The organism is Brenneria salicis ATCC 15712 = DSM 30166, assembly GCF_003315515.1.
In the GTDB taxonomy this organism is placed as follows: Bacteria; Pseudomonadota; Gammaproteobacteria; order Enterobacterales; family Enterobacteriaceae; genus Brenneria; species Brenneria salicis.
This window is the reverse complement of sequence record NZ_QNRY01000029.1, coordinates 1-51378: the sequence shown is the minus strand read 5'-3', so window position 1 is coordinate 51378 and position 51378 is coordinate 1. Positions and strand designations below refer to the sequence as shown.

Genomic DNA, 51378 nt, shown 5'->3' with positions numbered 1-51378 from the left:
TTTTATGGATGGTTTTCTGCATCCGACGTCGTTCGGTACGGGGTATTGGTGCTATGATCGGCATCGCTCAGTCCGGTTGGTGATTTGTGATTTTTAGCGATTGATCAGATCGCTCAACTCGGACTGAGTTCCCTCAAAGTGATCTACTATTTGGAACAGCTATTTAGGTGTGGAATATAATTATTTGGCAAATCTTTTGCATGCTAGGGATGTGCCTATTCTAAAATCCGCCGTGGGCGATGTCGCAATGGACGCCCTACAGGTTGCAGATGCCGAAGCGGGCATCAAGAAATTTATTCCGGCTTTTAATTACACCTCGGTGCTTGGCGTAATTAAAGATAAGGCAGAGATGAAGCGTCGCTTTACAACTGCTACAGTTGGGTATGACAAGATCCACTTTTCCGTATTTATAAGGAAGTACACGGTTCCGCCAATGGGGAGCAGGATAGCATCCTCCAAAAATTCGTGAATGAGTCCTTTCATATCGAGAATGAGTATGTGATGCAGCTAAATCCCCACAAGTTTGACAATGTGCCAGAGTATGTCCTCATAGAATGCGATAGGGTCATTTTGGCGTCCTAAGCCTATCACTCGCTTGCGGAAGATGGCATGGTATTAATCATGGTATTTGATATGCGTCTTGACGTATCTAGTTGAATTTATTAAATTTATTAGCTAAAAATATAAGTGATCTCTCCTCTTGAAACACCTCTGCCTGATGGTGGTAAATGAGACTAAGCCCGCGTAAATGCGGGTTTTTGCGTCTTTATTGGATGCTGTCGGGCAAACAAAAATCCGGGAATGAAAACATTTCCAGATTTTTTTATACCTATTTCTCAGGTTTTTGATCGGTTAGGTATTGCGGAGCAGACCTTATTTTTTGATAGAAAATCATGCCGCCATGATGTAACTCATCATAATTTAAAACGACACCATCGGCGCTACTTCAATGTGATCTGATTTAACGCCAAACAAAGCATTTCTTTATCGGACGTTTTCAGATTATGCCGTTGCATTGTCTGGATTGATGAACAGTAATCGACTTTAACGCCGCGTTTGTTTTTTAGTTCATCGGCGATTTGCCGGATAGTGGCGTCACTCAGCGCGCTAATCCGTTGCCGGATATCCGCCAAATCCCGCGGTTTCCAGTTTTTTTCCGGCACGGATAGCCAGTCGGCGCGATAGCGATATTGAATGGTTTTCGCCACGCTGATTTGTGCAATCATAAAATTCCTGACGGATTCCCCTTCCAGGCCCAAAGACTCTGTCTCAACCAATGATTTTTCAATCACCTTACGCTCCTGGGGCAAATCCTCGATAGGCAAATGATTTTCAGCCTTATAACCAGCGACATCTTTCATATAATCCAAACGCTGATCAATCAGTTGCGCTATTTTCTCATTCTTGCCGGCCTGGGCGGTTAATGCCCAAAAAGAGAATACCGCCCAGCATAAAATATGAGGTTTAAGTAAATACTGAAGATAATGAGATAAATGGCTATCACCCTTAATCATAAATCCCTCTTTTAGTGGATCGATATTGACTGAACATTGTTTTAAATATACCCATGATAATTCCAGTCGTAAGTGTGCGATAAATCATCACCTGTCAATCGCTAAAATCGCCATAAACGCCTCACGCGGGATTTCCCGTTTTGAAAACCCGATATTGTGTTTCTTATTTTCGCGTTGCTTGCGAATGAGCCGTTGTTTCTGCGATACGCTGCCCTGAAATCCTTGCGCCAGCGCGGTTTTACGCAACGGCGGGATATCTTCCCGCGCGATAAAGCGGTTTTCCACTTTTGCCTGTACCGGCACCGGATACAGCTTGCGTGGGATGACGTATTTAAGTGTTTTAACGATTTCGGACGCTCGCGTCCAGGCTTTTTGTCTGGCGATGATAAAAGAAAAGGCATCCACCAGTTGGTTATCGAGATAAATATCGCAGCGCACCAGATCGGCGCGGCGATACCCTGAGAACTCGTAATCGAGCGTGGCGTAGCCCTGGGTAAGAGATTTCAGCGTATCAAAAAAGCCAAAAACCATCTCATTAAGCGGGATCTCCCAGGTCAGACGCACGGCGCCGCCGTCCAGATAATGCATATCCACAAACTCGCCGCGCCGGGAGGCGCAAAACTCCATCATAGCGCCGACATACGTATCCGGCGTATGAATGGTGCTGACCACATAAGGTTCTTCGACGTAATTCAGCACGTCTTCACCCGGAAAATGAGCCGGATTATCGACGCTCAGGCATTGGCCGTTATGTAACCAGACGCGATATTCAACGCTCGGTGCGGTGGCAATCACCGAGATGCCGTATTCCCGTTTCAGGCGCTCACGGACAATATCCATGTGCAGCATACCCAGAAAACCACAGCGGAAGCCCGCGCCCAGCGATGCGGAGACTTCCGGCTCAATGTGCAGCGCCGCATCATTAAGAGACAGTTTATCCATGGCGTTGCGCAATCCTTTAAGATCGTCATCGGCATCGGGATAGAGCCCGGAAAACACCATCGGCTTCATCTCCTGATAGCGGGAAACTGCTTCGGTTGCGGGATTGGCCGCCAGCGTCAGGGTATCGCCAACCCGGATCGCGCCTGCATCTTTAATCCCGGCTGCGATATAACCCACTTCTCCGGTATCCAGTTTTTTACACGGCTGGCGCTCAGGCAGGAAAGCCCCGGTTTCAGTGACCTCAAAGCGAAAACCGGATGACATGAAACAGAGGGGATCGCCGATGTTGATGCTGCCGTCCACAATACGCACATGCATGATGGCGCCGTGATAAGGATCGTAATGGGAGTCAAAGACCAACGCCCTGAGTGGGTCATGCGATTCGCCGCGCGGAGAGGGGAAATGCCGGGCGATGAATGCGAGCACGGCGGCCACGCCTTCACCGGTTTTGGCCGATACCGACAACACCGTGCTGATATCCAGTGCGGGAATGTCGGCCAGTTGCCGCATCACGTTATCGATATCGGCTTGCGGACTATCAATTTTGTTCAGGACCGGCAGTATGGTTAGCCCATGTTGTCGCGCCAGATTGAGATTGGCGATGGTCTGGGCCTGAACGCCTTGCGTGGCATCAATCAGCAATATCGCCCCTTCACAAGCGGCCAGGCTGCGTGAAACTTCCGCCGAAAAATCAACGTGTCCCGGCGTATCCACCAGATTGAATTGATACTGTCGGCCCTCATCGCTCTGATAACGCATGCGCACTGTTTGCAGCTTGATGGTGATGCCGCGTTCACGCTCAATATCCATTGAGTCGAGCAGCAGTTCCCGCATGTCCCGCTGGGCCACGGTAGAGGTTAACTCAATAAAACGATCGGCAAGCGTGGATTTACCGTGGTCGATATGGGCGATAATGCAAAAATTACGAATGGAGGAAAATGACATGGAAATGGCCTTTTACATCACTGTTCCGCTTATCAACCAGTACTGGCAATCGAGCGGACAAGAGAAATCACACTGAATATTCAGTGAACGAAAAATCAAAAAGATGTAAAAGTAGGTAGCCGGGGTGGATGATAACGCATTCCATTTTCGATATGCAAGCTTGTGCGCACGACATCCCGATTTTCTTGCGGCGACGGTTTCTCCGCGCATTTGATGTCGTTAATGTTCATGTTAAATGTCTTTTCAGTGGATCAATGGCCTATGACGTACCTAAAAGTGCTGAGTCTTGGTTTTCTCTGTGTGTTGCTTTTGTCGTTTTGGCAGAGTTGGGCGCATTCAACCGGTAATGGAGAGACATTGAGTGGTCAAGGCTGGTGGTCGTCACGGCGCGATTCAGCCGGGATCGCGCCGGATCCGATGCGGTCGCGCAGTACCGCCATCGTTCAGGTTTATGCCGCGCCAACCTATGGCTGGCGCGGTCTGGTCGCGGTTCATCCGTGGATTATTTTCAAGAACGCCGGGGAAATGCAATATCGCCGTTACGAGGTGGTCAGTTGGGGCAGCGATGACGTGGTGCGTCTTAACCGCTCGCTTCCTGACGGATTCTGGTACGGCGCGACGCCAAAGCTTCTGGTGGAACATCGCGGCGCGCAGGCGCAAGCCATGATCCCGCAGATCGAAGCCGCGATTAAAAGTTATCCCTGGCCGCAAACCTATCGGGCCTGGCCGGGGCCGAATAGCAATACCTTTATCGCGCATATCGGCAGGGAAGTGCCGCAATTGAAACTGGACTTGCCCGCCAACGCCATCGGTAAAGATTACCGACCGTTGACGCGTCCGATTGGTTTACCGCCGTCGGGCCGAGGGCTACAGATATCGCTGCTGGGGGTTCTCGGCATGACCATTGGCGTGGAAGAAGGCTTTGAGGCTAATATTCTGGGCGTCAATCTGGGGGTGGATGTCAATCCCCCAGCGTTGCGCTTGCCGTTTATTGGCCGACTCGGTTATGACAATAATGCGGAAGAGAATGCGAAACAGAATACCGTCTTTCAGCCATAACGAGTGCTGGAGGACGGTATTTTCAATCAATTACAGGGGCGATAAAGAATTACTTTTGCCGGGCGATGACGTCAGAGAGTGTCTTCATTTTCATTACGCACATCGCGTCGCCCTTAAAACTCAGCATCAATATCGACAATAGAAATCAATTTGTGGTTAACAAACTCTTTGATGCCTAATCCGATGAGCTCACGTCCATAGCCCGAACGCCGAACGCCGCCGAAGGGCAGGTCGGCTTTCACCCGCGTCGGATGGTTGATGTACACCATCCCCGTTGAGATGCGTTTCGCAACTTCCGCGCCGTGCGCCGTATCGCGTGTGAATACGGAACCACCAAGGCCGAAAGGCGAGTCGTTGGCAATGAAGACCGCGTCATCTTCATCTTTGGCGCGGAAGATCATGGAAACCGGGCCGAAAAACTCCATGTGATAAGCCGGGTTATCGGGGGTGATATCCGTCAGGATCGTCGGTTGAACGAAAGCGCCCTGCTGCGGTACTGCCGGGCCGACTTCCACCGCCACCGCGCCGTGAGAAACGGCCAACTGGATTTTTTCTTTGACTTCTTCAACGGCATCCTGCGAAGAAAGCGGGGCGAGGGTGGTGTTTTCATCAAACGGGTCGCCAGCGCGCAGTGCGGCAACGCCCTTTGTATAGCGTTCAAGAAATTCGTCGTATACCTCGTCAACGATGATCATGCGTTTGGAGGAGACGCAAACCTGACCGCCATTCCAGTGGCGGCCAAACACGGCCCATTTAACCGTTTTTTCCAAATCGGCGTCAGCCAGAACGACAAACGCATCGGCGCCGCCTAATTCCAACGTCGATTTCTTCAGCGCTTTCGCCGCTTGTTGCGCCACCATTGCCCCGGCGCCTTCCGAACCAGTTAACGCGACGCCCTGTACCCGCGGATCGTTCAGAATCATCTCGATGTGCTGGCGGTTGGCGTACAGGTTGGTGAATGCGCCATCCGGCAAGCCCGCGTCTTTCATCAGTTGTTCAAAACGGGCGGCGCTTTGCGGAACGTTTGATGCGTGTTTCAGGAGCATGGTATTACCCGCGGAAAGTTGCGGCGCAATAATGCGCGCAATCTGATAGTACGGGAAGTTCCAGGGTTCGATAGCCAGCAGCACGCCCAGGGGTTCATGAACCACCTGCGCCGTCGCTTTTCTTGGGTTGGCGACCGGCAGCGTTTCAGGTTCCAGTAAGCGTTCCGCATTATGCACATAGTACTCGAAGATTTGGGCGGACAATTCGACCTCCGCACGTGCTTCGCCAATTAGTTTTCCCATTTCCAGCGTCAGCAAACGTGCGAACTCCTCCTGATTCTGACGCAACAGATCGGCCGCTTTTTGCAATATCGCGCCGCGCGTTGAGAACGATTCCTCTTTCCATTTCAGAAAGGCGTTATGTGCTTTCGTGATGGCTTCAGTGACTTGAGCGTCAGTGGCGTCTGGGAAGGTTTTAATAACTTCGCCCGTATACGGATTGGTTGTTGCATATCCCACTGTAAACCTCCTGAAAATACGATGTGCAAAAGTATGATGCTTACCTGAATCTCAGCGAGTGTTCCGTTCGTGCTGTGCGATGGGACGGAACCTGCCGAAAATTCATGCTTTTAGGTGACATACATACCAGTAAATTTCGAGATGCCGTCAGTGCGCATAATCACTCGAAGGATGATAAGTATAGGTAAGGCTTCTTATAATTTCCTCATCAAACTTATACTATGCTTAGTAAGAAAAAATACAAGATTGGCCACCATGCGATACACTTGGTGAAACGGTGATGAAAAAAACGCAAGGTATTTAGGTTATTTCGAGAACAGTTAACATATTACGATTGCCGTTCATCGCGCGCTTATATACTCTTTGATCTGTACAAGTTGCGCTGATGGCGGCTAATTTATTGTATTACAATGAGTTATCAATGACTCGGGGTGTCCGCAAGGGCTGAGAAATACCCGTATTACCTGAACTGGATAATGCCAGCGGAGGGAAGTCACGGTATGCCAACCGGTTGCCGCCTTCTTGATCGCCGGTTGGGAGAATGATGAATACTCGACCTGTCTCTTTATCTGCCGCCGCCGCGGCAGCCTCTCTGGTGCAATTTCATGCGCTTTCTCCATTGGTACACTGTCTGACCAACGATGTGGTGCAGTCGTTTACCGCGAATGTCTTGCTGGCGTTAAACGCCTCGCCCGCGATGGTGGTCGATCCTGGCGAAGCCGCCCAGTTCAGTGCGCTGGCGGATGCATTGTTGATTAACGTGGGAACGCTGGATCGGGCGCGGGCGCAAGCTATGCGGGCTGCGGTTTGCAGCGCGAATCAGGCCGGTACGCCTTGGGCGCTTGATCCTGTCGCCGTCGGCGGACTGACGTTGCGCACGGAATTTGCTCACGAACTGCTGGCCTTGAAACCAGCCGCGATCCGTGCAAACGCCTCGGAGATCATGGCGCTATCCGGTTTGGATGTACGGGGGCGGGGCGTGGACAGTACCGACGACTCGTTACGTGCGCTGCCTGCCGCCCGTGTTCTGGCGCGTCGTCTGTCAACGATTGTCGCGGTGACGGGCGAAGTGGATTATGTTACTGATGGCGAAAGGGATTTTTCAATTAACGGTGGCGATAAAATCATGACTCGTGTCGTCGGAACCGGCTGCGCCTTGTCTGCTGTGGTGGCGGGATTTTGTGCGCTGGACGGCGATCGGTTGCAACATGTGGCGACGGCTTGTTATGTCATGTCGCTGGCGGGGGCTCAGGCGGCGTCGCAGGCGCAGGGGCCGGGCAGTTTTATCCCGGCGTTTCTCGACCGGCTTTACGGACTGCGGGCGGAGGATCTGGCATGAAACGAATTAACGCGCTCACCATCGCCGGTACTGATCCCAGCGGCGGCGCGGGCATTCAGGCGGATTTAAAAACTTTTTCCGCGTTAGGCGCTTATGGCGCGACGGTTATTACCGCGCTGGTGGCGCAGAACACGCGGGGCGTACAGTCAATCTACCGGATTGAACCCGGCTTTGTCGCCGCGCAACTGGACTCGGTGCTGAGCGATGTCCGCATCGATAGCGTCAAAATCGGCATGCTGGCGCAGACGGATATTGTCGAGGTTGTTGCCGAACGTCTGCGTCATTACCAACCGCCCTTCGTGGTGCTGGATACGGTGATGCTGGCGAAAAGCGGCGATCCGCTGCTTTCGTCCGGTGCAGTGGCGTCGTTGCGCCAGTTATTGTTGCCGCATGTGTCATTGATTACGCCGAACCTGCCGGAAGCCGCCGTCTTGCTCGATTGTTCGCCTGCCGTCAGCGAACAGGAGATGATTGAACAAGGCGAAGCATTGCTGGCAATGGGATGTCGGGCGGTATTGATGAAAGGAGGGCACCTGCATGAAGAGGAAAGCCCGGACTGGCTGTTCAGCCGACAAGCGCCACCTCTGCGTTTTACTTCAGTGCGGGTGAATACCCGACATACGCACGGCACCGGGTGTACACTCTCCGCCGCGCTTGCCGCATTACGGCCACGGCATTCGTCCTGGGTCGATACCGTGAGGGAAGCCAAAGCGTATCTGCAACAGGCATTGCAACAGGCTGATTCGCTGGAAGTCGGGCAGGGCATCGGGCCGGTACATCATTTTCATCGCTGGTGGTGAATGAACGCCGGCTGGCGTAAATCAATTAAATTAACAGCCAAAACGCATAGACATTGGCAATGGCGCCCGGTAATTTTCAGGATACGCAGGACAGCCCGATGACGGCTGTCATCGGGCTGTCCTGCTGTTGAGGCAATGGAGAGGATGCCCTTGCCAGGCAAGCAAGCGTAACAAGTATAACTTGCCTTTGATGAGTTAATGGTATGACGTGAGGAAATGGATATGGCAGGTTCGGCTCGCAGCGTTCTGGCTGCAAAAGTGCTGCAAACGGTACTGAATATCGGGCTTTTGGCGCTGGCGCTGATATTGGTGATTTTTTTGGTGAAGGAAACAATACATCTGGGCAAGGTGCTCTTGATCAGCAGCGAAAAGGATTCTTCTTATCAGTTGATAGAAGGCATCGTCATCTACTTTCTCTACTTTGAGTTTATTGCGCTGATCGTCAAGTATTTCCAGTCCGGCTATCACTTTCCACTGCGCTATTTTATTTACATCGGCATCACCGCGATTATCCGGTTGATTATTGTCGATCACAAAAACCCGTGGGATACGCTGGTGTATGCGGCTGCTATTTTACTGCTGGTGGTTACGCTTTATCTGGCGAATAGCAACCGCTTGAAGCGGGAATAGCGGCTATCCAAGCAACGCGCATTGCGGTGGCAGGCGACACCGAATTGCGGCGGGCAGCACTTCGATGTGGAAACGTTTTGCCTTGAGCGGTTCACCGTCCAGATTGAATGTCATCTCGTCTGGCGCGATGATTTCCAGCCAGGGCAAGGTCGCGGAGATCATGTTCTGGTTTTCACTGCCGGTGAACCACGCCTGAAGCATATTGGGCAACAACTCCTGTGCGGAAAGTACGCTGAGTTCCAGAAATCCGTCGTTGATCAACGCATCCGGGCAGAGCATCTGCCCGCCGCCCGCCTGACGACCATTTCCCACGGCAACCACCAGCGTATCGCCTGACCAGCTAAAATCCGGGCCGCGGATTTCACAGCGCTCCGATTGCAGCATATCCATGCGGAACAACGCATGCAGCACATAAGACGCGCCGCCTAACGCCGATTTCATTCTGGCGGGCGTTTCGCGGGTGATCCGCGTGGCGAATCCGCCGGTCGCCATGTTGATGAAATAGTGCTCGTCATTCACTCTCGCCATATCGATCGCCGTTGGCCGGCCTTTGATGGCCAGCGTCAACGCGTGGTCCAGTTCAATGGGGATCTGGCTGCTGGCGGCGAAATCATTGGCGGTTCCCAATGGAATAATGCCGAGGCAAGGCCGTTTCCCTTCCGATTGTCTGGCAAGCGCGGCGGCGACTTCATTAATGGTGCCATCGCCGCCCGCGGCAATCACATTATCGGCTTTCAGACGGACGGCTTCTTCCACATAGCGTTGCGCGTCGCCAAATTCCCAGGTTACACGGACATCCAGATGATAACCGTCCTGACGAAATGCCTTGATTGCTGCGCGAAGTTCCTCGTTGTCAGCACTTTTTCCATTCAGGATCAGTAAGGTAACCGGACGTTTATCCATAGCATTCTCCATATCAAGGCGTTCAGATGAAAGCGGTAGGTTTAAGCCTGCTAAGCATAGTCAGGAAATACCGGCACAGATATCAGAAGAGTCGGTGAATTGTGAATCAGTGTGTTGGGGAGAGAGAATGGAAGCGTCAAAGCAGTGAAAAAGAAAAAGCCCGCTCAAGGGAGATTGAGCGGGCCAAGGAGGTGGTTCCTAGTAGTATCACTACGCTTATTTTTCGTTCTAAATTTTCTCAGCAACGCCATAGTACCCAGAAGGCTTGGCAATTGATGTGATCTGATTCTAATATTTATCCAAAACCCTGCTTTTTGTAGTTATATCCGTTTTTTCGCCCGATCGCCATCAACTGATCGTCCTCAACAATCCGGCGCGGCGGCAAGCTATTTCGCGTTGGGATTGCGCGTAGTGGTGCCAGGCAAATTACGCAGCAGCAACGCATAATCCAGCGTAATGTCATCAGGAACCGGCAAATAGACGATATGGCCGTTGCCTGGCGCGATATCCGCCGCCTGTCCCTTGGCATTTTGCATGGCTTCAATGGTAAACTGAATATTGCCGTTGGGCGTCATCATTTCCACACTGTCGCCGCAGGAGAATTTGTTTTTTACCGCGACTTCCGCCAGTCCGTCGCGGCGAACCCCGGTAAATTCCCCCACGAACTGCTGGCGATCGGAGACAGAATAACCGTAATCGTAATTCTGATAATCCTCATGCACATGGCGGCGCAGGAAGCCTTCGGTATAGCCGCGGTGAGCCAGACCTTCCAGGGTTTGCAACAACGTCGGATCGAAGGGTTTTCCCGCGGCGGCGTCATCAATCGCCAGCCGGTACACCTGAGCGGTACGGGCGCAGTAGTAGAACGATTTGGTGCGGCCTTCAATCTTCAGCGAATGCACCTGCATTTGCGTCAGTCGTTCGACGTGCTGAATGGCGCGTAAATCGCGGGAGTTCATGATGTAGGTGCCGTGCTCGTCTTCAAACGCGCTCATGTACTCGCCGGAACGCTGGTTTTCTTCCAGCATAAAGACTTTGTCCGTCGGCGCGCCGATACCCAGCGTCGGTGCGGCGTTTTTCACCGCAATCGGTTCATGCTGGTGCACGATATTGCCGACGTCGTCCTCTTTCCCTTCCTGTACGTTATATTCCCAACGGCAAGCGTTGGTGCAGGTGCCTTGATTGGGATCGCGCTTATTGATGTAGCCAGATAGCAGGCAACGCCCGGAATAGGCCATACATAAGGCGCCGTGGACGAAGATCTCCAGTTCCATCTCCGGCACGTTTTTGCGGATTTCCTCGATCTCTTCCAGCGACAATTCGCGGGATAAAATTACGCGGCTCAGTCCCATTTGCTGCCAGAATTTCACGGTAGCCCAGTTCACCGCGTTGGCTTGCACGGAAAGATGGATCGGCATCTGCGGAAAGTTTTCCCGTACCAGCATAATCAGGCCTGGATCGGACATGATCAACGCGTCCGGCCCCATTTCAATCACTGGTTGCAGGTCGCGCAGGAAGGTTTTCAGCTTGGCGTTATGGGGAGCAATGTTGACGACGACGTAGAATTTCTTACCCAGATCATGCGCTTCCGCAATGGCTTGCGCCAACGTCTGGTGGTTGAATTCATTGTTGCGCACGCGCAGGCTGTAACGGGGTTGACCGGCATAAATCGCATCCGCGCCATAGGCAAAGGCGTAGCGCATATTTTTCAGCGTACCGGCCGGAGAAAGTAATTCCGGTTTGAACATGGAGGTCTCTCAATTCTGATCACAAGTCAGGCTGCTCCCGATGGGAACAGTAAAGGCGGGGATTCTAGCGCTAATGCGGAAAAAATGCAGCAGAGGGCCTGCGAAAAGTGGGCCTATTGTTTGATGTACATCAACGGCGATGGCCCGCAACCGTCACGGCGTCTTGCGGGCGTGATGATCATTAGCGGCTGGCGACAGTGGATTCGCCCAGCGCATTTCGATCGTGCGGACGATACAAATCCGTTTCCGGGCCGGCAGGCACAATCTGGGTGGGGTTGAGCCAGGCAATGCCATAGTAACCGGCTTTGATGTGGCCGATATTGACCGTTTCCGCAACGCCCGGCCATTGATATAACTCGCGCAGGTAGTTCGACAAATGCGGGTAATCTTCGATACGACGCAGGTTGCATTTGAAAGCGCCGTGGTAGGCGACATCAAAACGGATCAAGGTAACGAACAAACGCCAGTCCGCTTCGGTCAGGGTATTGCCGGCGATGTAGCGGTGGGTCGTCAGACGTTGTTCCAGTTTATCCAGGGTGCTGAACAGGGGGATGATCGCTTGATCATAGCTCGCCTGCGTTTTGGAGAATCCCGTTTTATATACGCCGTTGTTTACATTTTGATAAATCGTTTCATTCCAGCTATCGATCTCGCTACGCAGCGCGGGTGGATAAAAATCCAGATGATTATCCGTCAGGTGGTTAAAAGCGTGGTTCAATATGCGGATAATGTCAGCGGACTCATTATTCACTATCCGGCCTTCAACCCGATCCCATAAGACCGGAACCGAAACTTTCCCGGTATAGTGCGGTTCGCTGGCGCTATAAAGCTGATGCAGAAAACGGATTGGCGCGACGTGTTCGCCAGCGTCCTGCGGGGTAGTGAATTCCCAGCCGTTATCGCCGATATGCGGTTCGGCGATGGAAAGCTGAATGATGTTTTCCAGCCCTTTCAGTTTGCGGAAAATCAGCGTGCGTGATGCCCACGGACAGAGATAAGAGACGAAAAGCTGGTAACGCCCGGATTCCGGCACGATTTCGGTTTGCCGGAATTTTGTTTCCTCGCGATGAAAAGCGCCGTTTTTTATTTCCTCAGCCGCCACATCGCCGTTTACCCATTTACCGTCTACTAAACCTGACATCGTTTCATCCCCAATCTGTTCGTATGCTGTTTATTACTTCAGGCCTGCAAGGTTAACAGCCACAGATAAAGAAAAAATGATAAATTTTTAAATAAGTCCGACAGATTTTTTGACCGTATCCGGCGTGGTCTGGTCAGCGCTTGCGCCCGCCGTTCGCGGTGCGCGGCAAGCGTCGGATTAAACCAACTCGCCAGGCGTCGCTTCCCAGCGATAACCTATGCCATAAACGGTACGAATAAATGAGGTTTCCCCGTCAAGCTGTTCCAGCTTGCGGCGCAGGTTTTTGATGTGACTGTCAATGGTACGATCGGTGACGACCCGGTAGTCGTCATAGAGTTTATCCAGCAATTCCTCACGGGAAAAAACTTTGCCCGGTTCGGTGGATAATGTTTTGAGCAGCCTGAATTCCGCCGGAGTCAAATCAAGATTCTGGCCGAGGTAGCTGGCCTGAAAACCGCTTTTATCGATCCGTAACGCGTTTTTGCCCATCGGTTGTTTGGGTTCGCTTTGCCAGCCGCAACGACGCAGCATTGTTCTGACTCTGACCACTACTTCCCGTGGGCTGAAGGGCTTACAAATGTAGTCATCCGCGCCGATTTCCAGCCCAAGCAGGCGATCGATCTCCTCGCTGCGGGCGGTCACCATAATGATGGGCACGTTGGAGAATTGACGGATGGTGCGGCAGAGAGTCAGGCCATCGCAGCCCGGCAGCATCAGATCCAACAGGATCAGCGCGGGCGGGGTTTGTCGCACCCAGTCAACGACGTCGTCGCCGTTGGTGATCCAATGGGTTTGATAACCAGCAGCCTGAAGATAATCGACCAGGAGTTGCCCAAGCTTTGGCTCATCTTCGACGATCAATACGGGTAAAGGATTAGCGAAAGCCGATTCAGTTGTCATCATACCGGGTTCTGTTGTAACGCATTATTCCGCTGTATGCAGGGGAAGCTCGACAGTAATCAACAGGCCGCCCCATGAGGAGTGCTCAGCATACAGTCGTCCGCCATGCGCCTCAACGATATTATTGCAGATGGCCAGCCCCAGCCCGGAACCGCCGCTGGCTCGATTGCGCGAGCTTTCCGCCCGGTAAAAGCGTTCAAAAATCAGCGTAAGCTGTTCGTCGCTGACGCCGGGGGCGCTGTCCTGCCAACGGAGGTATAGCCGTTTCTGGCGCAGCGTAATCTGTATCGCTAGTTTCCCCTGTTCGTCGGTGTAGCGCAGGCTGTTTTCCAGCAGGTTATTAAACAACTGGCTCAAGCGGTCCGGGTCGCCGAAAACCGTGGCTTGCGCCGGGAAGTCCATCGTTAGTGCAATGCGCTTTTTCTGATAGCGATCGCTGAATGCGGCAACCGCGATGTGCAGCAGTTGCACCACATCCACGGTGACCCGGCGGTAGGCCAGCGCGCCCAGATCGGACAACGAGAGTTGATGAAGATCGTCCACCAGTTTGGTTAACGTCGCCACTTCCGCCTGAAGCGAACTCAATGAACTGGCGTCAGGTTGACGAACGCCATCCTGCAAGGCTTCCAGTTCACCACGCAACACGGCCAGCGGCGTGCGCAATTCGTGGGAAACATCGGCCATGAAATCCCGGCGCGACTGTTCGTTTTTTTCCAATGCGCCGGCAAGCTGATTAAAATCTTGCGCCAGACGGCCAAGTTCATCGTGGCTTGCGGCGGATACGCGCGCGCTGAAATCACCGGCGGCCAAACGGTGTATGCCGTTGACCAGCCGTTTTGCCGGCGCCAGCAGGCCGCGTGAGGTCAACCAGGTGACAATGATCGCCAGCAGTGTCGATAGGGCGACAATCAGCCAACTGGTTCGCTGCTGCTGTTTATCAAAGTTGATATCGGCATTGCGGGTCAGCCGCTCGACGGGGGAGGCAACAACCCAGCCAACCCGATGATTTTGCACCACAATGGGATGCCACATGCCTTCTATGGGGATCGGGGCCTGCGAACCAAACAGTTTGTTTTTGGCGGCATCCAGCACCCAGAGGCGTACCCGCCAGCCTTGCATGCGGTTGTTGGCGTTGTCGTCAGTATTCTGATCCATCGAATGCAGTATTTTAAATACCAGACGCTCGTTATTCCGCAGAAACGACCAGTCTCCGTGTGACTGGTATTGCTCGGCCAGCGCGTCCCGTAGTTGAACCACGCGTTGTTCATTGTCGCGTTTGATGTAATCAATAAACCCGCGTTCGAAACTCACGCGCACGCCCCAGTGCATGGTGATCAACACCAACATGCAGGTGGCGAAAATGGCGAGGAATAGCTTGGCGGTAATTCCAAATTTCATAGCAACCTCACGACCGACGGGGAAGCGTCGATTGTTTGACGCTATCCGGCGGTACACGATGAAAAATCAAGGCTGGCAACGCGATGATGACCACCATGCTGAGATAGGTGTAAAGGAATACGGTTTGGGTTTCGGCGGCGCCCATGCTGATGTGTTGTTGCGAAAATATCCTCAACAAGATCCCGGCCACACTGACGCCCAGACTGGTGGAGATCTGCATGGTCATTGAAAGCAGGCTATTGCCGCCGCTGGTCAGGGAGTCCGGCAGATCTTTCAGCGTCAGCGTGTTCATGCAGGAAAAACGGATCGAATTTATGCAGCCGAGGAAGATCAGCACCACCGGCAGCAGCCACATCCATTGCATTATCGCCACCAGTGCAAACAGCAACGCCGCCAGCGCCAGCAGCAAGGTCGATGCCGTCAGCACCCGGCGATAGCCAAACTGATTGACGATTTGCACCACCACCCGTTTGACGCCCATGCTGCCGAGCACCATCGGGATCATCATTAGCCCGGCATGAAAGGGGGAAAATCCCATCCCCACTTGCAGGAATAACGGCGTCATAAACGGCAGCATGGCGCTGCCGATGCGCGCCAGCAACCCGCCGGTCAAGCCGATGGAAAAGGTCTGGGTATTGAAAAGTCGCAGGTTAAATAAGGCCAGGGGATTGTTGCGGGCGTGCAGCCAATAGCTCAGCAGGGAAATCAACCCGATGGCGATCAACGCAAAAATAGCGATCGGCGATATGCCCAGGCTGCGATTGCCATCCAGCGCCAGCGTCAATGTCGCCATCCCGACAGTGAGCCACAGGAAGCCGCGCATATCAAAACGCGGTGTTTGCATGGTGTAATTCGGCATCAGGAGCCAGGTTGCCAGCGCCCCGGCGATCCCCACCGGCAGATTGATCAGGAAAATCCAGTGCCAACTGGCGTATTCCACCAGAAAGCCGCCGAGGGCTGGTCCCATCAGCGGACCGATCTGGCCGGGAAGGGTCACAAAGGTCATGGCCGCCATATATTGATTGCGCGGCACAATTTTCATTACGGTCAGCCGTCCCACCGGCACCATCATCGCGCCGCCGATGCCTTGAATGACGCGGGAGATCAGCAATTCGTCCAGCGTTTGCGAACGGGCGCACAGCAGCGAGCCCAGCGTAAAAAGCACAATGGCGCAAAAGAGGATATTTTTAACACCGATGCGATCAGCCAGCCAGCCGCTGGCCGGTAACATGACGGCGACGGTCAGCACATAGGAGACAATTACGGAATGCATCCGCAGCGGGCTTTCATTCAGGCTGGCGGCCATTGACGGCAGCGCGGTATTCACAATAGTGGTATCCAGCGTTTGCATGAAAAAGCCGAAGGCGACAATCCAGAGTTGCCAGCGCACCGAAGCAGGAGGGGTGTTCATCGGTCAGGGTTTCCCGGCGGCATGATTCACGTTCGTCAGCATGGGTTTTTTGCTTCTCCTATTTCTCAGCTTATCAAAAAACAGATATACCACCGGCGTGGTGTACAGCGTGAGCAACTGGCTTACCAGCAACCCGCCGACAATGGTGATCCCCAGCGGTTGGCGCAATTCGGCGCCGTCGCCGCTGGTCAGCACCAACGGCAACGCGCCAAACAGCGCGGCGAGCGTGGTCATCATAATCGGCCGGAAACGCAACAGGCTGGCCTGAAAAATGGCGTCTTTGGCGCTGATCCCGCTGGTTCGTTGCGCCGCCAGCGCAAAGTCCACCATCATGATGGCGTTCTTTTTAATGATACCGATCAGCAACATAATGCCAATCAGCGCAATCAGGCTGAACGGCGCGCCGAACCACTCCAGCGCCAGCAGCGCGCCCACGCCCGCGGAAGGCAGGGTGGAGAGAATGGTAAGCGGATGCACGTAACTTTCATACAGCACGCCGAGCACAATATAGACCGTGATGATCGCCGCCAGAATCAACACCAACTGCGCGGATTGCGACTGTTGGAAAGCCTGCGCCGTGCCGGAGAATTGTCCCCGCACGGTGGTCGGCGCGCCCAGCGCGGTCATGGCCCGTTCAACGGCGGTCGTGGCTGCGGAAAGCGTCGTCCCGTCGGATAAGTTGAAGGATAGGGTTGAAGCCGCGGACAAGCCCTGATGGTTCACCGACAGCGGCGCATTGATGGGCTGCCAACGGGCAAAATAAGAGAGCGGGATCGGCTTGCCGTCGTTATTGATGACGAACATGCTATCCAGCGCACTCACATCCTGCGTATAGGCTGCATCGACTTCCATCACCACTTTGTATTGGTTAAGCGGCTGATACATGGTGGAGATCTGACGCTGGCCGAACGCATTGTTCAATAACGCATTGGCGCTGGCGACGCTGATCCCCAGTTGCGCCATGACATCACGATTGTAGGTGAGCGCCATTTCCGCCCCTTTATTCTGTTGATCGGAGTTCACATCGGCCAGTTCAGGCAACTTGCTCAGGGCATCACTGATTTTCGGTTCCCAGAAGCGAAGTTCGCTCACATCATCAGACAGCAAGGTGTACTGGTAGCTGGCGTTCGCCTGGCGTCCACCGATGTGGATATCCTGCACCGGCATTAAAAACAGACTGGCGCCCGCTTCTTTCGACAGCTTAATCCTCAGACGGCTGATGACCTGCTGAGCGCTGACATCACGTTCGGACAGCGGTTTGAGGGAGATAAACATCGATCCGCCGTTGGTGCGCGTTCCGCCGGTAAAGCCGGTCACGTTATCCACGGCGGGATCGTTGCGCACAATGGTCATGAAGTTCTGTAGTTTCACTTTCATCGCCTGAAAGGAAATGCTCTGATCGGCCTGAATAAATCCCATCAGCCGGCCATTATCCTGCTCAGGGAAAAAGGTTTTCGGGATGCTGATATACAGCCAGACATTCAGCGCCATCGTCCCCAGCAACAGCGCCAATACCCAACGGGCATGGTTGAGCACCCACATAAGCGAACGGCCATAGCGTTGTTGCACCGAGGTGATGACGCGGCTGAAACCACGATTACGCGGTTGACTACGCGCAGGCGCGGCGCGCAATAATCGGGCGCACATCATCGGCGTCAGCGTCAGTGAAATCAGCAGCGAAATCATGATCGCCACTGACAGCGTCACGGCAAACTCCCGAAGCAGTCGGCCCGGTAAACCGTCCATCAATAACAGCGGAATGAACACCGCCACCAGCGAAATACTCATCGACATCACGGTGAAACCTACTTCACGCACCCCTTGCAACGAGGCTTGCAGCGGCTTCATGCCCGCTTCAATGTGACGGGAAATATTTTCCAGCACCACAATCGCATCATCCACCACAAAACCGGTGGCGATGGTGAGCGCCATCAGCGACAGGTTATTCAGACTGAACCCGCAGAGATACATGGCGGCGAAGGTGCCGATCAGGGAAACCGGCACCGCCACGGCGGGAATAAAAGTGGCGCGCCAGGAACGCAGAAACACAAACACCACCAGAATGACCAGCGCCACGGCGATGATCAGCGACTGTTCGACCTCGGCGAGCGAAGCGCGGATAGTCGGCGAGCGATCCTGGGCAATATCAAGTTGGATCGCCGCAGGCAGGCTGGCGCGCAGCGTCGGCAACGCGGCACGGATATTATCGACGGTGTTAATGATGTTGGCGTCGGGGGTACGGCGGATCATCACCAGAACGGCGGGTTCGGCGTTCGCCATCCCCGCGTTGCGCGCGTCTTGCACCGCATCTTCCACTGTCGCCACATCGCTCAGCCGTACCGCGGCGCCGTTGCGGTAGTGGATAATCAGCGGCTTATAGGCCGCGGCGCTTTTCAGTTCATCATTGGTCTGTATTTGCCAGCTTTGTTGATGATTGGCGATATTGCCCAACGGCTGGCGCACATTGGCCTGGCTGATGGCCTGACGCACGGCATCCAGCGAAATCCCCTGATTAAACAGCGCCACAGGGTTCAGGGCCACGCGCACCGCCGGCAGGGAACTGCCGCTGATGGAAACATCCCCCACGCCTTCCATCTGGGCAATTTTCTGCGCCAGTTGGGTTGAAGCAAAGTCATAGAGTTGGCCCTGATCATAGGTATCCGACGTCAGCGTCAGGATCATAATCGGCGCATCGGACGGGTTGGCCTTGCGGTAGGTGGGGCGGCTCGCCATGCCGGACGGCAACAGATTCTGAGCGGCATTGATGGCGGCCTGCACATCACGGGCGGCGCCGTTGATATCCCTGTCGAGATTGAATACCAGAATGATGCGTGTGCTGCCGAGTGAACTGGTGGAGGTCATTTCGCTGACGCCGGCAATCCGGCCCAATGCGCGTTCCAGCGGCGTGGCGATCGACGAGGCCATGGTTTCCGGCGACGCGCCCGGCAGCGAAGCGCTGACCGAGATAACCGGAAAATCCACCTGCGGCAAGGGAGCGACCGGCAGCAGCCGAAATCCGATGATGCCGCAAATGGCGATAGCTAGCGTCAGCAGCGTGGTGGCGACGGGCCGGTGAATGAACAGGGCGAAGAACCTCACGCGCTTTCTTCCTCCTGACGAGGTGCGCGGCGAAAACGTTGCGCCAGCCGATCAAACAGCAGATAAATCACCGGTGTGGTAAACAGCGTGAGGATCTGGCTCATGATCAGACCGCCAACCATACAGATCCCCAGCGGTTGGCGTAATTCCGCGCCCACGCCGGTACTCAGCATCAGCGGCAAGGCGCTGAGCAGCGCTGCCAGGGTGGTCATCAGGATGGGACGAAAACGCAACAGACAAGCCTGATAGATGGCGTCATAAGGCGTCATGCCCTGTTCCCGTTCAGCAGCCAGCGCGAAGTCGATCATCATGATGGCGTTCTTTTTCACGATGCCGATCAGCAGAATGATGCCGATTATGGCAATCACATCCAGTTCTCTGCCGGCCATCATCAGCGCCAGCAACGCGCCGACGCCCGCCGTGGGCAACGTGGAAAGGATGGTCACCGGATGAATGAAGCTTTCGTACAATACGCCAAGCACAATGTACATGGCGACCACCGCCGCCACAATCAGCCACACCGTACTGCTCAGCGCGGACTGGAACGCCAGCGTGCTGCCCTGAAAACGGGTGGTGATATCCGTCGGCAGATTCATCTGCTGTTCCGCCAGCGTGATGGCGTTCACCGCCTCATCCAGCGAGTAGTCACTATTCACATTAAAAGAGATGATGGTTGAGGGAAATTGATCGATGCGGTTGATCGCCAGCGGCCCCAGACGCTCCTCAATGGTCGCGATACTACTCAGCGGGATCGCGCCGCCGTCGCTGCTGACTAACCGCACGTCGTTCAGGGCATCCAGCGCGTTGCCGTCAATGGCGGAATGATTGGCGTTATTGTGTTCCAGCACCACGCGATACTGGCTGGCCTGGGTATAAATCGTGGAAATCAGGCGTTGCCCGAACGCGTTATACAGGGCGCTGTCAACCTGCGACATGGTAATTCCCAAACGGCTGGCGCTGTCGCGGTTGACGTTGACATAAGCCACCGGCGCGCGATCCTGCCAGTCGCTACTGACGTCTTCCAGTTGCGGCAACTTTTGCAGTTCCGCCATCAGCTTCGGCACCCACAGGCTCAGTTCCTCCTGCGACATGGCCTGCAAGGTAAACTGATATTGCGTGCGGCTGACCTGCGTATCAATGGTCAAATCCTGCACCGGTTGCAGGTAAAGCTGTATGCCGGGGAGTTGCGCGGTCTGTTGTTGCAGCCGGGTAATGATCTCAGGAATGCGTTCGCCGCGCTCGCTGAGCGGACGCAGGTGGATCTGCAAGCGGCCGCTGTTCAGCGTGGCGTTGGCGCCGTCAACGCCGACAAACGACGACACGCTCTGTACCGCCGGATCTTTCATGATAATCGATGCCACTTGCTGCTGGCGTTCCGCCATATTGCTGAAGGAGACCGATTGCGGCGCTTGCACCGTCCCCTGAATAATGCCGTTGTCCTGCACCGGAAAAAAGCCTTTAGGGATCCACAGATAGAGAAGAATGGTGAGCGCTAAGGTACCCAACGCCACGCTTAACGTTAACCAGCGGTGATTCAATACCTTACGTAACCAGACGCCATAGGCGTTCACCAGCCGGGTAAAGAACTGTTCGCTGGCGCGGGTAAACCGGTTGTGCTGACGCAGTGATCGATGACTAAGCATATGGGCGCACATCATCGGCGTGAGCGTCAGAGATACCACGGCCGAAATTAGGATCGCTACCGCCAGCGTGATGGCGAATTCCCGGAACAGACGGCCAATAATGTCGCCCATAAACAACAACGGGATCAGCACGGCAATCAGCGAGAAGGTCAATGAAATAATGGTAAAGCCGATTTCTCCGGCACCTTTCAACGCCGCATCGCGCGGTTTTTCCCCTTTTTCGATGTAGCGGGCGATGTTTTCAATCACCACGATCGCATCATCCACCACAAAACCGGTGGCGATGGTCAGCGCCATCAGCGTCAGATTGTTGATGGAAAAGCCGAGGAAATACATGGCGGCGAACGTGCCGATCAGCGATAGCGGCACCACGATGCTGGGAATAAGCGTCGCGACCGCATTGCGCAGAAACAGGTAGATCACCATCACCACCAGTGCGATAGCCAGCAATAATTCAAATTGGACGTCTTTAACCGATGCGCGGATGCTGGTGGTGCGATCGGTCAGGGTCGTGACCTCGACCGATTTCGGCAGGCTGGCCGTCAGCCCCGGCAACAGCTTGCGAATGCTGTCGGTGGTGGTGATCACGTTGGCGCCCGGCTGACGCTGAACGTTGATAATGATCGCCTGCTGACGATTGGCCCAGGCCGCCAGATAGGTGTTTTCCGCCGCCTGTTCGATGGTGGCGACGTCGCGTAGGCGCACCGGCGCATCATTGCGCCAGGCGACGATCAGTTGCCGATAATCCTCAACCGATTTCATCTGATCGTTGGCGGACAGCGTGATGGCGCGCGTCGGGCCGTCAAGACTGCCCTTTGCGGAATTGACGTTGGCGGCGGTGATGGCGGTGCGAATCGCTTCGCTGGTCAAACCCTGCGCCGCCAGCGCGGGCGCGTTGAGTTTCACCCGCACGGCGGGACGTTGCCCGCCCGCCAGCGAAACCAGACCGACGCCCGCCACCTGTGAGATTTTCTGCGCGATACGATTATCGACCATGTCCTGAACCTGTGTCATCGGCATGGCGTTGGAGGTGACCGCCAGCGTCATAATCGGCGGGTCGGCCGGGTTCACCTTGCTGTAGGTCGGCGGGTAGGGCAGGTCGTCGGGCAACAGATTGGTGGCCGCATTGATGGCGGCCTGCACATCTTGTTCCGCAATATCCAGCGACAGTTCAAGCTGGAATTGCAACGTGATGACCGACGCGCCGCCCGAACTCTGGGTTGACATCTGTTTCAGCCCGGACATCTGGCCGAACTGACGTTCCAGTGGCGCGGTGATCGCCGAGGTCACCACTTCAGGGCTGGCGCCGGGATAGAGCGTGACCACCTTGATCGTCGGGTAATCCACTTCCGGCAACGCCGCAACCGGCAGCGCACGGTAGCCGATGATCCCCGCCAGCAGGATAGCGATCATCAACAGCGTGGTGGCCACGGGTCGTAGGATAAAGATCCGTGATGGGCCGCCGCCACTGGCTGGCACGCTATCCCGCATCAGGGTTTCTCCCCGCTGGTGGCCGGTCTTTGTATTGTTTGCGCCGCGGGCAGGACATCCACCTTCGCGCCTTCCGTCAGCCGATCGATACCGTCGGTAATCACCTGCACCCCGGCATCCAGACCGGCGGTAATCACGATTTGCTGGCCATATTGAATGCCGGTCGTCACCTGCCGTTTGCTGACTTCCTGCTTATCATTCAGTATCCAGACGAAACGTCCTTCGTTGCCCATCTGCACGGCGGCTACCGGCGCAACCACGGCGTTTTGCAACGTATCGACCTTCATGCGGATGTTAACGAACTGGTTTGGAAACAACGCGTCATCCAAATTTTCAAAACGGGCTTTGAGCTTGATGGTGCCGGTGGCGGCATCGATCTGGTTATCCATACTGAGCAGTCTGCCCTGCGACAGCCGTTTCTGATTGGCGCGATCCCAGGCTTCGACAATCGGCGGCTGGCCGGATTTCTGCGCATTCAGGATGGTGGTGATCTCGTCTTCCGGTACGGTAAACACCACATCGATAGGCTGTGTCTGCGTGATGACCACCAGCCCGTTAGTATCACCGCTGGTGATGTAATTTCCCACATCCACCTGTTTCAGCCCGACCCGGCCACTAATGGGGGCGGTGATCTTGCTGTAAGCCAACTGTAACTCCGCACTGGCGACCGCGCCTTCATCGGCTTTGATTGTGCCTTGTGCTTGTCGAACCTGAGCGAGTTGCGCATCCAGTTCCTGACGCGAGATTAGGTTGCTCTTCACCAGTTGTTGATAGCGGGATAGATCCTGACGGGCGTTAGCCAGCACCGCCTGATCTTTCGCCAATTGCCCCTCAGCCTGAGTCAGTTCGACCTGAAAAGGCCTGGGGTCGATCTCCGCCAGTAAATCACCGGCTTTGACTTGTTGGCCTTCCTGAAAGTGTAGCGCCATCAGTTCACCATTGACCCGGCTGCGGATGGTCACGGTATTGGCGGCGGTCACGGTGCCGAGGCCGGAAAGATAGTAGGGAACGGATGCCGATTGCGTTGATGCCGCCTGTACCGGCGGCAACGCATTCATGCCTCCCCGTCGTCCGCCGCCGGTTTCGCGAGGCTGTTGCGCGCTAGCGCTCTGCCCCGGCGTAGCCTGGATGGGGTTGAAATGACGCCAGAGCAGCAGGGCTGCAATGATGATGGCGGCGACAAGTATCAACAAACGTAAGAGGCGGTTGGCATTCATAGTGATGGATTAATCTCTCCAGATGGCGCTAAGGATCGCGCAGGTCACTGAAACGTTTTCATTTTCGTCAACCAGACGCCTTATCATACTAGTTTAAACAGTTTCTACCGGGAAAAAATGAAGGAAATGTGGAAGATGTGTCAGGGTTTGTCGGATAAAAAAAATCCGGCGGCGCGCATGCCGCCGGATGAAGTGATAAACATGTTTAGCCAGACGGTTACAGCACCAGCCCCGCGATAGCCGCGGACAGGATACTGACCAGCGTCGAGCCATAAACCAGTTTCAGACCAAAGCGGGAAACCACGTTGCCCTGATGTTCATTCAGGCCTTTAATCGCCCCGGCGATAATCCCGATCGATGAGAAGTTGGCGAAGGAAACCAGGAATACCGACAGGATACCTACGCTGCGCGGCGACAGGGAATCAGCCACTTTTTGCAGTTCCAGCATGGCCACGAACTCGTTGGAAACCAGTTTAGTCGCCATAATGCTGCCGACCTGCAAGGCTTCATGGGAAGGGATGCCCATAATCCAGGCAAACGGATAGAAAACGTAACCGAGAATATCCTGGAAGCTCACGCCGAAGATGGCGCTGAACAGGGCGTTGATGGCGGCGATCAAGGCAATAAAGCCAATCAGCATCGCGGCAACGATAACCGCGACTTTGAAACCGGCCAGAATATATTCACCCAGCATTTCAAAAAAGCTCTGACCTTCATGCAGATTGCCTAACTGTAGCTCCGGCTCGTCATCCACGGTGTACGGGTTGATGAGCGACAGCACAATAAAGGTGCTGAACATGTTCAGGATCAGCGCGGCGACCACGAACTTGGCATCGATCATCGACATATAGGCGCCGACGATGGACATGGAAACCGTCGACATGGCGGTGGCGGCCATGGTGTACATCCGTTTTTCAGACATCTTGCCCAGAATGTCTTTGTAAGCAATGAAGTTTTCGGACTGACCAAGGATCAGTGAACTGACGGCGTTAAAGGATTCGAGTTTCCCCATACCATTAACTTTGGACAGCACCGTGCCGATCACACGGATGATGATGGGCAGCACTTTGATGTATTGCAAAATCCCGATTAACGCAGAAATGAAGACGATGGGGCAGAGCACTTTGAAGAAGAACGAAATCAGGTTCTTTTCGCTATTCACCATGTCGCCGAAGACGAAATCCGTCCCTTGACCGGCGAATCCGAGCAGTTTATCGAACAGCGCCGCAACCGCTTTGACCGCGCCCAACCCGATGTTCGAGTAGAGGAAGAAGTAGGCAAGCAGGATTTCAATCACCAGCAGTTGAATAATAAAGCGGATGCGGATGTTTTTACGATCCCGACAGACCAGTAGCGCCAGCGCGCCGACTACAACCAACGCCAAAACGAATTGCGCAATATGGGATAGAGACATGTGTGCTCCAAATATGAGGCAGTCCAAGTTTTCCAGGTCATTCTATGCAACGCTTGCACTAAAAATGAGATGAATAACACAAAAACGCAATTATATAGTGGCAAAGTATCTAAACTAAATGGTGTATCTGGTTATTACTCAGTTTTATCCATTCAATATTTTGATACCACAGATGGAATCCCTCATTTTTGTGATGATGTCGTTGTTTTCACCTGAAGACCGGGTAACGCAGAACTTCGTGCTTTAGCGGTGTCTGCCAGATTGCTGCTGAACCTATTGCGCTTTTATGAGGTTTCCCGCTTTTACTCAATAAGGAGAAATGATTTATGTCAGCTTCTGAATCTGTCCGTGAACTGGGACGCTCCGGGATCAAAGTCCCTTCATTGACCTTCGGGGGAAATGTGTTTGGCTGGACCATCGATCAGCCCACCTCGTTTCGTATTCTTGATGCCTTGTTGGAACATCAGTTGAATTTCATTGATACCGCGGATGTGTATTCTGTCTGGGCGCCAGACAATCAGGGCGGTGAGTCCGAAATCATTATCGGCAATTGGTTGAAAAAGACCGGCCAGCGCGACAAGGTGATTATCGCCACCAAAGTAGGCATGGATATGGGGGATGGTAAAAAAGGGTTGTCCGCACGCTATATTCGCCAGGCGGTGAAAGCGTCGTTGCAGCGGTTGCAGACCGATTATATCGACCTTTATCAGTCTCATGAAGATGATAAAGCGACGCCGCTGGAGGAAACGCTCGCCGCCTTTGACGCGCTGATTAAAGAGGGCAAAGTTCGGGCGATTGGCGCATCAAATTATGCGGCGAACAGGCTGGCGGAAGCGCTGAAAGTCAGCGCGGACAATAATCTGGCGCGTTATGAAACATTGCAACCTGAATACAACCTGTATGACCGCCAAGGCTATGAGGCGGCGCTGGAGCCTCTGGTTCTGGAACACGGACTTGGCGTGATCAGCTACTATTCGCTGGCAAGCGGTTTTCTGTCTGGCAAATACCGCCAGCCGGAGGACGCGGCAAAAAGTGCGCGCGGGCAAAGTGTGGTGGAAAAGTATCTGAATGATCGGGGGCGCACCATCATTGAAGCATTGGAGAGCGTCGCCAACCTGCATCATGTGACGCCGTCACAAGTGGCGTTGGCCTGGCTGATAGCGCGTCCGGGGATGACGGCGCCTATCGTCAGCGCCACGTCACTGGAACAAGTCAAGGAACTGGCGGGGGCGACTCGGCTGCCGCTATCGCCGGAGGATATTGGCCTGCTGAATGACGCCAGCGCATATTGAGCAACCATCACCGCCTCACGGATTGAGGCGGTGGTCGTTAAGGATTGATGCGATGCAGGTGCTTAGCGCGGGACGCTGTCCTCAACGTCAAACCAGTGGGCCAGTTCGCGCCGCAGGTTATCGGATTGTCTGCCAAAGATCGCCTGAACCTGATTGTCGACAATAATGACGCCCAGCGCGCCCAGTTTTTGCAGATGCGCGCTGTTGACCGACCGCAGGTCGTGTACTTCGACCCGCAGACGCGTAATGCAGGCATCCAGACTGACGATATTCTCTTTGCCGCCGAAGGCGCTCACCAACTGTTGCAGGTTTTCTTTATCCACCGGCGAGGTCAACTCTATTTCCGCGATTTGCTTCTTGCCAAGCATTGATTTGAACAGTTTCTTAAAGTCGTGGATTTTTCCCATCGTCGTCACCTTATTGGTTAAGCCGACCACCTCTGAGCGTGATCGGCATTTGCTGAATGGAAACCGTGCGCAACCTGACGGCACAGCGCAGCGCCCGACAGCTTTATTCCCGCCACGAAATATTAGCAGACCGCGATTTTTCCGTGCTTGCGGCAATTTCAGTTTTTGAATCCGCGTCGCAAAGAAATCATGCCCGCAGAGCCGTTTGCTTAAGCGAACCCAGGTTGGACGAAAGATTATTTTTTGTCCGGGGGCGTGCTGACAGAATCGCGGCGAACCAGTGTCGGGCTGAACATATTGGTGGTGTCTTTGCGCGGTTTGCCCTGGGACAAGGCAATCGCCAGTTGCGCCGCGTGTATTGCCATCGCTGCAACCGGGTAATGCACCGTCGTCAAACGCGGACGCAGGTAGCGGGCGACCAGGACATCATCAAACCCCACCACCGACATATCCTGCGGCACGTTGATGCCATTATCACTCAGCACCGATAGCGCGCCAGCCGCCATCGAGTCGTTGTAGCACACTATCGCCGTCATCTCGCCGCCGCGACTGAGCAACACCGTCATCGCCGCTTCGCCGCCCGGTTCATCCGGCGAGGCCCTGGCGATCAGGCGTTCATTCGGTTCAATACCGTGCTCCTGTAGCGCATCGATATAACCTTGAAGACGATCGGAGGCGTCGGAAATCGGGTGATCCGAGCAGAGAAAACCGATTCTCTGATGACCTTGTTGAATCAAATGACGGGTAGACAGCCATGAGCCGTAACGATCATCCAGCGCGACGCAACGGCTTTCATAACCCGGCAGAGTACGGTTGATCAACACCATATCAGGAATATGGTTCATCAACGCCGCCAGTTCCTGATCAGAAATCATCTTGGCATGCACCACCAACCCGGCGCAGCGATGACGAATAAGCTGCTCGATAGCTTTTTTCTCCTGATCGGCGTTGTGATAGCCATTGCCGATAAGCAGAAATTTTCCTGTTGCCTGAGCGATCTGTTCCACGGATTTGACCATAGCGCCGAAGAAAGGATCGGAAACATCCGCGACCACAATACCAAGTGTTTCCGCGCTTTGATGGGCAAGCGCTCTGGCATTGGCGTTGGGATGATACTTTAACTCGGCCATCGCCCGATGCACGGCGGCTCGTGAGGCGCTGCTGGCTTTCGGAGAATTATTGATGACCCGCGAAACCGTTGCAACGGAGACACCAGAAAGACGAGCGACATCCTTTATTGTTGCCATTGAGCGTTCCTGAACGGTGAGATGCGTTGTCGAGTGATATAAAAACAGCGTTTTTTATGTTTTCCATACCTGACGCCAGCGTGTGTCCGACAACGCTAATCCACGTGAACCACTCACCCGGGTAAGCGTGTCCAACCATGTTGGTTAGCCGTGTTGTTGTGTATCAAACCACTGACCTGGGTATACCTAACGCACGGGTTATGAGAAAAACGAATGATTTATACGTATAAATGTACAGGTTTTTTATTGATGTTACCTATTCCTCTTTTTCCCGCGCTATCCAGACGGTACTTATGTGATCGGTATCAACGTTCATGCCCAACTGTCTCTTTCCAAATGCTATTCCGAGGTTTAAATTTAGTGTAATCGGTTACACTAAATTAAAGAGATAATGAGTAATATTCTTTTTTATGCACGCATAATGCAGGAAATATATAAATTTTCAGTGAAATCGATTACAAGATGATATTTAAACGGTGCATCATATCTGATTGACGACTGACCGATATTGCGGATCCGCACAGGGTAAAGTATTGCTTTGAGGAATGATCTTATGCTGTTTGAACCAACCGAACACCCGCATCGCCGCTTTAATCCGCTCAAAGGCGAGTGGGTGCTGGTATCGCCTCATCGAGCCAAACGTCCGTGGCAAGGGCAGCAGGAAGCGCCGGATCGCAGTGCGCTGCCGTCTTACGATCCGCATTGCTACCTGTGCGCCGGTAACCGGCGGATCAGTGGCGATATTAATCCTTCGTATCAGGGCGCCTATGTTTTCACCAATGATTTTTCGGCTTTGCTGGAAGATACCCCGGCGGTGCCCTTAAGCGCTGATCCGTTGTTCCTTATGGAACGCGCCAGAGGTGTCAGCCGTGTGATCTGTTTCTCGCCCGATCACGGTAAAAGTTTGCCGGAGCTTACGCTACCGGCGCTAAGAGAAGTGATCGATACCTGGAGCCAGCAGACGGCGCAATTGGGCGCACGCTATGCATGGGTTCAGGTATTTGAAAATAAAGGCGCGATGATGGGATGTTCCAATCCGCATCCTCATGGACAGGTATGGGCCAACGATTTTTTGCCGAACGAAGCGCAGCGTGAAGATCAGCATCAGCGTGAGTACTTTATTCAATATACTTCACCGCTGCTGTTGGATTATGTTCAGCGCGAACAGACGGCGGGAACGCGTCGGGTGGTGGAAACAGAATATTGGCTGGCGGTTGTTCCTTATTGGGCATGCTGGCCCTTTGAAACCTTGCTGCTGCCCAAATTCACCGTACAGCGGTTGCCGCAATTGAACGATGCTCAGCGCGACGATCTGGCGGTGGCGTTGAAAAAGCTCACTAGCCGTTATGACAATCTGTTTCAGTGCGCCTTCCCCTATTCAATGGGATGGCATGGCGCGCCGTTCAATGGTGATGACAACGCGCACTGGCAATTGCATGCCCATTTTTATCCCCCGTTATTACGTTCCGCCAGCGTGCGCAAGTTTATGGTCGGCTATGAAATGCTGGCGGAGGTGCAACGTGATCTGACGGCGGAGCAGGCTGCCGAGCGGTTGCGTAGCGTAAGCGATATTCATTTTCGTGAGCAAATTTGAGGTCATCGTATGAGCCGAATAGATTCTCTGCGCCAGTCTGCCGAGTCGGTCTTTATTCAGGTGTTTGGTTATGCGCCGGACGCCAATATTCAGGCGCCAGGCCGGGTAAACCTGATTGGCGAGCATACCGACTATAACGACGGTTTTGTTTTGCCCTGCGCTATCGACTATCAGACAGTGATCAGCGCGGCGGTGCGACAAGACAGTATAGTGCGGGTAGTGGCGGTAAACTGCGATAACCAACAGGATCAGTTCGATCTCACGCCTATTATCGAGCATCACCCTGAATACACCTGGGCTGACTATGTGCGGGGAACCGTTAAATCTCTACAGGCGCGCGGGTTGCCGCTCAGCGGTATGGATATGGTGATTACCGGCAATGTGCCGTCAGGGGCGGGGCTGAGTTCTTCCGCCTCGCTGGAGGTCGCGATCGGTCAGACATTCAAGACCCTGAATAATCTTAACGTAAGCCCGTTAGTATTGGCACTGGCGGGGCAGCAGGCAGAAAACGATTTTGTCGGCTGTCGCTGCGGCATCATGGATCAGTACATTTCCGCTCAGGGGCTGGCGGATCATGCGCTGTTGATCGACTGCCGCTCGCTGGAGGGACGCGCGGTACGGATGTTGACTGGCGTGGAGATAGTGATTGTCAATTCCAACGTGCATCGCGGTCTGGTGGACAGCGAGTACAATACGCGGCGTCGGCAGTGCGAAGCGGCGGCGCGTCACTTTGGCGTCAACGCGCTCCGCGATGTTTCATTGTCGCAGTTTGCGGCAGGCGCGGCGGGCCTTGATCCGTTGGTATGCAAGCGAGCCCGGCATGTGATTACGGAAAACCGCCGCACACTGGAAGCCGCCGATGCGTTGGCGCGTCAGGATGCGCGGCGTCTGTTTACCCTGATGGCGGAATCACATGTTTCCATGCGTGATGATTTTGCGATCACGGTGCCGCAGATTGATACGCTGGTTGCGTTGATTCAGGGCTATGTCGGTGGACGCGGCGGCGTCAGAATGACCGGCGGCGGTTTTGGCGGCTGTGTCGTCGCGCTGACCCCGTCAGCGCTGACGGAGGAAGTGATTGAGGTTATTGAACGCGAATACCCGGCCCGTACCGGGTTGACTCCCTCGATATATCGGTGTCAGGCTTCCGGTGGGGCGGGGCCATTAAGTTAAGAATAGGCAGCGCCGTGGCATTGACGTCATACATTGGCGGTCATCAGATGCAAGTCCCTGTGCTTATCATAGAGATGTTTGAGGAAAACGAAAGCATCGCGCATTGAATGTGCGATGCCTTATGCGAGTTTTCAGCACCAGCCAATAATGCGACACATCAGAACACTTACGGTAATAAAAACACTGTCGCCAGCCCCAGAAAAATAAAAAAGCCGCCGGTATCGGTAATCGCCGTAATCATGACGCTGGAACCCACCGCCGGGTCGCGGCCAAGTGCCATTAGCCCCAGCGGGATCAGCACCCCCATCAGCGCCGCCAGCAACAGGTTGAGCAAGATGGCGAACATCATGACGCCGCCCATTGCCATATCGCCATACAGCGCGTAGGTAACCAGCCCCATAACAGAGCCCCATATCAGACCATTGACCAGCGCCACGCCGAGCTCTTTCAACAACAGGTAGGATTTTTTGCCGTGCTCCAACTGATGCAAGGCCAGCGCACGTACAATCATGGTGATGGTCTGGTTACCGGTATTACCGCCCAGGCCGGCGACGATGGGCATCAGCGCCGCCAACGCCACCAGATGTGCCAGCGTATTTTCAAACAGGCCAATGACGCGGGAGGCGATCAGCGCGGTACAGAGATTGATCGCCAACCACGCCCAGCGGTTACGCACCGATTTGTAGATTGGCGCGTACACATCTTCTGAAGGCGTTAACCCGCCCGAACGACGCAGATGGCTGTCATTTTCTTTATTCACCACGTCCACGATATCTTCAACCGTCAGACGTCCCATCAGTTTGCCCTTGCTATCGACCACGGCGGTGGAAATCAGGTTATATCGCTCAAATGCGCCCGCGGCTTCTTCAAGGCTATCTTCGGGCTGGAACATCAGCGGATGGGATTCCATAATCGCCGAAACCGTCGTTTGGGGCGGGTGCAGTAAAATAGCGGCCAGAGAAAGCTCGCCAATCAGCGTATTTTTTCTATCGGTGACGAACAGTTTATCGGTGGTGTCGGGGATGGTTTTACGATAGCGCAGGTAACGCTGAACCGTCGCCAGCGTCACATCGGCACGGATGGTGACGAGTTTGAAATCCATCAGATAGCCGATGCGGTCTTCGTCGTAATTAATCGCTTCCCGTAACTGCGCCCGCTGTCTGGCTTCCAGCGCCGTCAATATTCTCCCCAGCAGATTGCGGGGCAAACGGCGGGACAGTTGCGCCTGCTCATCCACATCCAATGGGCGCACAGCTTTCAGGATTTCTTTATCCCGCATGTCTTCGATCAGGCCGTCAGAAATATTGTCCGACACTTCAATCAACACGCGTCCGCGTTTTTTAATCGGGATGAGCCGCCACAGGGCCAGTCGTTCATCATGCGGTAAGGATTCCAGCAAGTCTGCAAGGTCGGCGGAATGCCATTCGGCAATCAACTGGCAGATTTCGGCTGTTTGATCGAGTATGGCTTTATTTTCTGTTACAGCAAGGCTTTCTTTTTTAGTATCAGTAGGTTGCTGATTGATAATGCTGTCAACCAGCGCCTTGTTATCCAATAACAAAAGAGAGATGCGACGCCGTTGGGCGCTAAGTTTTTTTACTGTCGACATGGGTGATTTCCGCTCTGTCTGGTGGAGTACCTGACCTGATTTTTATTTCCGTCATCCTTTCTTCGACTATTATGCAGCCGTGTAATGGTGAGCGACCCGGTAAATTTTCCGTTCATGAATAAACGTAGCGTAAAATCAGGGAATTAAGAACATCCGCGCGGTATCGAATGCGCCGTCGGTTGTGGTTGGAAATAGCTTGAAATGAAATGTATAAAGGCACGCGAGTAATGCGCGCGGCTATATTCTTATCGGCAAAATGGGCAAATCAGCGAACGGCTTAGCGTTATTCTTTTTTATGGATTAACACATCTGCGGCAGGCGTGAAGGATTGTTCGAAGCGTGGTTGTTGTTTGTCCTGATGATGGACAAATGCGCTGACGGTGGAGTAGGCGAAACGACCTAAAAGAATGATAAAACTGATGAGTAACACGGCACGGGCGATATGTGAACCACTTCGTCGAGGGCGCATTGATATTCGTCGTCTATGGGTAAGCGTGGACATTACCGTTAAATCTCCAGTGGAAGCGAACATTCGCTGTTTGTTATTTATGCACAAGCGCAGGAATAGGTCAATTGTTCGCGTTGAAAAAGATGGAAGCGGTGCGCCGCTTGCACATTGTAAAAAACAATAGCAAAAATTGTCGCCAACAATGCTGCAAAACTGTCTGAAACCAGCATTGTTGGTCTGAATCAAGCGTTTTCTTCCTCAATACTCAGCTTCCAGCCCGTCGCTCCCTGCCAGAACTCCTGTTCCCGTTCCAGATCGAGTTGCGCCAGCGTGTTCTGAGCAAAGAAATCATGCGGGAAGATCAGCGTCCAGTGATTGTCGTCCGTTAGCAGCCTGAGTGTTTTAGGCGTGGTGGTCGCCTGTCGTTGATTGTTCAGCAGCGTCGCCAGACGTAACAGTTGAACCATCGGCAGGTATTGTTTCTTCTTGAAAAGATTCAGGCGCGGCAACTCTTCCAGCTTGATGGCCTTGCGATGCAGACGCACAATTAGCGCCAGCAGGATTTGCTGTTCCTGATTGAAACCGGGCAGATTGGTATATTGCAGAATGTAGGCGGAATGGCGATGCATGCCGCTATGGTTTATGCTCAGCCCGACCTCATGCAGCATGGAAGCCCAGTCCAGAATGGCGGCAAGCTGCGGATGCACCAGATTGGGATTTTGCTGCGCCCATTGGACATACAGTCGCTCAGTGGTTTCTCTCACCCGGCGCGCCTGTTCGCGGTCGATATTATAATGGCTGGCGAGGCTTTGCGCGGTGCGGATGCGAATATCCTGATGGCGGAAACGGCCTTCCATCTCGTACAACACGCCTTCGCGCAGCGCGCCATCGGACAGACGAAGCGCTTTGATGGCCAGCGCGTCGAAGATGCCGCACAGGATCGCCAGACCGGGCACCAGCACCGATTGACGATCTTCCGGCAAACCCGGCAGGCTAAGCGAGTTGAAGTTTTTAAACTTTATAACCTGACTGCGCAGCAGTTCCAGGCTTTCGGGGGTGATCAAGCCATCTTTCTCGCCCATTTCCACCAGAATTTCATGGGTTGCCTTGATCGTGCCGGACGCGCCGAGGGCGTATTGCCAGCCGTAAATACGGTATTCCCAGGCCAGCGTTTCCAATTTTTGCGCGGCGGCCAACCGAGCGCGCCTGAAGTTGGTTTCGCTGATTTCTCCATTAGGGAAGAACTGTTGCGCGAAACTGACACAGCCCATGCGACGGCTTTCAACCAGCATCGGTTCAAAATCTTCACCGATCACCAGTTCGGTGGAACCACCGCCAATGTCGATAACCAGTTTACGACCTTTTTCCGGTTGGGTGTGTTCCACGCCCATAAAAATCAGACGGGCTTCTTCATGGCCTGAAATGATTTCAATCGGGTAGGGGATAATTTCCGCGGCGCGGCGCAGGAACGTCTGCGCATTCGCCGCCTGACGCAAGGCATGCGTCCCGACAATGGAGACATTCTGCGGGGAAAAGCCCTGTAGTCTTTCCGCAAACAACGCCAGACAGTTTAAGCCGCGCGCCATAGCCTCTTCGCTAAGCATATTCTGGCTATCCAGACCATCGGCCAGATGAACGCGTTGTTTTAACCGGCCGAGCACCTGGAGTGCGCCGTTGACCACCCGCGCCACCACCATATGAAAACTGTTGGAACCCAGATCGACGGCGGCAAATTCTTGGGGTTTCGCAACATCTTGATCTTTATTCGTTAATGGCATTATTCAGGCTTATCTCCGGGTTGCTCAAGCGCTTTGATGTAGTCATAGATGACATTTTGCGCACGTACTTTACGTCGGTTACCGCGCAGAACATAGCGATTACTCAACTCTTTATCAATGACGCGGGCTTTGACGGTATCGCTGAACAGAATATCCAGAATGTCCAATACCCGATCTTTCAATATGGGGTCGAGCATTTCCACCGCGACTTCAATACGATAATCTATGTTACGTGTCATCCAGTCGGCGGAAGAGAGATAAACTTTCTTCTCTCCCCCGTTGTGGAAGACATACACGCGGTCATGTTCCAGATAGCGATCGACAATACTGATTACCTGAATATTTTCGCTGATCCCGGGTAAATTCGGGATCAACGAACACATACCCCGCACCAGCAGATTGATCTTCACGCCTATCGAGGAGGCCTGGTACAGTTTTTCAACCAGTCCCTTATCGACAAGATTGTTAACCTTAAGTGTGATCCCGGCGTCGATCCCTGCCTGTGCATGGTTGATCTCTTTATCGATCAATTTATAAAGCTTGTCACGCGAGTTTTGCGGCGAAACCAGCAAGTGTTCAAAGGCCACCGGCCGGTACGGGTTCTCAATGAAGTTGAATACCCGGCGCACCTCGTTGGTGATGCGCTCATCGGCGGTAAGCAACGAGTAGTCGGTGTAAATACGGGCGGTTTTTTCATTGAAATTGCCCGTGCCGATATGGGCGTAACGCATGATGTTTTCTCCCTCGCGGCGCGAGATCAAAAACAGCTTGGCGTGAATTTTCAGTCCGGGTACGGAGAAAATGACGTGAACGCCAGCTTCGGTAAGTTGCTTCGCCCAGTGAATATTCGCTTCTTCATCAAAGCGCGCCTGCAATTCCACCACCACAGTGACTTTCTTGCCATTGTAAGCGGCATGAATCATCGAGTTGATGATGCGGGAATCTTTCGCCACCCGATAGATATTGATTTTTATCGCCAGAACACTGGGATCGAACGAGGCCTGACGCAACAATTCCAGGATGTGCTCAAAAGTATGGTACGGATAATAAAGTAGAATATCCTGTTGCCGGATAGCATCAAAACCATTACGGGAATGGATGAACCTCAAGTGTCGCAACTGCGGCAGCGATTTGTTGACCAGATTGGCGCGGCCCACATTGGGGAACGAAATGAAGTCTTTAAAGTTATGGTAGCGACCGCCGGGTATGACCGAGTCGAAGGAGGAGATCCCCAGTTTTTCCTGCAGGATTGTCACCATGGCGTCGGGCATATCACGCTGATAGACGAATCTCACAGGTTCCGCGGTTAGGCGCTGCTTCAGGCTGGAAGACATCAGCTCCAGCAGGCTGGATTCCATTTCCGTCACCAGATCGTACTCGGCGTCACGCGTCATCTTCATGGAATACGCGTTCAGGGCATCGTAATCAAAAAAGCCTTTAAAAATATCATCCAGACAATAGCGCAGGATGTTGTCGATCAGAATCATGGTTTTACGGCGGCGGGGCGCTTCTGCCGGCAGATTGACAAAACGCGGCACTTTGTCCGACGGAATTTCCAGCAGAGCGTAATTGATCTGATCGCCGCGGATGATTTCGACAGCAAGATAGGTGTAGTCATCCTTGAGGAACTGCACCAGATTGGTGTCGTGCAGAATAAGTATCGGGGTGATATGCGGGCGTAGATATTGCCTGAAATACTCTATCAACCATTCTTGCTGATTGGGGGAAACCTGACGCTCGTTGACCAGGAAAATCTGGTTGCGCGCCATTTCGAGTAATAACTCGTTATAAAGGTTGTCAAAGATCTGGTCTGTTTTCAGGACGCGCGCCTGAATTTTCCCTAACAAGCGGCGCAGATTTCCGTCTGATCCTTGTTCTTCATTAATCAGGATTCGTCTTTTCAGATCGGCAAAACGGACTTTGTAAAACTCATCAAGATTGTTGGAGTAGATGCCAAGAAAGCGCATACGCTCGATCAATGGGTTGCTTTTATCCGCGGCCTCCTGAAGTACGCGTTCATTAAAGGACAACCAACTTAACTCTTTCTCAATGTAGAGTTTGCCCTGACTCATTGTCACTCCATTCAATTAATGTGCTGTGGTCTATCTAATGATGCCTGCCCGGTGGTTTTCAGGTGCGATGAAGATAGCTGTCGGGCCATGTTCTGGTGGTGATGCGCCGTGGCGTCGCCACAGCGACGGCGCATCACCCCTGTAACGCGAATTATTCAGGGTATAACAACATTATGGCTCGTTCATGACCACAAAATCGATACACTTACCATTGTCATATTATGAGGGTAAAGACAACATATGCTACCCGCTTTTTCTACGGAAGCGTGAGAGACGGTTTATTTGGCGATAGTCGCCCAGAGCCGACATTTACCGCCTGGTATCGTCACGGCCCGGTATTTTTCGCCATTTTCATGGGACGGATCAAGATTATTGATACCGTTCATCAATTGTCCGTGCCATTTGAAAAACCGATGATAAAATGCGGACAATTTAATGGCTCAGGCAGACGGCGGATAAGATGAGATTCAGTACCATGAGTGAAGGCGAAATTATTACGGAGCTTTGCCGCAGAATAAAAGACGCCCGCATCCAGCAACGTCTGTCTCAGGTTGATCTCGCTGAACGGGCCGGGTTAGGCATCGCGACCATTAAACGCGCCGAGATGGGAGAATCTATAACGCTCATCAGCCTATTGTGTATTCTGCGTGGTCTTAACCGCTTGCATCAACTGGAAAGTATTTTATTTGATGCGGAGGTAAAATCATTTAACGCTCAGGTCAGCGGTAAGAAAAAACATACGCCGTTGCGTATCCGCAAGAAGGCGGCGGTTTTTCCAGCCCAATCAACCGCTAAGCGTGAAAATGAGGAAAAAACGTCCGCCATTACCGTGGATTGGTATATTGCCGCCGCTGAAAATAATATTATCTGGTCATGGCCGGACAGCGAAAAGAAATAAGTTATCCGGCTTATTCACACAGCACCACTTTAATCGCTAACCCGCCTCGTGATGTTTCGCGATATTTTGCATTCATATCCTTACCGGTTTCGAACATGGTTTCGATCACTTTATCCAGTGAAACCCTCGGTTCGCTGGTGCGGCGCATCGCCATCCTCGCGGCATTAATCGCTTTTACTGAAGCAATGGCGTTACGTTCAATGCACGGCACCTGAACCTGACCGGCGACGGGATCGCAGGTCAACCCCAGATTGTGCTCCATACCGATCTCCGCCGCTATGAACACCTGTTCAGGATTGGCGCCAAGTAACTCGGCCAGCCCTGCCGCCGCCATAGAGCATGCCACGCCAACCTCACCCTGGCACCCCACTTCCGCACCGGAAATCGAGGCATTCATTTTATAGAGCATCCCGATCCCACCGGCAGCCATGAAGTAACGCAGATAGGATTCCTGCGTAACAGGTTGAATATAATGATCATAGTAAGCCAGAACCGCAGGGATAATACCGCAGGCACCGTTGGTCGGCGCGGTGACGACGCGACCGCCGGACGCATTTTCTTCCGCCACGGCCATTGCGAACATATTCACCCAGTCCATCGCATCCATCGGATCATTAGAAAAACGATCATTGATGAACAGCAAACGATGCAGCGCCGAAGCGCGGCGGGGAACGCGTAACGGCCCGGGCAACACACCTTCGGTATTCATGCCGCGATGAATGGCATGCTGCATAATTTTCCAGACATCGGCAAAATACGCCTCAATCGCTTCACGCCCGTGCATGGCGATTTCGTTTTTCATTACAATAGCGGATAAGGAGAGGCAGTTATCGTGACAGTGCCGCAGTAACTTTTGCGCGGAAAAGAACGGATAGGGCGCATTCTCTTCCGTCAGATTGGTTTTGCCAAAATTCTCCTGATCAACGACGAACCCGCCGCCGATGGAATAATAGGTTTTACTGTAAAGCAGTTCCTGATGGCGATAGGCGCGAATGACCATGCCGTTTTCATGCAGCGGCAGGTTTTTCGCTTGAAAACACAACGCGGTTTCCAGCGGGAAACTCACGTCATACTGACCGTCGAGCAGCGGCAGGCGATGGGTTTCCCTGACTCGTTGTATGAACGCGGGAATAGCGTCGATATCAACCCTGTCCGGCTGGTTACCCGCCAGCCCCATGATAATGGCGATATCGGTATGATGACCTTTGCCTGTCAGGGACAGTGAGCCGTAAACATCCGCCTCGATGCGCGTCACCGATGAAATAAGTGCGTTGCTGACCAGATCATCCGTAAACATTTTGCCAGCTTTCATCGGACCTACGGTATGTGAACTGGATGGACCGATACCAATTTTGAAAATATCAAATACGCTGACCATAGCGACTTCCTTAAAAAACGCCGGTCGTTGGCATAACGAACCGGCGTTGAGATGAGAGGATCAGGGCGGTATGGCCTTAGCCAAACAAGCTGTAAATAATCGCGCTGATGGCAATCAGGCCCATGATGGTGACAAAGACGTTGCTGATCTGGCCGCTGTATTTTTTCATCGCCGGGACTTTCTGAATGGCGTACATCGGCATCAGGAACAGCAAGCAGGCGATAATCGGGCCGCCCAGCGTTTCTATCATCCCCAGAATGCTGGGGTTCAGCGTGGCGACTATCCAGGTGGTGATCAGCATGAACAGCGCCGTGATGCGGTTCAGTCTGGCGCCGGAGATGGTTTTGCCTTTGCTGTGCAGCGATTTAACCACCATGCCGTTAAAACCTTCGCCCGCGCCCAGATAGTGTCCCAGAAAAGATTTGGAGATAGCGATGGTGGCGATGATCGGCGCCAGGTAGCCCATGAACGGATTGTCAAAATGGTTGGCCAGATAGGATAGAATGGAGATGTTCTGTGTTTTGGCTTCCATCAGTTCCGTTGGCGACAGGGTCAATACGCAACTGAAGACAAAGAACATGACTGTCAGCACCATCATGAGGTGGCTGTAAGACAGAATGCGTGAACATTTCTGTTCGGCGTCGTCACCGTATTCCTTGCGTTTGGCCACAGCGAAAGAGGAGATGATCGGCGAGTGGTTGAAGGAGAAAACCATCACCGGGATAGCCAGCCACAGTGTCGCCAGCAAACTATTCCCGGTGACATTATTTGCCAGAGAAATATTTTCAAAAACCGAGGTATTCCAATGGGGAATTAAATATAACGCCAGCATCATTAATACGGCAACGAACGGATAAACAAGAACACTCATTGCTTTAACAATCATGGCTTCGCCAAAGCGCACAATGAACATCAAACCCAGGATCAATATTAATGACAGCAGCGCTCTTGGCGGCGAGGGCAAATGTAATTGGTGGGTAATAAAGCTGTCCACCGTATTGGTGATTGCCACACTGTAAACCAGAAGAATCGGATAGATGGCGAAAAAATACAACGAAGTGATTAATTTTCCAGCACCAACGCCGAAATGTTCTTCAACCACTTCGGTAATATCTTCACCACCTTTTTTACCCGATAATACAAATCGACATAAAGCGCGATGAGAATAATATGTCATTGGGAAAGCAATAATCGCCATAATAATTAACGGTATCAGTCCGCCAATACCCGCATTTATCGGCAAAAACAGCACGCCGGCGCCAATGGCCGTACCATAGAGGCCGAGCATCCAGACGGTATCGCTTTTACGCCAGCCTGAAGCCTGCTCTAAAACCTGGCCGCTGTCTTGAATTGTGCTCATGTTGGTTTCTCCTCAGTGAACACTGGATATAAAATTTACAGTATCGGCAAGTTGCCGTTACAGGGATTAAACGTGAACAGGACATATAATTATGTTGATAAGTAAATACTGTTTTCGTGGGTTGCATTCTATATCGTGCCGGCCAGAGAATAATATTGTGGCGATAACAGAAATCAATGGATGCAAATTATTTTAATAGAATCTATCGGGAATTAAAACATCAACAATGATACTTTATTTTAATTATTTTTAAAGGTGCTTTATTGATGCTTTATTTACTGGTTGAATGATAAAAAATAACCAGTAATAAGCGATGTATTAAAATAATGCCGTTATCAATAATAGACCCCAATAGGGCGATGTCACGCTGAATGTCATTTTCCCTTTTGCCGGACAGACGGATAAACCGTCTGTCCGGCGCGATGCGTGCATCAGGTAGAGAGTTTTTCCTGTGCCCAACGCAGACCACTGTGATATTCATCCGTCAACATTGCCGTCAGCGACTGCAAGGTCTGTTGAAGTTGAACGGTATCCTGGGCCGGTAAATTCAGGTGGCCGACTTTCCGCCCCGGACGTACCTCTTTGTCATACCAGTGCAGATGCACCAGCGGCAAAGCGAGCCAGTCGATATTCACCTCGGTGCCGATCAGATTGACCATCACCGACACGGTCCCGACGACTGGCGCGGGCATAGGCAGATCCAGAATAGCGCGCAGATGCAACTCAAACTGGCTGATGGACGCGCCATTTTGCGTCCAGTGGCCGCTATTATGTACACGCGGCGCCAACTCATTGATCAGCAGATGGTTATCCACGATGAAACACTCCATCGCCATCACGCCCACATAGCCTAGTTCGTTCATAATGGCCGACAACATCTGTTCAGCCTGCTGCTGAAGTTGAGGCTGCGGTTGCGACAGAACCACGCTGGCGCGCAGAATGCCGTCCTGATGCAGGTTATGCGTCAGCGGATAGAACACGCATGTCCCTTGCGCGTTGCGCGCGCCAACCAGCGACACCTCGCCGGAGAAGTTAATCCCCTGTTCGACAATGCATGCGCCGTAGCAAGCGGCTGGCAATGTGGTCTGCTCGCCTGCGCGCAACCGCCATTGACCGCGGCCATCGTAACCGCCCACACGACGTTTGACGATGGCCAGTTCACCCAGCCGGGAAAAAATCCGCGGCCACTCTTCCGCGCCGGCGAGTAGCTGCCAGGGCGCCGTCGCCAGATTCAGGGAATCCAGCAACTGTTTTTGAATGAGTCGGTCGGCCAGTCGCGGGAAAATATCACGGTTAACGAAGGCGCTATGGGCAGCCAGTTGATGGGTGAGGGCGGTTTCCGGCCAACGTTCAATCTCGGCGGTAATCACGCTGCTCTGAAACGGTACAGACTCCGGTTCCGCATCCAGACCGACCGGATAAACGGCAATACCTAGCGGTTCGCCCGCCTGACGCAGCATTCTGCCCAGTTGACCATTACCTAATACGCAAACCGGCTTCATGCATCCTCCCTGGGATCAGGATGGGATAGCACTTCATCGGTTTGGCTTTGCCGCCAGTCAGCCAAACGAGCGGCGATCGTCTTGTCATGCAAGGCAAGGATTTGTGCGGCCAGCAGCGCGGCATTGGCGGCGCCCGCTTTCCCGATCGCCAGCGTACCGACGGGAATGCCGCGCGGCATTTGAACAATTGAATACAGGCTGTCAACGCCGCTCAGCGCCGCGCTTTGTACCGGTACGCCCAGCACCGGGATCAGCGTTTTGGCGGCCAGCATCCCCGGCAAGTGCGCCGCGCCGCCAGCGCCGGCGATAATCACATCGAAACCGTTCTGAGCGGCTTGCTCGGCAAAATTGAACAATTTATCGGGGGTACGGTGGGCCGAGACAACTTCAACATGAAAAGGGATGTTCAGTGTGGTGAGAATGTCCGCAGCAAACTGCATGGTGGCCCAGTCACTCTTGGAACCCATGACGATAGCGATTTTAGCCGGAGCAACGTTGGATGACATGCCTGTAAAGCTCCTGTGATTTTACATGATCATGACGCAGAGTAAGGGAACCGCGTCGGCCAGATAGACAGTGCTCTGGCGTTGAGGGCGTAGAGCATACCATGACCTTATGACGAGGAAAACGGTTGCGTCGGCATCAACGTCGGATTATCGCGGCGACAATTCGCTAAATCGATGGGCGCAAAAGAATTAAGGAATGTATCCCATCATAACGGGAAAACGATCAGTTCAAGGCCGTGTTCGGTGACTTTGATCATTGAGCCTTCATGATGCCAGGCGCCCAGCACGACGCGTTGCGCTTCGAGGTTTTTAGTAATGATCGGATGAATGGCCGGACGGTGAGTATGACCGTGGATCATGGTGTTAGCCTGATAATACCGCAGCCGACGAATAACCTCTTCGGGATTCACGTCCATAATCTGCTGTGATTTATGCTGATTGGCATGGCGGCTGGTTGAGCGCATTTTTTCTGCGATGCAGAGCCGAAGACGCAGCGGTAGCAACAGGAAAAGACGCTGTATCAGCGGATTGTGTACCCGACGGCGAAATTTCTGGTAAGCATGATCGTCGGTACACAGCGTGTCGCCGTGTAAAATGAGCACCCGCCGATCATACAGATCGCACACCGTTTCTGTCGGCAACACGATCATCCCGCTTTGCCTGGCAAAGCGCTTGCCGATCAGAAAATCACGGTTGCCGTGTACGAAATAGCAGGGGACGCCGTGCTGATGCAGTTCATACAACGCTTCCGCTACGGTTGTATGCAGCGGCTGCGGATCGTCATCGCCGATCCAGGCATCAAACAGGTCGCCCAGAATATAAAGTGCATCGGCTTTCACGGCCTCATGGCGCAAAAATCGCAGAAAACCGGCGGTGATCGCCGGTTCGTGAAGACTTAAATGCAGATCGGCAATAAACAGAGTCGCCATGAGAGTATGGGATTACTCGTTGACGGTTACGCTGTTGATCACAACATCTTCTTTAGGTACGTCCTGATGCATTCCGCTGCGGCCAGTCGCGACGCCTTTGATTTTATCCACCACGTCCATGCCTTCGGTGACTTCGGCGAATACGCAGTAGCCCCAGCCGTCAGCGCGTTCTGAACGGAAGTTCAGGAAGTCGTTGTCGACGACATTAATAAAGAACTGCGCGGTAGCGGAGTGCGGATCGTTGGTACGCGCCATCGCCAGTGTGCCACGGGCGTTTTTCAGGCCGTTGTTGGCTTCATTCTTAATCGGCGCGTCGGTGTTTTTCTGCGCCATCCCCGGCGCAAAACCACCACCCTGGATCATAAAACCATTGATAACGCGGTGAAATATGGTGTTGTCGTAAAAGCCGTTACGACAGTAATTCAGAAAGTTTTCTACGGTAATCGGCGCTTTATCTGCGAAAGTGTTGATAACGATATCGCCGTGGTTGGTATGCAACGTGATCATAGTAATGAACCCCAGATAGCCGTGGTAATGAGAATAAAGTTCACCGTACACGGTGAGCGATCAAGAGCGCTCTTATAACATAACTGGCTTACTGAGTCAGCAGAGCCTTTGTCTTAAAGGGGGGCGGACAGGGAAGCGCGGAAAGAAAGTGCATGAGCGGAATTCAGCATACAAATAAATCGAACAACTTTCATTTCTTTAGTTGATTTATTTGAACAATAATTTTTTTGTGCCAGATCAATGTATTGACTGAACAACGTGTTCTTTGAGAATGACAGCGATTAATCTGGAATTGATTCGTATTACCCTCGAATAACACTAAATAGATAGGTGGATTATGCTGGACAGTATTAATCGCGTATTAGATAAACCTGATTTCGGAAAACTGCTGCTGCGTTTATCCTTCAGTATTCTGATGTTGCTCCACGGATGGCATAAGGTACACAACGGGATTGGCGGTATTGAAGGCATGCTCGCCGCGGCGGGGATCCCGACGTTTGTTGGATATGGTGTTTATGTGGGGGAAGTGGTTACCCCTGTTTTGATGATTCTGGGTATCCTGACTCGTCCTTCCGCGTTGATTTTCTCTTTCACTATGGTTGTCGCCGCATGGTTGTACCCGGCGGGCTTCACCATGCTGGCGAAAACCGGGGCATGGGCCGTTGAACCCGCGGCGGTTTTCTGCTTTGCTGGTCTGGCCATTGCCTTGCTGGGCAGCGGAAAATACTCGGTGATGTCGAATCCGCGCTGGCGCTGATGTTTAGGCGGTTAGCACGGTAAGGCGTGATGAAAGGTCCGTAGCTTGCGGACCTTTTTGCTATTTATCGAGAAGTCCGCGTTTGTCGTCATCGTCTGCATTTAACTCTGCCTGGCGCGAAAAAAGGGATGAGGTAAATCCCTGTCAATGATCTGTTTGTTGCGGGGCATCGGTCTTGCGATCAGCCTTGCAATAGAATGGGGATCAGGTTTCAATACGCAGTCGGGGTTGCGAAGCCCTTAGCAAATTGACTGTTATTCATGCTGACACAAGCATTCATGCTGACACAACCAATGAGTCACTTATCCTGCGAACACCATGGAATGCCCTGATGCTAAAGATTTTTAATACGCTAAGTCGCCAAAAAGAGGAATTCAAATCTATCCACGCCGGTCAAGTGGGGATGTATGTGTGTGGGATCACGGTTTATGACCTGTGTCATATCGGTCACGGGCGTACTTTTGTGGCGTTTGATGTTGTGGCTCGCTATTTGCGCTATTTGGGTTATTCGCTGAAATATGTGCGCAACATCACTGATATCGACGATAAAATTATCAAACGCGCAGCGGAGAAGGGTGAAACCTGCGAGCAGCTAACCACTAGAATGATCGCGGAAATGCACGCTGATTTTGATGCGCTGAATATTTTGCGTCCAGATGTGGAGCCGCGGGCGACTCACCACATTGCCGAGATTATCGAACTGGTCGAAACGTTGATTGCTCGTCGCCATGCCTATGTAGCCTCGAACGGCGATGTTATGTTCTCAGTGGACACTGCTCCCGGCTATGGCGTGCTGTCCCGTCAGGATCTGAGTCAGCTACAGGCGGGCGCACGGGTTGAGATTACCGAAGTCAAACGTAATCCGATGGATTTTGTTCTGTGGAAAATGTCCAAGCCGGGTGAACCGCATTGGTCTTCTCCGTGGGGAGAAGGACGCCCTGGCTGGCATATCGAGTGTTCCGCCATGAACTGCAAACAGTTGGGCGAACATTTTGATATTCATGGCGGGGGTTCAGACCTGATGTTCCCGCATCATGAAAACGAAATCGCCCAGTCCAGTTGCGCGCACGACGGCCCTTATGTCAACTATTGGATGCATTCCGGCATGGTGATGGTTGACCGGGAAAAAATGTCGAAGTCGTTGAATAACTTCTTCACGGTGCGAGATGTGCTGGCCTATTACGATGCTGAAACGGTGCGCTACTTCCTGATGTCCGGTCATTACCGCAGCCAGTTGAATTACAGCGAAGAGAACCTGAAACAGGCACGCTCGGCGCTGGAACGGTTGTACACGGCGTTGCGCGGTACGGACAGCAGCGTGGAAGCGCAAGGTGACGACGCGTTTGAAGCGCGCTTTCGTGAAGCGATGGACGACGATTTCAATACGCCGGAAGCATACTCCGTGCTGTTTGACATGGCGCGCGATGTCAACCGTCTTAAAACCGAAGATCCGCATGCCGCCAATCAACTGGCATCGGCGCTGCGCAAGCTGGCTAACGTTCTTGGCCTGTTGGGACAAGATCCAGATGTTTTCCTGCAAAGCGGCGCGCCGGCGTATGACGACGAAGTTAAGGAAATTGAAGGGTTGATCAAACAGCGTAAAGACGCCAGAACAGCCAAGGATTGGGCGTTGGCGGATCAGGCTCGTGATCGGTTGAATCAACTAGGCATCATTTTGGAAGACGGCCCGCAGGGAACGACATGGCGACGTAAGTAAGCCGTTATCGCCTTCCAGACCGTAAAAGCCCGCCGGTGAGCGCATCGGCGGGCTTTGTTATCAGGGGATCAGGCGGTGACTTCCACTGCCTCGCCTGCAAATTCAACTTTCTGACCGGCAATAATTTTGCAGCGTTTACGTGTTTCAATCTGTCTGTCAACGGTGACTTCACCAGCCGCGATAACCAGCTTGGCCGTCGCGCCGCTCTCACTCCAGCCCAGTAGTTTCAGTAAATCGCACAGTTTAACGTGCGGATGGTTTTCGAGTTGAAAAATAGTCATAATTTCCTGATTTCTGCTGTTGGGATAGCCTGACGAATTATTCGACGCTATCGTGATATTCTTCGCAAGCCTGCAATGTATTCTGAATCAGCGTGGCGACCGTCATCGGGCCAACGCCGCCCGGCACCGGGCTGATATAAGCGGCTCTTTCCTTTGCGGTTTCATATTCCACATCGCCGACCACTTTGCCGTTCTCCAGGCGGTTAATCCCCACATCCAGCACGATCGCGCCCGGTTTGATCCATTCCCCCGGAATAAATTCCGGCTTGCCGACTGCGACCACCAGCAGATCCGCATTTTCAATGTGATGGCGCAGATTTTTAGTGAAACGGTGCGTCACTGTCGTCGTACAACCCGCCAGCAACAATTCCAGACTCATCGGGCGACCGACAATATTGGAGGCGCCGACCACCACCGCATTCAGGCCAAAAGTTTCAATATTGTAGCGTTCCAGCAGGGTGATGATGCCGCGGGGCGTGCAGGCGCGCAGCAGCGGGGCGCGTTGGCACAGACGCCCAACGTTGTACGGATGGAAACCATCAACGTCCTTATCTGGCGCGATACGCTCAATGACGTTGGTGTTATCAATCCCTTCAGGCAGAGGAAGTTGAACCAGAATACCGTCAATTGTTTGGTCCGCGTTCAGTTTATCGATGAGCGCCAGTAATTCCGGCTCGGTGGTGGTGGCGGGTAAATCATAAGAGCGGGAAATGAAGCCGACTTCTTCGCAAACTTTACGTTTACTGGCAACGTAAATCTGTGAGGCCGGATTCTTACCGACCAGAACAACAGCCAGACCTGGCGCTCGTTTTCCTGCCACCAGACGCTCTTTTACCCGCGCAGCGACTTCGTTTTTGACCTGCTGCGCAATCGTTTTACCATCAATAATCTTTGCTGCCATCTGAGAGTAGATCCATCAGTATTAAGTACATGAGATGATGCTATTTTGTCAGAAGCGGCGCTTGCTGTCAGGCATTGTGTAAACATAAATTGCGTAAACATAAATTATGTAAACATAAATTGTATCATTGAAGCGATTGTCGTCACGATAAAATGATCATGACGTCATCTTATCCGCAGTAACGATGGCGGCAGATATTTCATTCGCGTATTTCCCGCTGGGGTGCTGAATGCATTCAGATGCTTTTAATCATAATTGATACATAACATTATGATTTCCAGTAACAAATATAAATATATCATCTATATTTAATAGGCAGGCTGTTATTGGCAGCCTGATATACCCGTCATCATTCAGGTAGTCGGCGTCGTTGCCGACCACCTGGATTCTGGATTTATTGGATACGACAAGGATCAATAGGCTGGTGAAAACATGGTGTGACAGCGGTTTATAATTCTCGGGGGGAAGAGAAAATGGATGTGGAAACTCGAATGATCGAACTCATCGTTAAATCTGGCGAAACACGTTCCTGCTCTATGGAAGCGCTTCGTTCAGCCCGCAAAGGGGAATGGGAACATGTCGATCAATTGCTGAAAATGGCGGCGACGGCCTTGAATAAGGCTCAGCTTATCCAAACCGGATTTATTGGTAATCATGATAAGGAAAAGACCAATCTCGATCTCATTGTGGTACACGCGCAGGATCATTTAATGAATGCCATGCTGTGCCGTGAACTGGCGGAAGAGATCATTGCACTTAGAAAAGAGGTATGTAGCGTAAAATAACATGAAAAATTTATCTATCAGCAATGCATCTATCAACAATATAAAGCCATTCCGCATAAAGCTGAATGGCTTTGGATTCTGATGGGAGGCAGAGTTTGTCTTCACTGCGGCGGTATTTTTATGACGTCCTTCCGGGATTCAATCCATGTGGCGACAGCTTGTGCATTGATAGGGCGGGAAAAGAGATAACCTTGAAGAACAATCGCAACGGGTTGGTCTGAAAGTAGCTGATGCTGCTCACGGGTTTCAACACCTTCGGCCACCACCGTCAGCTTCAGACTCTGGCCGATACCAATTACCGCCATCACCAGCGCCTGTATACGCGCTTCTTCCCGACATTTATCGATGAAACTGCGATCAATTTTTACCTCGGTCACGGGTAAATTGGCCAGATTCGACAGGCTCGAAAATCCTGTACCGAAATCATCCACCGACAGACCAACCCCAAGTGCGCGTATGGCATTCAACAGCCCCAGCATCTCCGGTGTAAGCGACATTACGGTGTTTTCCGTTATCTCTATCGTCAGGCTTTCACCCGGCAAACCATATTTGCTGAGCAATCCGGCGACGAAATTCGGCAGATCGTGGTTACGGAAATTAAGCGGCGACAGATTGACCGATACCACTGGTATCTGAACGCCAGCTGTGCGCCACTCCGCCATTTGTCGGCAAACCTCGGTTAACGCCCAGCGGCCAATGTTCTCTATTTCGCCAATTTCCTCGGCGAGCGTAATAAACTTACCGGGCGGCACTTCGCCAAATTCAGGATCATGCCAGCGGGCTAATGCCTCCATCCCGTAAAGTTCTTCGCTGTCTGAATTGACCTGGGGCTGATAGTGCAGATATAACGCGCCGCTGGCGATGGCGCGCTTAAGAGCGCCGCCAAGCAACAGGCGATCATTCACTGCCTGATTCATCTCCGGGTTGAAGAACTGGTAGCTACCCTGGCGGCGGCTCTTGGCTTGATACATGGCGCTTTTCGCGTTGCTGAGCAACATGTCGCGATCATGACCGCCATCGGGAGCATGGCTGATGCCGATACTGGTGGACAGATTAAGCAGGTGACCGTCCACTTTCATGGATTGTCCGACAATTTGCTGAAGGCGTTCGGCCATTCGGACAGCGGCGCGAACATCATAATCAGGGCAGACGATAAAAAATATATCGCCTTCCGTATGGCTCAGGAATTCTCTGGGAGAGAGTTGCTGTTGCAGGCGATTGGCGATAGTGACCAGCACCTGATCGCCCGCCATATGGCCCAGCGTATCGTTGATGTCTTTGAAGCGATCCACGCCTAGAGAAAAGAAAGCCAGCGCCTGTGAGGGATTCTGTTTCTGTAGTTCATCAACATGGCGGCGCAGGTATCTGCGATTTGGCAGCCCGGTAAGCATGTCGAACTGTACCAGATGCTCCATCCGCTGGCGGTATTCCTCACGTTCGATGGCCAGCGTACACAGGTAGACGCTGGCATCGGCAATACGTTCCAGCCAGGGGTCCGGTTCGGCGTTGAGCTTAAAATAGAAGGCGAAAGTACCGATGACGCTGTCATTGCGGCTTTTGATCGGGTAGGTCCAGCAGGCGAGAAAACCGTGCGGCAACATCTGATGTTTATAGGGCGCCCAGAGAGGATCGGTGTTGATATCGTATACCATCACCGACTCGCCGCGATGCGCGCATGTGCCGCAACCCGCTACCCCTTCACCGATTTCCACCCCTTCCCAGTTGGGGCCATACTCGGCGGGGAAACTTGGCGCGGCCCAGGGACGAAGCCGCCGCTCGGCAACCCGACATATAGACACCAACACACCCGGTGTGATGGATTCGATTCGCCGACACAAAGAATCTCCCAGTTCTTGAAACGACTGGTTGCTGGTCAGGGCTTCCAGCACATCGCGCTCTAGCGCCCGGATCTCGTGTTCATCGGTAAGGTTGAATTTATGTGCGATATCGAAAACCGAGGCCATATGGCAGATGCGATCGCCAACCTGTACTTTCGACAAAGTAAGGGCCACTCGCCGTTGGCTCCCGTCCTTGCGCGTCAGAGGTATTTCAATGATTGTCCCGCCTAACTGATTGATGCCATTGTTGTCATGAATACTGTCATGAACACCCAACAGATCCAGGGACAGCAACATTGCCACATTCTGCTCCAGCACCTCGACTTGGGCGTAGCCCCAGAGTCGCTCTGCGGCCGGGTTGAAAAATTTTACCTGATTATGCTCGTCGAACAGTACGGTGGGGAAAATTGATTGTTCCAGAGCAAGCCGCAACACTGTATTCAGATCAATGGGTTGGTTTATCATGTTCATGAGTATTTATCCTTTTTTCAACCCTGGGAATCGCATCCGTGGCAGATTTAATGGTGTTCTGTAAATACCATTTTATTATCCGCTATTTTACATCTGTTTTCCCTGGCGACAAAACGTCAGACAGCGTTCAGGTTATCTGCTAATTATCGGTAGTCTTAATATAAAAATTATCGTCCGCCAAAAATAGAAAAGAATGAAAGCGTTTGAATGTGTTATTTGCTTTAACATAATCTAAAAAAATCATTTTGTTAATTATTTTTATTAACAGTAATTATTTCATTAACCACAACGAGTAAAATAACAAGTTACTCAATTTTTAATGATATACTGAGGCTGTAAATTAATAGTAGCGAGAAAAGTATAGTAAATGAAGATGGAATGATACCTAAAACAGTGCGTGATAGGAAACTAAAAATTTTGGGGTTTCTTTTGCTTTTTATTCAAAATATATGCATGAGGGTTGACTTACATTTCATATATATTAACGGTAGCTCGTTGATTAACATTTTATGACTTCACAGGTATTAATATTTTCTACTATTAAAATGTAAAAATATTTTTTCTACTGTTTATCGGATATTGAGATTCGAGCAAAACACTACGCTAAATAACTGATCCTAATATCGCTACATTTTTACCAACCCATGATTCCCACCGGGGAATGGGCTGACAGTATTCATAAAGTGACGCCCTTTTTTCAGTAACTGCCACATTGAGCGGCACTGGTGGTTTCCGGTTATCGTTTCGTGCAGCGCCTGCCACAGCCGTTCAACATGATTTACCCAGGGCGAGTAAACCGGCTGATAAATAACACGAAACTTCGGATTCT

40 protein-coding genes, 1 pseudogene and 1 riboswitch are annotated in these 51378 nt (G+C 52.6%); of the genes and pseudogenes, 12 read left to right on the top strand and 29 right to left on the bottom strand.

The window, feature by feature from the left end:
- Positions 1–184: 184 nt before the first annotated feature.
- Entirely contained in the window at positions 185–469 is a 285-nt protein-coding gene (locus DES54_RS12650; protein ID WP_205680220.1) for a hypothetical protein, read from the top strand.
- 472 nt (positions 470–941) lie between these two features.
- Here the strand turns inward: DES54_RS12650 and DES54_RS12645 are convergent, their stop codons facing one another.
- Both DES54_RS12645 and lepA read right to left on the bottom strand, forming a co-directional pair.
- On the bottom strand, positions 942–1514 hold the full coding sequence (locus DES54_RS12645) for a chorismate mutase (RefSeq protein ID WP_113867903.1): 573 nt from the start codon (positions 1512–1514) through the stop codon (positions 942–944).
- Positions 1515–1601: 87 nt separating this feature from the next.
- Entirely contained in the window at positions 1602–3401 is a 1800-nt protein-coding gene (lepA, locus tag DES54_RS12640; RefSeq protein ID WP_113867900.1) for a translation elongation factor 4, read from the bottom strand.
- A gap of 261 nt (positions 3402–3662) precedes the next feature.
- Between lepA and DES54_RS12635 the strand changes: the two genes are divergently transcribed.
- A complete protein-coding gene (locus DES54_RS12635; RefSeq protein ID WP_113867898.1) occupies positions 3663–4460 on the top strand; it encodes a DUF3750 domain-containing protein in 798 nt (265 codons plus the stop codon).
- A 113-nt stretch (positions 4461–4573) separates the two neighbouring features.
- Here DES54_RS12635 and DES54_RS12630 read toward each other — a convergent pair whose 3' ends face one another.
- Entirely contained in the window at positions 4574–5965 is a 1392-nt protein-coding gene (locus DES54_RS12630) for an NAD-dependent succinate-semialdehyde dehydrogenase (protein ID WP_113867896.1), read from the bottom strand.
- Positions 5966–6382: 417 nt separating this feature from the next.
- Positions 6383–6473, top strand: a riboswitch (TPP riboswitch).
- A gap of 36 nt (positions 6474–6509) precedes the next feature.
- Between DES54_RS12630 and thiM the strand changes: the two genes are divergently transcribed.
- The 3 genes from thiM (at position 6510) to psiE (ending at position 8734) form a co-directional block, all read left to right on the top strand.
- Positions 6510–7304, top strand: coding sequence for a hydroxyethylthiazole kinase (gene thiM, locus DES54_RS12625; RefSeq protein ID WP_113867907.1), 795 nt, complete (start codon positions 6510–6512; stop codon positions 7302–7304).
- Positions 7301–8104 (top strand): bifunctional hydroxymethylpyrimidine kinase/phosphomethylpyrimidine kinase, encoded by an 804-nt coding sequence (thiD, locus tag DES54_RS12620; protein ID WP_113867894.1) that lies wholly within the window; start codon positions 7301–7303, stop codon positions 8102–8104. Before thiM ends, thiD begins: the two co-directional genes overlap by 4 nt.
- Before the next feature lie 222 nt (positions 8105–8326).
- Positions 8327–8734 (top strand): phosphate-starvation-inducible protein PsiE, encoded by a 408-nt coding sequence (psiE, locus tag DES54_RS12615; protein WP_113867892.1) that lies wholly within the window; start codon positions 8327–8329, stop codon positions 8732–8734.
- 3 nt (positions 8735–8737) lie between these two features.
- Here psiE and yegS read toward each other — a convergent pair whose 3' ends face one another.
- The 10 genes from yegS to DES54_RS12565 all read right to left on the bottom strand — a co-directional run bounded on the left by yegS (position 8738) and on the right by DES54_RS12565 (position 25099).
- Positions 8738–9637, bottom strand: a complete 900-nt coding sequence (gene yegS / locus DES54_RS12610; RefSeq protein ID WP_113867890.1) for a lipid kinase YegS — start codon at positions 9635–9637, stop codon at positions 8738–8740.
- A gap of 386 nt (positions 9638–10023) precedes the next feature.
- Complete coding sequence (gene trhP, locus DES54_RS12605) at positions 10024–11385, bottom strand: prephenate-dependent tRNA uridine(34) hydroxylase TrhP (protein ID WP_113867888.1); 1362 nt, start codon at positions 11383–11385, stop codon at positions 10024–10026.
- A 181-nt stretch (positions 11386–11566) separates the two neighbouring features.
- The gene (locus DES54_RS12600; protein WP_113867886.1) at positions 11567–12526 is read right to left on the bottom strand and encodes a glutathione S-transferase family protein; all 960 of its coding nucleotides are present in this window, start codon (positions 12524–12526) and stop codon (positions 11567–11569) included.
- A gap of 177 nt (positions 12527–12703) precedes the next feature.
- On the bottom strand, positions 12704–13426 hold the full coding sequence (baeR, locus tag DES54_RS12595; RefSeq protein ID WP_113867905.1) for an envelope stress response regulator BaeR: 723 nt from the start codon (positions 13424–13426) through the stop codon (positions 12704–12706).
- Between the two features lie 24 nt (positions 13427–13450).
- Positions 13451–14824 (bottom strand): envelope stress sensor histidine kinase BaeS, encoded by a 1374-nt coding sequence (gene baeS, locus DES54_RS12590; RefSeq protein WP_113867884.1) that lies wholly within the window; start codon positions 14822–14824, stop codon positions 13451–13453.
- Between the two features lie 7 nt (positions 14825–14831).
- Positions 14832–16235: a multidrug transporter subunit MdtD gene (gene mdtD, locus DES54_RS12585; RefSeq protein WP_113867882.1), complete on the bottom strand. Its 1404-nt coding sequence runs from the start codon at positions 16233–16235 to the stop codon at positions 14832–14834.
- A 3-nt stretch (positions 16236–16238) separates the two neighbouring features.
- The gene (mdtC, locus tag DES54_RS12580) at positions 16239–19334 is read right to left on the bottom strand and encodes a multidrug efflux RND transporter permease subunit MdtC (protein WP_113867880.1); all 3096 of its coding nucleotides are present in this window, start codon (positions 19332–19334) and stop codon (positions 16239–16241) included.
- The gene (locus DES54_RS12575; RefSeq protein ID WP_113867878.1) at positions 19331–22468 is read right to left on the bottom strand and encodes an MdtB/MuxB family multidrug efflux RND transporter permease subunit; all 3138 of its coding nucleotides are present in this window, start codon (positions 22466–22468) and stop codon (positions 19331–19333) included. The genes mdtC and DES54_RS12575 overlap by 4 nt, the downstream gene beginning before the upstream one ends.
- Positions 22468–23685: an MdtA/MuxA family multidrug efflux RND transporter periplasmic adaptor subunit gene (locus DES54_RS12570; RefSeq protein WP_113867876.1), complete on the bottom strand. Its 1218-nt coding sequence runs from the start codon at positions 23683–23685 to the stop codon at positions 22468–22470. Before DES54_RS12570 ends, DES54_RS12575 begins: the two co-directional genes overlap by 1 nt.
- 217 nt (positions 23686–23902) lie before the next feature.
- A complete protein-coding gene (locus DES54_RS12565; protein ID WP_113867874.1) occupies positions 23903–25099 on the bottom strand; it encodes a NupC/NupG family nucleoside CNT transporter in 1197 nt (398 codons plus the stop codon).
- Positions 25100–25425: 326 nt separating this feature from the next.
- On the opposite strand from DES54_RS12565, the gene DES54_RS12560 reads away from it, so the two are divergent.
- The gene (locus DES54_RS12560) at positions 25426–26391 is read left to right on the top strand and encodes an aldo/keto reductase (protein ID WP_113867872.1); all 966 of its coding nucleotides are present in this window, start codon (positions 25426–25428) and stop codon (positions 26389–26391) included.
- A gap of 62 nt (positions 26392–26453) precedes the next feature.
- On the opposite strand, the gene DES54_RS12555 is transcribed toward DES54_RS12560, so the two are convergent.
- Positions 26454–26798 (bottom strand): glucose PTS transporter subunit EIIB, encoded by a 345-nt coding sequence (locus DES54_RS12555; RefSeq protein ID WP_113867870.1) that lies wholly within the window; start codon positions 26796–26798, stop codon positions 26454–26456.
- Positions 26799–27034: 236 nt separating this feature from the next.
- Entirely contained in the window at positions 27035–28045 is a 1011-nt protein-coding gene (galR, locus tag DES54_RS12550) for an HTH-type transcriptional regulator GalR (protein WP_113867868.1), read from the bottom strand.
- A gap of 553 nt (positions 28046–28598) precedes the next feature.
- Here galR and galT point away from each other — a divergent pair.
- Complete coding sequence (gene galT / locus DES54_RS12545) at positions 28599–29639, top strand: galactose-1-phosphate uridylyltransferase (protein WP_113867866.1); 1041 nt, start codon at positions 28599–28601, stop codon at positions 29637–29639.
- Positions 29640–29648: 9 nt separating this feature from the next.
- Positions 29649–30812, top strand: coding sequence for a galactokinase (gene galK / locus DES54_RS12540; RefSeq protein ID WP_113867864.1), 1164 nt, complete (start codon positions 29649–29651; stop codon positions 30810–30812).
- A 166-nt stretch (positions 30813–30978) separates the two neighbouring features.
- Here the strand turns inward: galK and mgtE are convergent, their stop codons facing one another.
- The 4 genes from mgtE to ppk1 form a co-directional block, all read right to left on the bottom strand.
- The gene (mgtE, locus tag DES54_RS12535) at positions 30979–32421 is read right to left on the bottom strand and encodes a magnesium transporter (protein WP_113867862.1); all 1443 of its coding nucleotides are present in this window, start codon (positions 32419–32421) and stop codon (positions 30979–30981) included.
- A 283-nt stretch (positions 32422–32704) separates the two neighbouring features.
- Positions 32705–33115 (bottom strand): YfgG family protein, encoded by a 411-nt coding sequence (locus DES54_RS19380; protein WP_427846315.1) that lies wholly within the window; start codon positions 33113–33115, stop codon positions 32705–32707.
- A complete protein-coding gene (gene ppx, locus DES54_RS12525; RefSeq protein WP_113867858.1) occupies positions 33112–34647 on the bottom strand; it encodes an exopolyphosphatase in 1536 nt (511 codons plus the stop codon). The genes DES54_RS19380 and ppx overlap by 4 nt, the downstream gene beginning before the upstream one ends.
- Complete coding sequence (gene ppk1, locus DES54_RS12520) at positions 34647–36719, bottom strand: polyphosphate kinase 1 (RefSeq protein ID WP_113867856.1); 2073 nt, start codon at positions 36717–36719, stop codon at positions 34647–34649. The genes ppx and ppk1 overlap by 1 nt, the downstream gene beginning before the upstream one ends.
- 460 nt (positions 36720–37179) lie before the next feature.
- Here ppk1 and DES54_RS12515 point away from each other — a divergent pair, with 460 nt between their 5' ends.
- Positions 37180–37617, top strand: a complete 438-nt coding sequence (locus DES54_RS12515) for a helix-turn-helix domain-containing protein (RefSeq protein WP_113867854.1) — start codon at positions 37180–37182, stop codon at positions 37615–37617.
- Between the two features lie 10 nt (positions 37618–37627).
- Here DES54_RS12515 and DES54_RS12510 read toward each other — a convergent pair whose 3' ends face one another.
- The 6 genes from DES54_RS12510 to ppiB form a co-directional block, all read right to left on the bottom strand.
- Positions 37628–38995 carry an L-serine ammonia-lyase gene (locus DES54_RS12510; RefSeq protein WP_113867852.1) on the bottom strand — a complete coding sequence of 456 codons (1368 nt, stop codon included), beginning with the start codon at positions 38993–38995 and terminating at the stop codon, positions 37628–37630.
- A gap of 76 nt (positions 38996–39071) precedes the next feature.
- Positions 39072–40355 (bottom strand): HAAAP family serine/threonine permease, encoded by a 1284-nt coding sequence (locus tag DES54_RS12505; RefSeq protein WP_113867850.1) that lies wholly within the window; start codon positions 40353–40355, stop codon positions 39072–39074.
- A gap of 431 nt (positions 40356–40786) precedes the next feature.
- Positions 40787–41857, bottom strand: coding sequence for a 5-(carboxyamino)imidazole ribonucleotide synthase (gene purK, locus DES54_RS12500; RefSeq protein ID WP_113867848.1), 1071 nt, complete (start codon positions 41855–41857; stop codon positions 40787–40789).
- Positions 41854–42363 (bottom strand): 5-(carboxyamino)imidazole ribonucleotide mutase, encoded by a 510-nt coding sequence (gene purE / locus DES54_RS12495; RefSeq protein ID WP_113867846.1) that lies wholly within the window; start codon positions 42361–42363, stop codon positions 41854–41856. Before purE ends, purK begins: the two co-directional genes overlap by 4 nt.
- Before the next feature lie 206 nt (positions 42364–42569).
- Positions 42570–43292 carry a UDP-2,3-diacylglucosamine diphosphatase gene (gene lpxH / locus DES54_RS12490; protein WP_113867844.1) on the bottom strand — a complete coding sequence of 241 codons (723 nt, stop codon included), beginning with the start codon at positions 43290–43292 and terminating at the stop codon, positions 42570–42572.
- A 12-nt stretch (positions 43293–43304) separates the two neighbouring features.
- Positions 43305–43799 carry a peptidylprolyl isomerase B gene (gene ppiB / locus DES54_RS12485; protein WP_113867842.1) on the bottom strand — a complete coding sequence of 165 codons (495 nt, stop codon included), beginning with the start codon at positions 43797–43799 and terminating at the stop codon, positions 43305–43307.
- Between the two features lie 337 nt (positions 43800–44136).
- On the opposite strand from ppiB, the gene DES54_RS12480 reads away from it, so the two are divergent.
- Together DES54_RS12480 and cysS are read left to right on the top strand one after the other, a co-directional pair.
- Complete coding sequence (locus tag DES54_RS12480; protein ID WP_113867840.1) at positions 44137–44556, top strand: DoxX family protein; 420 nt, start codon at positions 44137–44139, stop codon at positions 44554–44556.
- A 331-nt stretch (positions 44557–44887) separates the two neighbouring features.
- A complete protein-coding gene (cysS, locus tag DES54_RS12475) occupies positions 44888–46273 on the top strand; it encodes a cysteine--tRNA ligase (protein WP_113867838.1) in 1386 nt (461 codons plus the stop codon).
- 68 nt (positions 46274–46341) lie between these two features.
- On the opposite strand, the gene ybcJ is transcribed toward cysS, so the two are convergent.
- Positions 46342–46554, bottom strand: a complete 213-nt coding sequence (gene ybcJ / locus DES54_RS12470; RefSeq protein WP_113867836.1) for a ribosome-associated protein YbcJ — start codon at positions 46552–46554, stop codon at positions 46342–46344.
- 37 nt (positions 46555–46591) lie between these two features.
- Entirely contained in the window at positions 46592–47455 is an 864-nt protein-coding gene (gene folD / locus DES54_RS12465; RefSeq protein WP_113867834.1) for a bifunctional methylenetetrahydrofolate dehydrogenase/methenyltetrahydrofolate cyclohydrolase FolD, read from the bottom strand.
- Positions 47456–47928: 473 nt separating this feature from the next.
- Here folD and DES54_RS12460 point away from each other — a divergent pair, with 473 nt between their 5' ends.
- Positions 47929–48240, top strand: a complete 312-nt coding sequence (locus DES54_RS12460; RefSeq protein ID WP_113867832.1) for a PTS lactose/cellobiose transporter subunit IIA — start codon at positions 47929–47931, stop codon at positions 48238–48240.
- A gap of 101 nt (positions 48241–48341) precedes the next feature.
- On the opposite strand, the gene DES54_RS12455 is transcribed toward DES54_RS12460, so the two are convergent.
- On the bottom strand, positions 48342–50549 hold the full coding sequence (locus tag DES54_RS12455; RefSeq protein ID WP_113867830.1) for a bifunctional diguanylate cyclase/phosphodiesterase: 2208 nt from the start codon (positions 50547–50549) through the stop codon (positions 48342–48344).
- 626 nt (positions 50550–51175) lie between these two features.
- Positions 51176–51378 (bottom strand): annotated as a pseudogene (locus DES54_RS12450) (IS630 family transposase); the annotation flags it as partial.

Bases quoted from the DNA above. Each gene is read 5' to 3' on its own strand.
- DES54_RS12645 (WP_113867903.1), bottom strand. From the start codon at position 1,514: ATGATTAAGGGTGATAGCCATTTATCTCATTATCTTCAGTATTTACTT.
- lepA (WP_113867900.1), bottom strand. From the start codon at position 3,401: ATGTCATTTTCCTCCATTCGTAATTTTTGCATTATCGCCCATATCGAC.
- DES54_RS12635 (WP_113867898.1), top strand. From the start codon at position 3,663: ATGACGTACCTAAAAGTGCTGAGTCTTGGTTTTCTCTGTGTGTTGCTT.
- thiM (WP_113867907.1), top strand. From the start codon at position 6,510: ATGAATACTCGACCTGTCTCTTTATCTGCCGCCGCCGCGGCAGCCTCT.
- thiD (WP_113867894.1), top strand. From the start codon at position 7,301: ATGAAACGAATTAACGCGCTCACCATCGCCGGTACTGATCCCAGCGGC.
- psiE (WP_113867892.1), top strand. From the start codon at position 8,327: ATGGCAGGTTCGGCTCGCAGCGTTCTGGCTGCAAAAGTGCTGCAAACG.
- yegS (WP_113867890.1), bottom strand. From the start codon at position 9,637: ATGGATAAACGTCCGGTTACCTTACTGATCCTGAATGGAAAAAGTGCT.
- trhP (WP_113867888.1), bottom strand. From the start codon at position 11,385: ATGTTCAAACCGGAATTACTTTCTCCGGCCGGTACGCTGAAAAATATG.
- DES54_RS12600 (WP_113867886.1), bottom strand. From the start codon at position 12,526: ATGTCAGGTTTAGTAGACGGTAAATGGGTAAACGGCGATGTGGCGGCT.
- baeR (WP_113867905.1), bottom strand. From the start codon at position 13,426: ATGACAACTGAATCGGCTTTCGCTAATCCTTTACCCGTATTGATCGTC.
- baeS (WP_113867884.1), bottom strand. From the start codon at position 14,824: ATGAAATTTGGAATTACCGCCAAGCTATTCCTCGCCATTTTCGCCACC.
- mdtD (WP_113867882.1), bottom strand. From the start codon at position 16,235: ATGAACACCCCTCCTGCTTCGGTGCGCTGGCAACTCTGGATTGTCGCC.
- DES54_RS12575 (WP_113867878.1), bottom strand. From the start codon at position 22,468: ATGCGGGATAGCGTGCCAGCCAGTGGCGGCGGCCCATCACGGATCTTT.
- DES54_RS12570 (WP_113867876.1), bottom strand. From the start codon at position 23,685: ATGAATGCCAACCGCCTCTTACGTTTGTTGATACTTGTCGCCGCCATC.
- DES54_RS12565 (WP_113867874.1), bottom strand. From the start codon at position 25,099: ATGTCTCTATCCCATATTGCGCAATTCGTTTTGGCGTTGGTTGTAGTC.
- DES54_RS12560 (WP_113867872.1), top strand. From the start codon at position 25,426: ATGTCAGCTTCTGAATCTGTCCGTGAACTGGGACGCTCCGGGATCAAA.
- DES54_RS12555 (WP_113867870.1), bottom strand. From the start codon at position 26,798: ATGGGAAAAATCCACGACTTTAAGAAACTGTTCAAATCAATGCTTGGC.
- galR (WP_113867868.1), bottom strand. From the start codon at position 28,045: ATGGCAACAATAAAGGATGTCGCTCGTCTTTCTGGTGTCTCCGTTGCA.
- galT (WP_113867866.1), top strand. From the start codon at position 28,599: ATGCTGTTTGAACCAACCGAACACCCGCATCGCCGCTTTAATCCGCTC.
- galK (WP_113867864.1), top strand. From the start codon at position 29,649: ATGAGCCGAATAGATTCTCTGCGCCAGTCTGCCGAGTCGGTCTTTATT.
- mgtE (WP_113867862.1), bottom strand. From the start codon at position 32,421: ATGTCGACAGTAAAAAAACTTAGCGCCCAACGGCGTCGCATCTCTCTT.
- ppx (WP_113867858.1), bottom strand. From the start codon at position 34,647: ATGCCATTAACGAATAAAGATCAAGATGTTGCGAAACCCCAAGAATTT.
- ppk1 (WP_113867856.1), bottom strand. From the start codon at position 36,719: ATGAGTCAGGGCAAACTCTACATTGAGAAAGAGTTAAGTTGGTTGTCC.
- DES54_RS12515 (WP_113867854.1), top strand. From the start codon at position 37,180: ATGAGATTCAGTACCATGAGTGAAGGCGAAATTATTACGGAGCTTTGC.
- DES54_RS12510 (WP_113867852.1), bottom strand. From the start codon at position 38,995: ATGGTCAGCGTATTTGATATTTTCAAAATTGGTATCGGTCCATCCAGT.
- DES54_RS12505 (WP_113867850.1), bottom strand. From the start codon at position 40,355: ATGAGCACAATTCAAGACAGCGGCCAGGTTTTAGAGCAGGCTTCAGGC.
- purK (WP_113867848.1), bottom strand. From the start codon at position 41,857: ATGAAGCCGGTTTGCGTATTAGGTAATGGTCAACTGGGCAGAATGCTG.
- purE (WP_113867846.1), bottom strand. From the start codon at position 42,363: ATGTCATCCAACGTTGCTCCGGCTAAAATCGCTATCGTCATGGGTTCC.
- lpxH (WP_113867844.1), bottom strand. From the start codon at position 43,292: ATGGCGACTCTGTTTATTGCCGATCTGCATTTAAGTCTTCACGAACCG.
- ppiB (WP_113867842.1), bottom strand. From the start codon at position 43,799: ATGATCACGTTGCATACCAACCACGGCGATATCGTTATCAACACTTTC.
- DES54_RS12480 (WP_113867840.1), top strand. From the start codon at position 44,137: ATGCTGGACAGTATTAATCGCGTATTAGATAAACCTGATTTCGGAAAA.
- cysS (WP_113867838.1), top strand. From the start codon at position 44,888: ATGCTAAAGATTTTTAATACGCTAAGTCGCCAAAAAGAGGAATTCAAA.
- ybcJ (WP_113867836.1), bottom strand. From the start codon at position 46,554: ATGACTATTTTTCAACTCGAAAACCATCCGCACGTTAAACTGTGCGAT.
- folD (WP_113867834.1), bottom strand. From the start codon at position 47,455: ATGGCAGCAAAGATTATTGATGGTAAAACGATTGCGCAGCAGGTCAAA.
- DES54_RS12460 (WP_113867832.1), top strand. From the start codon at position 47,929: ATGGATGTGGAAACTCGAATGATCGAACTCATCGTTAAATCTGGCGAA.
- DES54_RS12455 (WP_113867830.1), bottom strand. From the start codon at position 50,549: ATGAACATGATAAACCAACCCATTGATCTGAATACAGTGTTGCGGCTT.